Source organism: Synechococcus sp. UW179B, assembly GCF_900474245.1.
Classification (GTDB): Bacteria; Cyanobacteriota; Cyanobacteriia; order PCC-6307; family Cyanobiaceae; genus Synechococcus_C.
In genome coordinates, this window is sequence record NZ_UCNZ01000001.1 from 57,182 (window position 1) to 110,546 (window position 53,365).

Consider the following 53,365-nt stretch of genomic DNA (forward strand, 5'->3'; position numbering starts at 1 on the left):
CGTTGGATTGTTTTCGATTCGAGCGAATCGACAGCTGTCAGGAAGCTTTGAACCGTGCTGAACAGCTGCAGCGCAGTGCATCAGCACGTGACCGTTATCCCTGTCAAACCATGCTTTTGGGGCTGCAGTCCGATCTCGTGATGGTGCAGCTACGTGCTGGACGTGGAAAAGACGCTGTCAATTTTTTGACGGCTGTGAATGTTCAGTGTCAGGGCTTTTGAGGCTGGATGCGGTCAAACTGGTTTCAGTTGTTCAGCAGCTCATGCCAATCCAGCGACCTTTTGATGGGCGTTTAAGCGCAGTGGTTCCTCTTCTCATCGGCTGTGTTTCCCTGGTTGGCGTCTCCGTGAAAAGCCAGGTTCGTTTCAATGACTGCCAACCGGTGGCCGGTGGAGGCGTGACCTGCAACACGGTGCCTTACGGGAACACAAGAACGCAGATGATTGATGGTCAATATGGGCTTATGGATCAAGCCAGCCCTGGATGGGCCGAATATGACCCCTACGAAGGGTATGAAGACATGTTCGGTGGCAACCAGACTTGAGGCAATCTTCGTCAGTGACGCCGTGGATCGCCAGCTGAGCGTTCTTGGATATTTCCTGCAAGGTCGTAGGCCTCACGGGATGGATTAGGGGATGCAGGGTCGGGCAGGATCACCCTATGAACTGGGCGGTGAGGGGGCGATTTTGATGATTTCCATGCTTTTCCACAACTTTTCCACAGCCGCTGAATCCGGATTGTTTGGAGTCAGAGCAACGCCGTAGCCCGGGATCGAACGTCCTGCTTCTGTTTTCAGATTGCTTTATTTCGTTGTTTGATGCTGATGGAACCAATTTCATATTGTTTGTACTGCTGTCATAGAAAGGGTTTGTTGCATGTAAGCGGGCTCACATTGTTGTCATCTAAAAGTTGCTTCAATTCATGACTGAACCTGCTCGGTTGGCTTTGATGAGCCTGACCAACGCCATGACGTGAACAAAAATCTGTTTTGGTTTGAAATTAGTGTGGAAAAACAGATGCTGAGAGAGGAATTTGGCGAATCAGCAAGCATCCGTGTTTTTATTCTTCGCCCAGTCTTGAAAATCTCGATGATTTTTCCATCATTTCGCCATCTTTTCGCCATCGCTGTAGGCGATTTGTAAGGCTTTAGCGATTCGCCTGAGGGGGCGGACTCAGCCCAAGCTTTTCTCCATTTTGAAATGCAAGAACGGCACGCCCGCGATCGTGAATGGCTCAGGAGCGATCACCATCCAACCCCGTCGCTCCAGCATGGGCCGACTGAGGAGGCTGGCTTCTGTTTGCAACCGTTTGATTCCCATGCGTTGGGCATCGCATTCAATGGCCTTAAGCAGCGCTGAGCCATGTCCCTGTCGAGACGATCGACCTCGGCAGTACAGCATCGACAGTCGGTTGGAGGGATGGCGGATCGCGAACCCATCATCGACTCCACTGATCCAGCCTTGGCCTTCTTCCAAGGTGCGATCCAAAATTCCTGGGAGCCAAGCGAGGCTTGCCCAAGCGTGTATTTGTTCTGGGCTGTAAACCTGAGCGGCTTGACTATGAATGGCATCCACGAAAATTTCGCGTAGCAAAGGGATGTCAGTGGCTTGGATGGGTCGCATGGCGACGCTTCGCAAAACGTTGCAAAGCGGGTAAAGTGCGTGTACTTATTTGAAGCTGATGAATTCCGTCTCCCAGTCCCAAGAAGATTGGTTCCAGAACGGCTCTTCAGAGCAAAGCAAGTCTGGGCGATTTGTTTCTGCAGAGCTCCTCAATGGACGCTTAGCCATGCTCGGCATTGTGATCGGCGTGCTCACGGAGGCCTTGTCAGGGCATGGCATTCTGAGCCAAATCACATTTGGCGTTTTAGGAATTAACTGATGACTGATTACTCTGTTTGGATTTATGCAATGTTGGCTGTGGGTGCACTCATTACAGCCGCTGTTGTCTTCACCCTTTCTCAGCCAAGTGATTTGCCTTACTTGAAAAAGAAATAGATCGACCTGTTACGTCTACGTCTACCTAGCCCCAGAACGTTGCTGCTGACAGCTTTGGGGTTTCAAAAATTGTGTCGTGTTGAATCTGAAGATGAATGATCGCCACCTTCATCCGGGTGTCATCAATCGCCACGCATCGATTTCGCTTCTGTGAAGACTCGGAAATCGATAGGGTCGTTACACCATTCTGAAACCAGTGGTTTCTAGGGCCGAAGCCACTGGTATTGAGATCTCAGGTGCGGCGCTTTTAAGCGTTCTCAACCGCGCCGAGGTGGATGTTGTTCATGGTGTCAGTGAGATCACCAATGTCGAGCAGACCTTCAGCGCTAAACCAAGGAGCATTGGCCCAGCTGAATCCCTCCCCAAAGGTGTTGTCTGGAGCTACGACATACCAATGACAAGCCGTATCAGGGACGTCTACGGCACATTTCGACCAATCGTTGGACCACTGGGGGACCTGAACCCACATCACAGCCGCAAACAACAGCGAAGCAATCGATCTGAGCATCTCATTCCTAGACGGCTTGACATCGTAATGGGATTTTGTGGATTTAAAACATTCTTGGCATGCCCTATTAATTCCAAAAGCATTCAAAGCCAGTTGCCGCAGTCTTTTCGCTCTTCAGATTGCCTCTGGAAATAGCCGATGGGATGGTGAATCTGATCAGAGAGGTCGAGCTAGCGCTTGGGCGCAAAGCGATCAATTGCAGGCTTGATGACGTATGCGAAACAATTAAATAACATCCTATGGAGTAAGAAAGTCTGTACGTAAATAGATAGCCGTTATTCGTCAGAAGATAGTGGAGATGGATTTACTGCAGGGCTCATTGACTAAGCCTGCGAATATCTGCGCCTCTTCTGTTGTGGTTGGAAAAATATGACCGTTGGTGCTTTGTCCCTATCTGGAGCGTCTCAGCTTCCTTTCCTGGCATGCTTTTCGCGGGCCTGACGTCGCTTCATGGCGTGCAAAAAGCCTTTTTCTAGAGATGTGAGTTTTGGATTGGATTCTCCAATTGCATCGTGGGCGCGTTGCTTCGCGTCATCGATGAATTTATCTCCTTTGTCGAAGCCCATGTCGATCTCACGTTTCGTGCAACGTAGACACGTTGTTTCCGCTTGACATCTTTGTCAGCTAACCCTGTGAATTGCTTGCGACCATTGTCGGGCGTTGTCATCAAAGGGGTTGAGAACAAAATCGAATGGATCGTCAGCTCGTACTTCCAAAGAATGAAAACAGATTTCATTTGCTTGGCGCATCCCTTTTGGTTTGGGGCAGCATCGCTGCCTTGATTGGCTGGGGTGTCATGAGTGCATACCCAGCCCTTTGATGTTGCTTAACAGGTGCTACCTCAGGCGATGACCTGGTTCAGTCACCACTGAGGTTCCCTTGGTTGACCTTGGTTGACCGCTTCACGGTGTAGATCTCAATGCGCTTGAGTATCACCAGGGACGTCTGATCCTTTGTGCTTCGTCGCTTGTAGACCCAACCCTTTATGGCAGAAGACATTCAGCAAACTCATCCGCTTTATGCATCGGATCGGGATATTTTGGACTCTTTGCTTGGTTTTGAAGGAGTTCCTGGCCCCGACCAGCTGACGTCCGCAGCAAGACTTGCGACGCGTTATGGAGACTTTCCTGGGGCTGATGACATCAAGACAGACTTGCAGAAAGTTGTCGCTGCTTGGGGCTTCACTCGCGACACACTTAATCGTCAATGCAGAGAGATCTGGGCCAGCGGTTGGCGTCCAGGTCAAAGTCTCAATGATGAGGTTGGTTCTGGATCGGATGTCAGCGATTCGGATGCCCCATAACGATGTAACCCGCCACTTGATGGCGCATTTTTAAGCTTTTCTCGCTGAAAAGTTGAAAACAATGGATGGAAGAAGGGCTGGTGTTGCGGCATGCCCCTGCGTTGTAAGAGCAGGGATAAGACGTCTTGGGGAGTGGAACGACATCACAATCCAGAAGATTGCTGTTTAGAAAGGATTTGTATTTGGCTGGCCCATGGATCTCATCGCTTTGTTGACGGCTGTTCCAGCAGCTCCCTATGCCTGGTCTCTTGTGCTGGCTGGCGCGGTTGTGATTGTCAGCATTGTTCCTTTAGGTGCGGCGCGCTCCCAGGCTGACTTCACCATGGCTGACATGAATGCGCCAAGGGCGATGTTTGATCGCCTGCCCGCGTGGGGGAAGCGTGCCAGTTGGGCCCATCAGAACAGTTTTGAAGCGTTTGGTCTTCATGCTCCTGCTGCTTTGTTGGCTTTAATCGCCGCTCTTCAAACAGGACCTTTGCCAGGTATTGCGGCCGTTGTGGCCCTCATTCAGCCCATCCTGCGACTTGTTTATATCGGTGCTTACGTCAGCAACATTGCGCCTTTAAGAGGCTTGTGCTGGGCGTCGGCGCTCTTCTGCACAGGCATTTTGTACGTGGAAGGCCTGAAAGCTCTTCTTCAATCGGCCTGACCGCCTCAGCGAGCAGCCCTCAACGGATCGAAACCGATTAATCGAAAAACAGAAGACTGACCACTTTCCCCATGTCTTCTGCACTTCTGCAGCTAGCAAGAAGTGTTTCGCTGTCATGAAACGCGAGACAGATCAATTGGTCACAACGGTTGATGATCTCTTGATTGCAGAGACTGCTGGCGATGGGCAACGGCAGATCGTCATGCTCAGGTTTTTCGATCAGATGGAGAACCTGATCTAGCTGGTCGCGAATTTCCGGGACTTGTCGATCGAGACTCTGGGGGAGCAGCACGGTGAGTCGCTCGCGATCAACGGCTAAGACCCCCCGAATCACGGCTGCATTGACACCCTGAGACCCAGAGGTCAGCAACGTATGCCCCTCTTGTGCCAAGGACCGAGAGATCAGTTCTACGAGATGAATCGCGACGACCGGAACGTGGCGGCTGCCAAGAATGGCAATTCTCCGCTTCCCCTTGTCCTGTAGGAGGGCAAGTTCTTGGGCAAGTGTGTCGACCCTGTCGAGTGCAGGAAGATCAAGAGAGCGGCTCAATGACATCCCACTGGCAGTTTCAAACGCTAGCAGCGCCCCTCGAGAGAGGTGTGCCCAAGTGATCGCTCCGCAAACGCTCAGCTAACGGCACGAAACAATTCGCTCAGCTGGCAGTGCTCTTCAACGAGTCGGAAGGCATAGGTGGCCTTCACTGTTTCGTGGAGACGCACATGTCCGAAGGCCTGTTCAATCACTTCAACCGTGGCCAGCGTGTCGTGCTCAACCTTCAGAAGGGGCACCTCCAATTCATCGGCACGATTGACCAGTTGGGGGAGAGGCTCTCCAGCGCCGGTGAGGATCAGGCACTGCGTTGAGGCCTCGAGTGCTGCCAGCTGAATATCGGTGCGATCAGCGCCTGTCACAACAGCCATGTTGCGCCGACGCCTGAAGAATTCCATTGCTGAATTCACATTCATGGCTCCGATACTCAGGGTCTCAACCAGGAGTTCGAGGCGTTCTTTGCAACAAATCACTCGCGCATCAAGACGTCTCACCAGCTCTCCAACGGTGACGCTGCGTAGAAGGGGAGATCTGGGCATCACCCCGAAGACCTTTAATCCCAGTGCCTGAAGAGCCGGCACCACGTGTTGATTCAATTCCTCGACTTCATCAGGTGTCACCGCATTCAAAACAACACCGGCTAGTCGATCGCCGAGCTGATGCTGGGCTGCGAGGAGGGCATCCACGCTGCGGCTGTCTTGCCACAGATGCACCAGAATCACTGGAGCAGACAGTCCTTCAGCGAGTTGTACGAGGCTGAGCCCATACATCAGACCCTCGTGCAGACTTCCTGCCGCTTCGAGCATGGTGAAGCTGTCTTGATCGTTTTGTAGATCTTTCAACAACATCTCGAGCCCGGTTCCCGCCTCCAAATTGCCCTGTCTCAGACGGGTGTCTGCGGTCTCTGGAGAGAGCAGATGGAGGGATGGAATCAAGCGGGTCTCGTCGAGCCCAAGGGTTGTGCCAACGAAACGCACATCGTCATCAATCAATGGATCGGGCAAAGGAGACCCTTTGGCCGTCCACTCAAGACTTGTGGCGAGTGGTTTGCCAAAGCGCACAGTCCGGCCTTCAGACAGGAGATGGCGGGCTAATCCGAGTACGAGAGCGGATTTGCCGCTGAACGGCTCACAGGATCCGATCAGCAGTGTGTTGCCCATGCAGGAGATCCCGGCGTGTTCAGCAATTTAGAGGTCAAGCCCCGTTGTGCTGTCATCGTTGGGCCGGTGAAGGTGTGAATGGTTTCGTCCAGGTTGCTTCCCCCCCCCTGATCCAAATCCCCTTTCATGGCCAAACAGGCATCTCCCTCCTCCGCTGCTCCCCTGTCCGGGCGTTGGTCCGGGCGAACAGTGGGAATCACTGGAGCGAGTGGTGCGCTGGGCCGTGCCTTAACCCAGGCTTTGATCGCAGAGGGCGCCTGGGTGATTGCTTTCAGTCATCGTCCGCGTCCCCAAGCCCAAGCGTCGCCTGATGACGCTCAAGAGTGGGTTCGTTGGTCTTGCGGAGATGAGCGTCAGCTGGAGCCCATTCTCAAAGGTGTTGATGTGCTGGTTTTGAACCACGGCATCAACCCTGGTGGTGACCAGTGCCCAGACACTCTTTCCAAAGCCCTTGAGGTGAATGCATTCAGCCATTGGCGTTTGATGCAGCAGTTCGAGACCATCGCCGATCAAGATCTCAATCGCGACCAGCCAAGGGAGCTCTGGGTCAACACGTCAGAGGCCGAGATCCAACCGGCCTTGAGCCCTGGCTATGAGTTGAGCAAGCGACTGATCGGTGAGCTGGTCAGCTCGCGTTGGAACAACCGTGACGCGGAGCAGCGTGAGGTATTACGGCTTCGCAAACTGATCCTCGGACCGTTTCGCTCCAATCTCAACCCGATTGGGGTGATGACGTCTGGTTTTGTCGCTAAGCAGGTGCTCTGGCAAGCAAGCCTTGGGGTGAACTTGATCATCGTCACCCCCAACCCTCTTACCTACCTTCTAATGCCCTCCATCGAACTGATTCGGAGGGTTTATTGCCGCGCTTTGAAGATCAATCCCCCCGATCGGTGAGGATCTCGCAACCATCAGAGGTCACCACGATGGTGTGCTCCCACTGAGCGGAAAGACTTCCATCCCTGGTGACGACGGTCCAGCGGTCTTTGAGGGTGCGGCAAGCATTGCTTCCTGCGTTGAGAATGGGCTCAACGGCGAGCGTCATTCCTGGGCGCAATTTGACATTGGGGAGAGCGTCTGTTCGGAAGTTGAACACCGATGGCTCCTCATGGAGATTCCGTCCAACTCCATGGCCGGTGTAATCCTCCACCACGCTGAAGTGATTGGCTTTGACGTGGTCTTCAACGGCTCCAGCGATGTCGAGAAGCGTATTCCCGGCACGGATCTGGGAGAGTCCAGCCATCAGTGATTCCTGAGCGACACGACTGAGCTTTCGTGCTTCTTCCGAGACGTCGCCGACGCAAACGGTGATGCAGCTATCCCCGTGGTAGCCGTCGAAATAGGCCCCCGTATCCACTTTGAGGAGGTCGCCAGCATGGATGACCCGTTTGTTGCTGGGGATGCCATGCACCACCTCGTTGTTGATGCTGGCGCAGATGCTTGCAGGGAAGCCGTGGTAACCCATGAAACTGGGGGTTGCACCCATTTCCCTGATGCGGCGCTCGGCATGGGCGTCGAGATCGCCAGTGGTCTGGCCAGGTTCAACCAGCTCCATGATCTCGCGCAAAACGGTGGCGACGATCGAACTGGCTTTCGCCATGATTTTCAGCTCGCGAGCTGACTTGATTTCCACGCCGCGTCTCTGCTGGATGCGCGGCCCTGTGGCCGTAACGGTGGAAGCTTTTGTGGAGGCGAGGAGGTCAGCGAACAAATTCATCGAGTTTCAGCGTTTCTTGTTTCAGGCCGTTAAAGCAGGCCGCAACAGCGGACGCTCCACAGACAGTCTTCCTGTCACGCTATCAATTGCAATGGAGGGATCGACGGTGGCCCGCTTGTTGGTTCGCGTACGCCAATTGCATCGCTGGGTGGCTCCTCTCGTTGTGCTCCCTTTGCTGGTCACCGTTAGTACCGGAGTGACCTATCGGTTGGCGAAGGACTGGGGGGGGTTGAGTCGTGACCAAGTCCATTGGTTGATGACGATCCATGAGGGCGAGTGGCTGGGGCCTGCCCTCGAACCAGTCGTCGTCCTGCTTAACGCGGTTGGCCTGTTGTGGATGCTGGCGACGGGTTCCTGGCTTCTTCTGCAAAACGTTCGAAGGCAGTGGATTGCGTCTCGGAAGGAGGCTGGGGGTTAAGGTGGTTGTTTGGCGTGTTACCAGGAGCTGGGATGGCAGTGGACCCAATAGAGACGTCTGTGGACGTCGCCACTGAGGCGACCAGCGGTGCAACTGCTGTTGCTGAAAAATCAACGGCGAAAGATTCGAAGAAGATGAGTGCTTCAGCACTGATTAAGGAATTCGAGGACGCTCAGTTGAAGAGTGATCTTCCTGAGATTTACGTCGGCGACACAGTGCGTGTTGGTGTTCGCATCAGCGAGGGCAATAAGGAGCGTGTCCAGCCCTATGAGGGCGTTGTGATCGCTAAGCGCCATGGAAGTCTTAATCAGACGATCACGGTGCGACGCATCTTCCAGGGCATTGGTGTTGAGCGTGTTTTTATGCTCCACAGCCCACAAGTGGCCTCAGTGAAGATTGAGCGTCGCGGTAAAGTAAGGCGTGCGAAGCTCTTTTATCTGCGGGACCGGGTGGGCAAGGCCACTCGCGTGAAGCAGCGCTTCGATCGCTGAGGCTTTCGCTTCAACGAATTAATGCCATCGTTTTTCGATGGCTGAGGGGTTCATCGCCTTGCGCCGTTAGTTCAGTTGGTAGAACGCAGGTCTCCAAAACCTGATGTCGGGGGTTCAAGTCCTCCACGGCGCGTCCGATGACCCCTTACTTGCAGTTTTCCTGATTTCGAGCATGGAGTTGGATCTTCAACCTGGTGATGTGGTCAAAGTGCTCGAATCAGCCGCTCTCGGCTGGGTTCGTGCACGAGTGATTCGCGTTAAATCCGGTGGACGAGTCGTCGTTCAAAGCGACCAAGGCCGTGAATTCACGGCTCGAGGGAATCAAGTGCGTTTGATAGAACCAGCTGGATTCCGACCCTGAGCCGCATTTTGGCTCTGGCTCATCCTTCATCCTCCCCGCAGAGGGAGGATTTTTTTTGTTTGCTTGTGCGCCTTTCTTGCGATGAGTTTGATCTCCCCTCCAGGGTGAAGTGTGTCCATCCATGGCTTGGAGTGTTTCGTGCCTCATTCTCCAATCGTTTGGTGTCGGCTTTGGCCTTTGAAGAGGCTGTGTCTCCCAGACCCTCCAATGGCAGATCACAGGGGGAAGCTCAGAAAACGTTGGTGTCCCTACGAGTGTGTTGACGGAGGGCAGGGCGGCAGTTGATACTGGCCAAGTCGCGTGAGCGGCAAAGGTCACTCTTTGTGGGCAAAGCTCCTTCCATTGAGTTCAGCCTGGGACCGTAGTTCAATCGGTTAGAGCACCGCCCTGTCACGGCGGAAGTTGCGGGTTCGAATCCCGTCGGTCCCGTTTTCATTCTTCCGGCTTAGTGACGGTTCGCGTTCGTCTGGCCCCAAGCCCCACCGGCACGCTTCATATCGGAACAGCTCGCACAGCTGTTTTTAATTGGCTGTTTGCCCGACACCAAAACGGCCAATTTTTGCTGAGAATTGAGGACACCGATAAAGAGCGATCCAAGCCAGAGTTCACACAAAATATTCTTGATGGCTTGCAATGGCTTGGCCTGGACTGGGATGAGGAACCGGTCATCCAAAGCGAGCGGATTGAATCCCATCGACAGGCGATCAGTCAATTGCTCGATCAAGGTCTTGCCTATCGCTGTTATGCCAGCGAGCAAGAATTGGATGCCATGCGTGAAGCGCAGAAGGCTTCAGGGAAGCCACCCCGGTACGACAACCGTCATCGCCATCTCAGTGCTGAACAGGAGGAGGCCTATCGGGCTGAAGGGCGAGAGGCGGTGATCCGTTTTCGCATTGATGACGAAGCCACCATTGCTTGGACCGATATGGTGCGCGGTCCGATGCAATGGCGAGGAGCGGATCTTGGCGGTGACATGGTGATCGCCAGACGCGCTCCTGCCAACACGGTTGGTGACCCCCTCTACAACCTCGTGGTCGTGGTTGATGATGCCGCTATGGCCATCAGCCACGTGATTCGAGGTGAGGATCACATTGCCAATACGGCCAAGCAACTTTTGCTGTATCAGGCGCTTGGGTTGACCTGCCCAACGTTTGCCCATACGCCCTTAATCCTCAATCCAGAGGGGAGAAAGCTGTCGAAGCGTGATGGGGTGACCTCCATTGGTGATTTTCAGGCCATGGGGTACACCGCAGAGGCCTTAGCCAATTACATGACCCTGCTCGGTTGGTCTGTACCGGAAGGAATGGAGGAACGGTTCACGCTTCGAGAAGCAGCCGACGTTTTCAGTTTTGATCGGGTGAACAAAGCAGGAGCCAAATTCGATTGGGACAAGCTCAACTGGCTCAATGCCCAGGTTTTGCATGGTTGCTCGCCTGACGAGCTTCTCGAAGTCCTTGAACCCCGCTGGCGGCAACAAGGTTGGGTTGCTAGCGATCCTGTTTGGGCCAACGACCTAGCTGTTTTGCTTGGACCGTCGCTCACCTTGATTGAAGACGGAGTGACCCAAGCCCAGCCCTTTTTTGAAGAGCCCCCCTTGGAAGAGGATGGACTGAAGCAACTGGAGCAAGCAGGAGCGCGTCCTGCCCTTCAGGCACTTCTCTCCGCTCTTGAGCTGAATCCATGGGATGGTCTCGATGTTGAGCGCGCCCAAACCTTGCTCAAAGAGGCGGCTGCCACCGCTGATGTCAAGAAGGGCGTCTTGATGAAGAGTCTTAGGGCCGCGTTGCTCGGTCGCCTGCAGGGGCCAGACCTCATCACCACTTGGGCATTACTGGCCAGACTCGGGAACGATCGGCAGCGCTTGCGTCGCTCCCTCTGACGAGGCAGACGCCGTGGGGTCAGAGTCTTCTGGCCCCTCAGCAATCAAGCCAAGAACGCGCGCCAACGGTTGCGCTGTTAGGCCTTGGATGCCAACGGTCATCAAAATTGTGAGGAAGACCAACCCTTGCAGCCGACCTGCACCCAAAATCCCAGCCTGCTCAAGGCGGATCGCAAACAATGAGGCCACCGCTGCTGTGACGATTCCTCTTGGAGCCAGCCAGGCCATAAACAATTTTTGTCGCCACACCAAGGGCAAACCGACTGTGGCCACACTCACGGCGACTGGTCGCACCACAAACATGAGCAGCAAGACACAGCTCACACCGCCCCATCCAAGCGGACTGAGCTCAGCCCAAGACACGTCTGCTGCCAATAACGGAAACAGCATGGTGATGGCGAGTGCAGCTAATTCTCGGATCAGCTCATCGAGCTGACCGGCTTCTTCGGTTGATCGACGACCGACCACGACGCCTGCGGCCACGGATGCCGGTAGCCCTGATTCAGGCAGAAGCCATTCGGCAATCCCAAACATCAGGAACAACGCCCCCAGCGTGAGCTGTAGGCGCAATCCGACGGGTTGCGAAGAATTCAGGCGTCGTAGCCCCTCAGATAAAAGCCAACCAACCGTGACCCCAATGAGCACTCCCCCTCCGAGGCGTGCCAGCAAGCCCTGGGCCAATTCACGCCAGCCGTGCAAGTCGCCTAAGGCGAGTTCCAGGAGCAGCAGGGCCAATACCGCTCCAATGGGCTCGAGCACCAGTCCTTCTGCTTCCAGCACATCTCCCAGGGGATGGGCTAAGCGGATTTGTTTCACGATCGGGGTGACCACGGTGGGCCCGGTGGCCAGCACGATGGCGCTAAAGACTGCAGCCAAGGACCATCCAAGGCCGGCGAGCCAGTGCGCAGCAAGCATTCCCGCACCAAGAGAAATGAAGATTCTCAGGACTGAGATGCGAAGCACGGTGGCTTTAATCGTGTCCCCGGGTAGACGAAGGTTGAGACCTCCGTCAAACAACACCAAGCTCACCAACAGTCCAACGATGGTTTGTAGCCCTTGCCCGAGATCGAGAGGCTCAACGAGCCCTAGGCCAGAGCGCCCAATCAGCAGCCCTGAAAGCAACAGCAAAACCACGCCATTGATATTGGATAAAGCCGCTAGCAGCCTCGCCCCTGCACCCGCAAAGACCGTGATGCCCCAAAGCAGCCCTAAACGCTCAGGCGTCATCGATCAAGGCGTATTGCGGTTCAACCCGCATTCCGATGACGGCATCTGGACGCACGACCAGAAACTCACCGTCTAGTTCACTGAGGGGAACATTCACAAAAGCCCCTTCAGCACTGGCATTAACCAGGCCTTGATACCAATCCTGGAATTGATCAAGTGACGTGAAATGCACCACTTCGGTCTGTCCGCCAGACAGGTGAAGGGAGATCCGATACCGGCGCGGAGTGCGGTTCATCTAGGAACCGTACTGCCCAGGCAACTCTCTGTACATCACGGGGAAGGTAGAGGGGGTGGCGGGGATAGCCCGCTTTGGTCAAGCCAGCCACAAAAGGGGGTGGAAGCTCTCCTCGTTGATCGCTGACGTCGCTCAACATTTTCAAGATCGCCTTATCCCGTTGCTGCAGTCCTCCGCCGACCCCCCATCCCAGCCAAAGATCCCATGCGGGCTGTTGGGCCCACCGCTGGAACCAGCTGCACAAAATCAGATCATTTTCAGCGCCGATTGGCTCGGTGCAACGGCAGAGCTGTGAGGGGGAGGGGGAGATGCGGGCAAACAAATTGAGGACCACAAGATGGTGATACCCCCAGTGGTGGGAAAAGCCTTGAAGCCGTCGCAGGGTTGGGTCGTCTCGCTGTCCATCGGCTCGCGACGGATTCAGTCCAACGAACAGCAGCACCCGCCTCTGTTCCGAGCTGTGATGCCTGGATTGAATGGGCCGATGCAGCAACCAGCGGTAAGCACCGCAAGAACTAAGGGCTGCGTCAGCTTGCCAAGAGTTCAAGGGCCGCCCCAAGAATCCTTTCACTCGCGTGGCCATCGCCAAAGGGATTCACGGCTTTCGCCATGGCGTTGTAGGCCTCGCTGTTCTCCAACAACAGGGAGGCTTCCCGGTGAATCGTGGTTGGATCCGTCCCCACCAATCGTGCTGTTCCGGCCTCAACGGCTTCGGGTCGTTCGGTGGTTTCACGCAGCACCAGAACCGGTTTCCCGAGAGCGGGTGCTTCTTCCTGCAACCCACCGGAGTCTGTGAGTAGAAGCGTGCAGCCCTTCATGGCTGCCACCAAGCGGTCGTAATCCAGAGGCTCTGTCAGCACCACGCGCGGATGCTCCCCTAGCAGGGCCTGCAGAGGTTCACGCACGGTTGGGTTGCGATGCAAAGGCAACAGCAACACGGTGTCGGGATGACTGTCGAGCACACGCAGCATTCCATCCGCGATGTTCTTGAGGCGGTCACCCCAATTTTCGCGACGGTGCACGGTCGCCAAAATCACCCTTTGCGCGTCCCAATCGATGGCGAAGTCGCTCAACGCAGGGGCGCGCTCTGACATTCGCAGCAGGGCATCAATCACCGTGTTGCCTGTAAGCAACACGCGACCAACAACCCCAGACGCTTGGAGGTTGGCTTCTGATTGCTGTGTGGGAGCAAAGTGAAGATGCGAAATCTGAGAAATCAAACGACGGTTGGCTTCTTCTGGAAAAGGATCGAGAAGATTGTCCGTACGCAGTCCGGCCTCGACGTGACCAACGGGAATTTGCTCGTAGAAAGCGGAGAGGGCTGCCGCGAAGGCCGTGGTGGTGTCTCCTTGAACCAGAACAAGCTGTGGAGGAAATGCTTGGAATTCATCTCGCAAGCCCTGCAGCGCTGCACAAGTCACGTGCGTAAGCGTTTGTCGTGGTGCCATCAGATTGAGATCGAGATCGGCACTCAGGCCAAACAAATCCATCACTTGAGACACCATCTCCCGGTGCTGACCTGTCAGCACAACTCGGGTTTCCAAGGCCTCACAGGCTCGGAATTCTTGGATCACAGGCGCCAATTTGATGGCTTCAGGCCTCGTGCCCAAGACGATTGTCACGCGTGGCAGGCGAGCCATAACCATCCAGATTGTGGATTAATCCTACGGGCGATCTGCCCGGGAAGTCTTGGCATCAACTTGCCAGATGACGAACCATCGCGAAGCTGCATACAGCACACACCATCAGCATGAGTCAGCCCGTTTTTCCTCCTGGCATCCCAGCGCGGCCTACATCCACCACGTCCTCCACATCTCCACCCCCACCCCCTCTTCCACCTCCTGCACCAGCTCCGCCGTCATCCGCGTCGCCATCCCCGTCCTTGGAGCAGATCGTTCGCATCGCTCATGAACAGGGGCATTCCGATGTTCACCTTGGGATTGGGGAGAGTCCACGGTTTCGAGCCCGCGGCGAGATCATTCGCTCTGATTGGCCTCCCACCCAACCCAGTGAGTTTCAGGACTGGCTCAGAGAATTGCTCACTCCACAGCAGATCGACCACTTCAGACAGGGCAAAGAGTTCGACGGGGCGCATGCTTTTTCTTTTGTGAGGGTGCGCATCAATTTGTTTGATGCACTGCGGGGCGCGGCGATGGTGTTGCGCCTCATCCCTCAGACAATCCTTTCTCTGGACGACCTCAAGCTGCCGCCCGTTCTGCAAGAGCTTTGCGCTCGTCCGAAAGGATTGTTGCTTGTTACTGGCCCTACCGGCTCAGGTAAAAGCACCACTCTGGCAGCCATGATTGATTGGATTAATCGCAATCAAAGCAGGCATATCCTCACGATTGAAGATCCCATTGAATTTGTGCATGAAAGCCAGAAGTCGTTAATCCGACAGCGAGAAGTAGGGCGTCATACGCTCCAGTTTCATCATGCGTTGAGAGCGGCGCTACGAGAAGATCCAGATGTGATTTTGATTGGGGAAATTCGTGACAAAGAAACGCTAATTACGGCGATGGAAGCGGCTCAGACTGGGCATCTTGTGTTTGGGACCTTGCACACGAACTCGGCGGTTAAAACCGTTGAACGTGTCCTTGGCATGTACCAACCTGAAGAACAAGAAAGTGTTAGGCAGTCTTTTGCAGAATCATTATTGGGGATTATTTCTCAGGGATTAATTAAGAGTGCTGGTGGTAAGCGTGCCGCCTATCACGATCTAATGATTAATACGGATGCCTGTAAGGATTATATTAAAAAAGGTGCCCTCGATGATGTTGAAGACATCATGCGCAGAAGTGATTTCGATGGAATGATGACAGCGAATCAGTCTTTGCAGCGACTTGTGGAGTCTGGCCAAGTTGAAGCTGAGCAGGCGGTTGCTGTGAGTCCTCGTCCGAATGAACTCACGCAGGCGTTAAGAGGTCGGAGTTGAGGTTTTTCAGGCTGCGTTGTTAAACATCCGAACAATCAAAAGTGTTGCCATGCCGATCGAAAGCCCGAGCATGGCAAGACGTCCATTCCAGATTTCAGCCTGAGGGGTAAATCCTCGCTTCCAAGCATTCAATTCGACCGGATCGATGGGCTCTGCCACAACTTTCTGTTGGAGATCAGTGTTAGGAGCCATCAGAAGGATCTCGTGGGACGCCACCTTAAGAGAATAATTTTAAAAAGGGGTTGATGAGCCATACAGGCTTAATGCTTTCTCTAATGGCCATCGCGCTGAGACACCGAGCTCCAGAGAGCTGGGTTCCACGCCTTTTGAGAGTCGACGCAATGCCGCGACGGCAACCATCGCTGCGTTGTCCGTGCAATAGGCCAAAGGCGCGATGTGCACGGACACCCCCTTGCTCTGCCCGGCGCTTTGCATTTGAGAACGCAGCCGCTGGTTGGCGGCAACGCCGCCAACCATGACCAAATGATCAATCCCCTGCTCGAGGCAGCAGCGCAGGCTTCTCTCCACCAACACATCGGCCACGATCTGTTCAAAGCTGGCGGCCAGATCAGCAAGAGGAAGATCCTCAGACTCTCGCTTCAACGCTTCCACATGCCGAAGCACGGCAGTTTTCAAACCGCTGAATGAAAAGTCGTAGGGGTAGAAGCCTCCTCCTGGCTTGGAGACGCGCCCTTTTGGTAGCCGAAATCGTTTGGGATCTCCCTCCAGGGCGATGGCCTGAATCGCGGGACCGCCGGGGTAGCCCAGTCCCATCAGTCGAGCCACTTTGTCGAAGGCTTCGCCGGCCGCATCGTCATGGCTGCGTCCCAGGCGTTTCATGTCTCCATCGAGATCCACGCGAATGAGTTCCGTGTGCCCGCCACTTACGAGCAGCACCAGATAAGGAGCCCGTGGTGGGTGTTCTGCCAGGAACACCGAAGCCAGGTGTGCTTCGAGATGGTGAACGGCCAGGAACGGCTTCTGATGCAGGGCCGCCAGTGTCCGCCCGGTGATCGAGCCCACCATCAGGGCTCCTACAAGGCCAGGTGCGACGGTCGCCGCGATGGCATCAAGGTCGGCAGCAACTAGATCCGCGTCTTTTAAGGCCTGTTCCACGAGGACAGGGAGCGCTTCTACATGCCGGCGCGAGGCAATCTCAGGAACAACCCCACCCCATTGCGCGTGCTCCTCCACCTGGGAGGCGATGCCCTGGGACAACACCGTGAGCTGGTCGCCCTCCTGACGAAGCACCGCCGCGGCTGACTCGTCACAACTTGTTTCGAGGGCAAGCACTATGGGCATGAAGTTGGAGGGGGCTCCCCTACTGTCCGGTTGTGACATCCTGCCGCTTTGGGGCAGGCTCAACAGGAACCGTTCCGATGCGTCGTCTCTTCGCCTTTGCGCTCTCGGCCCTGCTGGTGTTCGGCTTTGCCCCCGTCGCCAAGGCTGATGTAGCGGGTCTGACCCCTTGCGCCGAAAGTGCCCGTTTTCAGCAGCGTGCAAGCGCTGCCGCCACGCCTCAAGCTAAGGCTCGCTTCGAGATGTATAGCGAGGCCGTTTGTGGTGAAGATGGGCTGCCTCACTTGATCGTGGATGGCCGTTGGAGCCATGCCGGTGACTTCGTCTTCCCAGGCCTGATGTTCCTTTACATCACTGGTTGTATTGGCTGGGCGGGTCGTGAGTACCTCAAAGGCACTCGCGGTACCAAGGAGCAGTACATGAAAGAGATTCAGATTGATGTCTCTCTTGCCATCAAGTCCTTGCTGGCCTCAGCTACATGGCCGATCGCTGCTTTCGGTGAATTCACAAGTGGCAAATTGCTTGAAAGCGACGACAAGGTGACCATCTCTCCTCGCTGAACTCGCACCCCGAAGTCCTTCTCTTTCTCACGATGAAGAAATTTCTTACTACTGCACCAGTCGTTGCCGCGATTTGGTTCACGCTCACCGCCGGAATTCTGATCGAGTGGAATCGTTTTTTCCCTGATCTCCTCTTCCACCCCATGGGCTGATCGTTCCGATCTTTTCGGCCGATTCTTTCGTCCGAATTCTTTTGGCGGATTCTTTCGTCCACAAGATCATCAAAAAAGGGGGCCCTTGGGACCCCTTTTTTTATTGGGAGACGGTCAAGTTCATCTGTTTCTCTAACGCGGCTAAAGCTGTTTCAAGATCGTCGTTGACGATCACTGCATCGAATTCTGTTTGAGCTGCTAACTCTTCTTTCGCTCGCTTGAGACGTCGCTGGATCGCCTCTTCTGCTTCCGTTCCGCGACCGCGAATCCGATTCTCAAGCTCTTCAATACTTGGGGGTGCGAGGAAGATTTGCATGGCTTCCGGCAAGCTATTTCGAACCTGCCTGGCCCCCTCCAATTCAATTTCAAGAAGCACGGGAATTCCCTTCGCGACGCGCTCGCTGACGGGTTGCCGAGGTGTGCCGTAGCAGTTTCCAGCGAATTCAGCCCACTCCAGCAATCCACCGCTTTGAACGAGTTCGTTGAACCGTTCTTTGGAGTGGAAAAAATAGTGAATTCCCTCGCGTTCCCCCGTGCGTGGAGAGCGCGTGGTGGCGGACACTGAGAGCCATAGTTCTGGATGACGTTCTCTCAGGCGGGCGACCAAGGTGCCCTTCCCTACGCCGCTGGGGCCGGTGAGCACCGTGGGCCTGGCGATTGATCCAGCAGGAGCCATACGTTGCTTGAGACTGCATCGCAGGGTAGGAAGGCTTCCTGTTCAGCCTGTTTTTCAGGCAATCCATGGCCAGCCAAAGTCCGCAAGTGATGGATCTCACCAGCCTGAGGGCTGTGCTGGCGGATTTACGTGCCCGGTTGCTACCGAGCCGATTTGAGAAGGCGCAACAGCCTGATCCTCAGACGCTTCAGCTCGGATTTCGCACCCTGCGAGGAATGATTTGGTTGGAACTGAGCTGGAAAGCAGAGGTTCCCCGGTTGGTTGAAATCGCGCCGCCACCGAAGCAGGGTGCAGGAAGCACGCTGGCGCAACAGATCCAACATGGGCTCCGCCAACTGGCCTTGACGGAGCTCTATCAGGAAGGGTTTGAACGGGTCGTGCAATTTCAGTTGGCGCCTCGACCTGGACAGCCTCCTCAGCGCACCTTGGTGCTCGAACTGATGGGGCGCCATAGCAATTTGTTGTTGCTCGATGAGCGGCAACGCATCACGGCGATTGCGCGTCAGGTCCGCTCGCATCAGTCGAGAATTAGGCCGATTGGTACGGGAGATGTTTATAGCCCTCCTCCGGCCCTTCAAGGCATGGCTCCCCGGCTGGATGAGCCTCAGCAGCGCTGGAGAGAGCGCTTAAAGCTGTTGCCGCTAAGCCTGGAAAAGGCGATGCGCAGTGCTTACCAGGGCATTAGTCCGGTGCTGGCGAAGCATCTGGCTGACCAGCACGACGATGCAGCCAAAGCGCGATTGGCGACAAGTGTTCATGCGCTGAGCGAGCAGGAGTGGCAGCTGTTGTACCAGCGTTGGCAGTGCTGGTTGAAGGCGCTGGAGACCGGCGCGTTTGAGCTGCAGTTTGATGGGCCCAATTCCTATCGCGTTTGGAATCCTGGCTCTGCATCGTTATCCGAAGGGACGTCGTTAGAGAAGTGTTCAACGGGTGGGGAGCCCCTCAGCCTTCGTTTGGGTCAGTACTACGCCACCGTTCTCCAGCGTCAGAACTTGAATCGCGCCACGCAGGATTTGCAAAAGCAGCTCAAGCAGTTAAGGACCCGTGAGGAGGCTCTTTTGGCCGACCAGAGGGCTGGTTTAGAGGAGACGGGCGGTGCCGATGACTTGCAACAGCAGGGAGATGCGTTGTTGTGCCAGGTGAGTCCGAATCGGGAGACCATCGATCGCGCGCAGAAGTTGTATGGCAGAGCGCGAAAACTGAGACGGGCGGTGCCAGCGCTGGAAGAACGGCTGCAGCATCACCAAAGCCGCTTGGTCTTGCTCGAGGGCAGTGAAAGCTTTCTAGAAGAGCTCATTGGTGCGGATTGGGATGGGTTAGAGGCGCGCACGAAAAGCCTTCTTGATCTGCGAGAAGAGTTGGATGATCTGTTGGCTCCAAAACGGCTTCGCCGCCGCCGCCGTCAGGGATCGCGTCGCGTGGACCCCCAGCCCCTCGAGATCCGCAGCCCCGCAGGCTTGCTGATTCAAGTGGGCCGAAACCATCGTCAAAACGACTGGATCAGCCTCCGGCGGGCACGACCTGGTGACCTTTGGTTTCATGCCCAGGAATGTCCAGGTAGTCACGTTGTGTTGAAGGCTTCAGCTGGTTTTGCGGACGACGACGACGTCAGCCTTGCGGCTGACCTGGCGGCATGGTTTAGCCGCGCGCGGGGAAATCGCCGGGTTGCTGTGGTGAAAGCCCCGGTCGAGCATCTTCAACGGATTGCTGGTGCAGCGCTGGGAACGGTGCAACACAAAGATGGTGAGGTTGTCTGGGCTGAGCCAGATCGAGCCAGACAGCAACTTATCGCCGGCAAGCTCTTAGCCTGAGTACACCCACGTGCAGTCGGACTGATCCCTTCCGAGCCGAACGAAAAAACAGTGCTTCCCGCTCCCGAGCCGATCCGGGTGACCCCTCGGCCTGACCAGCTTCCACCCAACGATGTGGAGATGTCCCTGGTCGATCACCTGGAGGAGCTCCGTCAGCGCGTTTTTCGCAGCCTGATTGCGATTGTGATGGGTGCTTTGGCTTGCCTTGTTGCGGTGAAACCGTTGGTAAGGATCTTGGAGGAACCTGCGGGATCGATCCGATTTCTTCAGTTGGCGCCAGGAGAATTCCTGTTCGTTTCGTTCAAGGTTGCCGGTTACGCAGGACTCACCTTGGCGATTCCTTACGTCTTGTATCAAGGCTTGGCTTTCGTTTTGCCCGGTCTCACGCGCAATGAGCGTCGACTCATCGCTCCCGCTGTGGCGGGCTCAGCGGTGCTGTTTTTTGCAGGAATTGCTTTTTCCTGGTGGGCGCTGATCCCAGCGGCCCTTGGCTTTTTGGTGAGCTACGGGGCTGATGTGGTGGAGCCGATTTGGTCGATCGAGCGCTACCTCGATTTTGTGCTTCTGCTGATGCTCTCCACTGGATTGGCTTTTCAGTTGCCTGTTCTGCAGCTACTGCTTGGCTTGTTTGGGTTGGTCCGTTGGAAGCGGATGCTCTCGGCCTGGCGTTGGGTCGTGTTGCTGGCAGCGCTGGCCGGCGCCGTTTTGACGCCATCCACCGATCCGATCACGATGTCGCTGCTAGCCGGTGCGATCTCAGGCCTGTTCTTCATTGGCGTCGCTCTCGTGGCGGCCGTGGAACGGTTCAAACCAGAAACTCCTCCAGACGCCCCTCCCCCTGCAGCTGCAGGCTGAGGGCTTTGCCCAGTCGAGGACGGTCCCGTGTGTCGTTTAACCACGAACGCACGTCGCCTGCCTGGCCTAAGCGATTCACCACGTCCAGCACTTGGGCTAGATGGGTGCGGTACTCCTCCTCGTCTAAGGGGAAGGATTGCTGCTCCAGATAGGCCCACATCACTTGGAGGTACATCCGCTTTCGCCTTACAACGACTTGCATGTCGTAGCTGGCTTGCCAGCGCTTCCGCAGCAGGTCAACCACCTCGTCGACCGTTAATGGAGGGATGGATTGTTCCAAGGGTGGGTCTACAAGCACGGAAACGGCTGAGTGGATCATCTAAAAGCCCAGTCGTTGCAAAGCGTGACGGGACCTTTACCCTCCATAATGGACCTCATTCAGTGTTGCTTGAGCGTCAGCCATGACTCAGATGCCAGCTAGTGATGTGCCCGGTATGGGCCGTCGGCAGTTCATGAATCTGCTGACCTTCGGATCCGTCACAGGCGTGGCCCTGGGGGCGCTTTATCCGGTGGCGAACTACTTCATCCCGCCCAGGGCTGCCGGGGGCGGTGGTGGAACCAGCGCCAAAGACGAGCTCGGAAATGCAGTCACCGCGAGCGGCTGGTTGAGTGGCCACGCAGAGGGTGATCGCAGTCTTGTCCAAGGCTTGAAAGGTGACCCCACCTACTTGATCGTGGAAGGCCCTGATGCGATCGGGAGCTACGGCATCAACGCCATTTGCACCCACCTGGGTTGTGTTGTCCCCTGGAACAGCGGCGCCAACAAATTCATGTGCCCTTGCCACGGCAGTCAGTACGACGCCACAGGCAAGGTGGTTCGCGGCCCAGCGCCTCTGTCATTGGCCTTGGCCAATGTCAGCGTCGACAACGACAACGTGTTTGTCAGTCAGTGGACTGAAACCGATTTCCGGACGGGCGAAAAGCCCTGGTGGTCCTGATCAGCCCCTTCTCTTTGCTGTCTCTTTCCTCCCTCGCTTTCCCATGCGTCGCCTGCTCTCCTCCACATTTGCCGCACTGATCGTCGGTCTTGCTGTCTTCAGCGCACCCGCTGCAAGTTGGGCCTATCCCTTCTGGGCACAACAAAATTACGATTCTCCCCGGGAGGCCACCGGCAAGATCGTTTGTGCGAATTGCCACTTGGCCCAAAAGCTCACTCAGGCAGAAGTGCCTCAGTCCGTTCTGCCTGACAGCGTCTTCAAGGCCGTTGTCAAGATCCCTTACGACACGGGCGTTCAAGAGCTTGGTGCTGATGGCAGTCAGGTCCCCCTTCAGGTGGGAGCTGTTGTGATGCTTCCTGATGGCTTCACGCTCGCTCCTCAGGATCGCTGGACCGATGAGATCAAGGAGGAAACAGAGGGTGTTTATTTCACCGAGTACAGCGATGACCAACCCAATGTGATTTTGGTGGGTCCCATTCCTGGTGATGAGCACCAGGAGATTGTCTTCCCTGTGCTGGCTCCTGACCCCGCGACGGACAGCAGCATCAGTTTTGGTAAGTACTCCATTCACGTTGGTGGAAACCGTGGCCGCGGCCAGGTGTACCCAACAGGTGAGAAGAGCAACAACACCATCTATACGGCGCCGGCTTCTGGCTCTGTTACTTCCATTGAGCCTGGCGACAATGGGGCCAGCGTGGTCACTGTGAAGTCCGCTGATGGCGCTGAAATCACAGAGACCATTCCAGTGGGTCCCACCCTGCAGGTCTCTGTGGGAGATGTGGTTGAAGCTGGAGCCCCGATCACGAACGATCCCAATGTTGGTGGATTCGGTCAGCTCGATACCGAAGTCGTTCTTCAGAATCCTGTTCGTATCTACGGGATGCTTGCCTTCTTCGCAGCGGTTGCTTTGGCTCAGATCATGCTGGTTCTTAAAAAGAGGCAGATTGAGAAAGTTCAAGCTGCTGAAGGCGTCTGATCAAGGTGATCATTCCCGCTGTCTTCACATCACCTGGGCCCGTGCTTTTTCAGCTCGGGCCTCTTACTTTGCGCTGGTACGGCCTGCTTATTGCCCTGGCCGTACTGATTGGCCTCAATTTATCGAGCTGGTTGGCTAAGCAGAGAAATCTCGAATCGGGATTGATTAGCGACCTTTTGCCGATCCTTGTGTTGGCGGCCATCATCGGCGCGCGTTTTTACTATGTCGCCTTTGAATGGCGCTCCTATCAAAATTCTTGGTGGGACGTGTTTGCGATTTGGCAAGGGGGTATTGCAATCCATGGAGCATTGATTGGAGGCACGATCTCTGTGATTTTGTTCTGTCGTTGGCGGAAAGTTTCCTTTTGGGACCTGCTCGATGTTTTGGTTCCATCAGTCATTCTTGGCCAAACAATCGGACGCTGGGGAAATTTTTTCAATTCAGAAGCCTTTGGGGTTCCAACCCAATTGCCTTGGAAATTGTTCATTCCTTATTCAAGCCGTCCGCCAATATTTGCCGATTCAGAATTTTTTCATCCCACATTCCTTTACGAATCAATTTGGAATCTGGCGATTTTTATTTTGCTGATGACGCTATTTCAATGGGGGAAGAGCGGACGGATTCCACTTCCATCAGGCGCTTTGAGTTGCATGTATCTGCTCTGCTACAGCCTTGGCCGTGTGTGGATTGAAGGCCTGCGCATTGATCCGCTCTGCTTGGGAGGCGTTCCTCCGTTTTGTGATGGAGGCTTGAGGATTGCTCAGTTGATGAGCCTCTCATTGCTGCTGCTTGCGGGCTTTGGTTTGTTTTGGCTATACGGGAAACGAAAGTCATTGCCTGATCCAGGCTTACGCACACCAGGTACTTCATGACCACAGTGTCGATTGTCGGTGCAGGGCCCGGAGCTCCTGATCTCCTTACGCGCCGTGCGGAGAATCGCTTGCAATCTGCTCAGGTTTTGATCTGGACAGATTCGTTGGTGTCGCCTCAGATCGCGGCCTTAGCCCCTGATCATTGCGAAAAGATCCGGAGTAGCACCCTCACGCTTGAAGACGTGCTTCCACTGATGATTGATCGAGCGAAGAAGGGCCTCCAGGTTGTGCGTCTTCATGATGGTGATCCCTGCCTATATGGAGCTCTTTCAGAGCAAATTTGTGGTTTAAACGACGCTGGTATTGCTGTCGATGTGGTTCCGGGCATCAGCGCTTATCAGGCGACCGCTTCGGCCTTAGGGGCTGAACTCACGATCCCTGGTCTTGTCCAGACCATTGTTCTTGGGAGGGCCGGTGGACGCACGGGGGTTCCGGAAACGGAGAGTTTGGAGAATCTCGCCCGCCTCAAAGCATCGCTCTGTCTGTATCTGAGTGCTCGCCATGTTGAAGAGGTGCAAGCAACATTGTTGAAGCATTATTCGCCTGATACACCGGTTGCTATTGGTCACCGTGTGAGTTGGCCTGATGAATGGTTGCAAGTCGTCCCATTGGATCGCATGGCAGCGATCTCTCGCGAGCAAAATCTGATCCGCACCACTCTTTATGTCGTGAGTCCAGCGCTAAAGGCAGGACGGCAGCGCTCCAAGCTTTACTCGCCAGATCATGATCACCTGTTTCGCCCTACTCATTAAGTATCAGGCTTACCCGTTGTGGTTTAAGATTTGCATTCGGGGCGATTAGCACAGTGGTAGCGCACTTCCTTCACACGGAAGGGGTCACTGGTTCGAATCCAGTATCGCCCATTTCAACCTTTTAATTTCAAAATTACCTCACTCATTGATTGGGTGAACAATTGATCTGGCTGACAGTTTGGCGAAACGCAACTAAAATTTTTAAACGGTGAATCCATTGAATGGCTGAGGTTAGGGAAGATATCGATCATTCAGATTTCCGTCAGGACGAACTTGTCTCACTGGGCCGTGTCTTAAAGGAAGAGCGGGAAAGGCAAGGGATAACGTGCCAAGCCTTTGCCGATTCGCTGCGCATGGGCAAAGAGCAGCTTGAAGCTTTAGAGAATGGGGATCGCGACAATCTTCCAGAACCCGTTTTTATTTGCGGAATGCTGCGGCGAGTCGCGCAGAAATTGGGATTGGATCCCGGTCCTCTGGTTCAACAATTCCAAGCTCAGCTCCGTGAGACGAAGGGGGCGCCAGCAAAGCGTGGCAGTTACGAACGCTCCGGCTCTGCCGATGCACCCCAGGGCCAGCAGGACGATGCACAGATGGGTCGCTGGATCAGGAATGCAGCCATTCCTTTGCTTCTCGTTGGGGTAACAGCGATCAGCGCTATTGCTTTTCGCGGCAACCGTCAGCAACCAGCATCAGTGAGCAGCGAGGCAGCAACGGAACAACCTGTGCCTCAGCCGATGGCAGCGAGTGACAACAGTTCAGCTGTGGACGTGGCTGTTGGCATCGATAACAACACTCCAGGATCCGTCGCCCTTGATAGTTCACAACCGAGCTGGGTCTCCGTCCGCAATGGGAGTGGAGAGGTGATCTTTGAGGGCACTCTGAGCGAACTCAAACGGTTTGAGGGCGATCAGGGGCTTGAAGTCTTCGCGGGACGACCCGATTTGGTTCGGTTGCGCTACGGGGATGGCTCACCGAGGGCCTTGGGCAACATCGATCAGTTGCGTTGGTATCCCCTTACCCCTGAACCTTGAGCTTGAGGTTCAATCCGGTGACCTCCTTCAAAATGGGGGCACAGCTTTCCAAGCTCCACTGCTCCACACTCAGATTCTGATCAGCCTGTTCGCCGACGAGCTCCAGGACTAGATCTTCGTTTTGGACGTGGACCTGCAAGGTTTTGACCACCGGCTCTGGACGTCGATCGAGGGCAACCGCCAGCCTGAGCAGTAAGGCCATCTCTGAGACGGTGCGTCGATTTTCACGGCTTTGCAGCGCTTGCCAGGATTCATGCCTCTTTTTGGGAAGGCTGCGGCGGTGATAACGCGCGATGGCAGCCACCATTAAGTGCTCCGCTTCTGAATAGCCAAGCAGTTCTCCATGGCGAATCAGATACCAGGAGTGCTTGTGATAAGCGCTGAGATTGATGTGTTGCCCGCAGGCGTGAAGCATCGCGGCAGCCCAAAGCAAGTCTCGGCCTGAGCCATCATCACGGTGGAGATGGTCTTTGGTGTTGTCATAAAGAGTGAGGGCATGGGAGGCCACACGCTCGGCTCGCGCTTGATTCACGGCAAAACGCTGCACCTGGTGGATCACGGTGCGCTGTCGGATGCTGCTTTGAAAGCTGAAACGGTCTTCCAGAAGGCCGTGACGCAACATCCAATCAACGATCAGGCCTTCGCGAAGCGCTCGCTCACTCAGAACCAGCTCTTTCGCTCCCAACATCTGCATGCTGGTTTGAAGAATCAAGGCCCCTGGAACGATGATTTCTGCGCGCCGATCATTGATGGGTGACAACCCTTTGCGTTGCTCCGGTGTCATCACCACCAAGCGATCAACCACCCGGTCGAGCCGTTGTTTGCTGACGCGATAACCGTGCAGCTTCAGCGGTGGACGATCCTCCTCACTGGCGGCTAGGGCTCCGATGGCCATTGCGGTGCCACTGGTGGCCACCATCACGGGTGTTTCTTCAGGGGTGATCCTGCGCAGCACTTTGTTGACGGCAGGTTCTAGAGACCCTTGGATGAAGGCTTCCAGGAAGGTTCGACGCTGCCGGGGCATCGGGTCATCTTGGATGAAATCACGCTGGAGTCGTACCGCGCCAACCCTTGTACTGGTAAGTGCTCGAGCATCACGACCGTCCGCAAGAATCAACTCTGTGGAGCCGCCTCCGATGTCCAGCACAAGATGCGGACAGTCTCCAAAAGGCATGCCTGAGAGCACCCCTAGGTAGATCAAGCGGGCTTCTTCTGGGCCACTCACGAGATCAACTTCGAGCTCGAGCTGCTCTTGAATCGCTTGCAAAAAGTCCCGACCATTCGGGGCCTCTCGCACCGCGCTGGTGGCTGCGGTCACGATCTGTTCAACCTGATGACTCAGGGCGAGCTCGCGAAAGCGACGAAGCGCTTCGAGCCCGCGTTCAATGGCGGCCTCGGAGAGATTGCCGGTTTCGGGGTCTCGTTCCCCCAACCGTGTGGTGGATTTCTCCGCTAACTCGATGCTGAAGGTTCGCAGCTCAGGATCGACAGAGGCCACCAAGAGGTGGGTGGAATTGGTGCCGATATCGATTGCGGCAATCTTCCGCAAGGCTCGACCGTTTTGAAAGCTCGGCCCTGCTGTCACTTCACGCACCGCGCTGAAAGCCTTACCACTCTGCCTCAAGCAGACAGCGAGAAGCTCTGTTTAAGGTTCCCAAGCCGGAGTTCTTTTGTCAGTCAGCTCCGCTAAGCGCATGTTGTTTCGTCAAACCCTGGCTCCATGGGTGGCCCTGTTGCGTTGGAACAAACCCAGCGGAAGACTGATTTTGCTGATCCCAGCCGGCTGGAGTCTCTGGCTCACGCCGAATGCCCCGCCCTCTCCAGCCCTTGTGCTTTTGATCGTGCTCGGCGGCCTGGCGGTGAGTGGAGCGGGTTGCATCGCCAATGATTTATGGGATCGACGCATCGACCGCTTTGTGGAACGCACGAAGCAGCGTCCGCTTGCGCAAGGAAGTTTGAGCGTTGTCCAGGCCGTTGTTGTGTTGATCGTGCTGTTGATCATCAGTTTGAGCGTGGTGCTGAGCTTGCCGGCTTCCGTGCGCAACCTTTGCCTTGTGTTGGCGTGTTTCGCCCTGCCGCCGATCTTGATCTACCCCTCTGCCAAGCGTTGGTTCGCCTACCCCCAGGCAGTCCTGGCCTTGTGCTGGGGCTTCGCGGTGTTGATCCCTTGGGCCGCTCAAACCGGCGATCTCAATGGCGGTTGGCCCTTGGCAGGTTGTTGGCTTGCCACCCTGCTGTGGACCTTCTCCTTTGACACGGTGTATGCGATGGCGGATCGTCCGGATGACGCCCGGATGGCGTTAAACAGCAGCGCACTGAGCCTCGGTCCGTCCGTCTTGCGCGTCGTGGGGATCACCTATGCGCTCTCGATGCTGGCCCTGGCTGTTGCCGCCGCCTTTGCCGGAATCGGAGTTATTTTCTGGCCGTTCTGGCTGGTGGTGGCCTTTGGGATGCAACGTGCAACGCGAGCCCTCAAAAGTGTCCAGCAACAATCCATGTATGTGTATGGCCTTCATTTCAGTCAGCAGGTGCGCTTGGGCGCGTTGCTGTTGTTGGGTCTCGTTCTCGGGCGGCTGGGCTGATGCACAGCACAGACGGCTCAGACGTGTTGCTTTCCCCTCTTCAACGGGGAGATGAGGTGGCGGTGGTGGCCGCCAGCTCTGCGCTTGACAACACAGACAACCTTTGGCGGGGGATCTCGATTCTGGACAGCTGGGGATTGCGAATCCGTCCGGATGTCATCAGCCAACGGCGCTGGGGCTATCTGGCGGGACGGGATGAGGAACGTCGTCGTGATTTTCAAGCGGTTCCCAATGCCGCCCTCTTGGCCTGTGCACGCGGCGGCTGGGGAGCAGCCAGACTTTTGGAGCAGCCTTTCGCTTGGCAGCCTGGATGGTTGCTGGGCTTCTCGGATGTGACCGCACTGCTCTGCGCTCGTATGGCGGCTGGTGTGTGCGGGGGCGTCCATGGGCCCTTAATCACAACCCTCGCCGATGAACCCGAGTGGAGTCAGCAGCGTTTGCATGATCTGCTCTTTGGCCACGCCCTGCCGGATCTTCAAGGGGTTCCCTGGCGGGGAGGCGTGGCTGTTGGCCCGTTATTGACCCTGAATTTAACGGTGGCGTCCCATTTGATCGGGAGCCCTTTCCTTCCGGATCTGCGTGGTGTTGTGTTGGTGATTGAAGACATCGGCGAAGCTCCCTATCGCCTTGATCGCATGCTCACGCAGTGGCGATTAGCAGGTCTGCTCCAATCGCTCGCCGGTCTTGGCTTCGGTCGATTTCTGGATTGCGATGACGCCTCCGACTCTGCTGGCTTCAGCTTGGAAGAGGTGTTGCGAGAGCGCAGCGATGATTTAGGGATTCCTGTGGTGGGGAACCTGCTGGTGGGGCATGGTCCGGGGGGAAATGCAGCCTTGCCGGTGGGCGCGATCGCGACCCTCGATGGAGATCAGGGGGTCTTGCGCGTGGGCGCTAACCCTGGCGTTCGGCCAGCACGGCTGCAGCCACAGTGAGATCAAAAGGGGTGGTCACTTTGATGTTGGAGGGACCAGCATCAAGCACGTTGACTGGCCATCCCAAACGCTCATAAAGGGAGGCGTCATCGGTAACAGTCCAGCCATTCGCTCGGGCTTCGCGATGACCCTGTCGGAGTTCATCCACTGAAAAAGCTTGCGGAGTCTGGGCCGCCCACAGCTCTGCCCGATTTGGGGTTGCTGTGATCAAGCCTGATTCGTCGACCTTTTTGATCGTGTCGGTGACAGGGGTCGCCGCAATCACAGCCTGGCCGCCGCGAACGGCTTCTGCGCAGCGGTTAAACAGGTCGGGAGTGGCCAGACAGCGGGCCCCGTCATGGATGAGCACATGCTTGGCTGCGGTTGGCAGGCCGGCCAGCCCTCGTTCCACTGACTCTTGACGACTGTCTCCGCCGGCAATCCAAACGACGGGTTTGGGAGCGCCTCCCACGAGATCGAGAATCTCGGACCGGTCAATCTCCTGACCAATGATTCCGATCCAATGGATCGTCTTAGCTGCGAGGGCTGCCTGCAGCGTCCATGCCAGCACGGGTTGTCCAGACAGCGGCAGCAGCAGCTTGTTGCGGGTCGCTCCCATCCGCCGCCCACTACCAGCGGCTGCGATCAACAGATGCATAAGCGACTCCTGTTCCCAGCAACCTGAAACGGCCTCCATACAATCAGCTCGCACCCTTTGTGCTGTTGTTTCATGCGCGTTCTCGTTTTAAGCCCAGGAACAGCTCAACAGCAGCTTGAGCGTATGCCTGCCATAGCAGCCTGTGCCAACGCGCTTGGAGCTTCGATTCAGGTGGCCTGTTCCCCTGCTCACCGATCGCTGTGGACGTTGCTGCCCTCGGTTGAAAAAATCATTCCCTTTGATTTTTCTGCAGCTCAAACCATGGCCGATTGGGCCAATCTCCTTGGCTGCGTCCGAGAACCTGATTTCCAGGTATGCCTCAATTTTGCGGACGGACGTCAGGTCAACCTGATGCTGTCCATGAGCCATATTCCGACGCGGGTTGCAGAGGCTGGATTTGCCTCTACTGCTACAGCGAGCCAGGCTGAGGGCTGGAGTGCGCAGCGCCTCTCTGGATATCTGGCTCCGCTTGGTCTCAGCTTGGATGCCGCAGCCTTTCGGATCAGTTTGCCTGCTGCGCTGATGAGCCAGGCTCGCGAACGGCAGCCGCAGGGAGATGGTCCTCTCTTAATGCTTCAACCAACGGCCATGGCGGGAGACTGGCCCTCAGAACGCTGGAAACAATTACCGCTCACGATCAAAGCCAAGCTTCCTGGGTTGCGAACCATCCATCTCGGAGATGAGAGCTCGCTTTCCGAGAGAGCCGCGCAGATTGCCTGTGCCGACGTGGTGTTGACCAGTTGTCCTGTGACCAGTCTGTTGGCAACATTTTGCGGGGTTCCGTTGGTGGCCCTCGGACTGGCTGACGATCAACTGCCAGAGCGGGATGTGATTCGGCATCTCGGCAATGACGATCTCCGCTCACTCTCAGAAGCGGATGTGTTGGAGGCGATGGGCTTCGGATGAAGAAGCCACGACGGAGGTCGCAACAACGCCGTCGGCTTCAGCCCTATTCCGTTCAGTTTTATCGGCCTCAGCTACGCCAGCTGGCCAGGCCATGGCTTTTACCCGTCCTAGCCCTCGCCATCGTGATCATGGGCGGTGCGATTGGTTATCGGATCACGGAGGGGTGGGACTGGGGTGATTGCTTGTGGATGGTGCTGATCACGATCAGCACCATCGGTTATGGAGAAGTGGAGCCCCTCTCCCAGGCCGGACGGCTGGTGACCGTTTTGATCGTGGCTGGGGGCATCGTGGTGGTGCAGCTCTCGATTCAAAAGATTCTCGGCCTGACAGAATCCGGATACTTCCGTCAGTTGCGGGAGTTGAGGTTTCGCCGAAACCTACGGCGTATGCATAACCATGTGATTCTTTGCGGGTATGGCCGCATTGGCCGGGAGATTGCTGAACAGCTGCTCTTGGAAACCGTTCCTGTGCTTGTTGTGGAGTTGGATTCTGCTCGCCGTCTGGCGGCAGAGGAGCGTGGTTTGCCTGTGCTCCAGGCCGATGCCACCCTCGATGAAACGCTCCTAGAGGCTGGACTTCATCGTTGTCGAAGCCTGGTGGCGGCCTTGCCTAGCGATGCTGCCAATCTGTACGTCACGCTCAGCGCTCGAGGTTTGGAGCCTGGATGCCGGCTCATTGCTCGGGCCGATAGCGAAGAAGCGGCAGCCAAGCTTGAACTGGCGGGAGCCACGGTTGTGGTGAGTCCCTATGTCGCTGGGGGCAGGGTGATGGCAGCAACAGCGCTGAGGCCTTTGGCTGTGGACTTTATGGATATGTTGTCTGGATCGGAATTTGAAATTGAAGAATTTCGGTTAAGTCGTGATCCCTTGCTTGTGGGTCACTTAGCCAGCAAGAGCTTGTCGGAGCTCCAGCTCGGTCGGCGCAGTGGGGCCATGGTGCTGGCCATCCGTGACGGGAGCGCATTAAAGGGAAATCCCAGCGGGGAAGAACGGCTTGGCCCTGGTCAACTTCTTGTGGTGATGGGCAGCCAGAAGCAATTGGAGTTATTCCGCAATCTGCTGGGTGATGCCATCGACACGATTGAGACCATGCGGGGCGTCTAGCTGGCTTTGATGGCTGAAAGGGCTAACGATCCCTACGATCACACGATCGTAAAAAAAAGCGTTCATGGATTCATCCGCTTCTCTTGACGGTCAAACCGCCCTTGTTACCGGTGCAAGTCGTGGCATCGGTCGCGCAGTGGCCTTGGCTTTGGCCGCTGAGGGCGCAGAAGTGGTGGTGAATTACGCCAGTTCACCCGATGCGGCGGAGGCGGTGGTTGCTGAAATTCAGGCCAAGGGCGGCTCCGCCTATGCCCTCCAGGCCGACGTAGCCGACGAGGCTTCGGTGGACGACTTGATTAAAACGGTGTTGAAGCGCAGTGAACGCATCGACGTCCTGGTGAATAACGCGGGGATTACGCGCGACGGCCTGTTGATGAGGATGAAAACTGAGGATTGGCAGGCGGTGATCAATCTCAATCTCACCGGAGTCTTTCTGTGCACGCGGGCTGTGACACGCCCCATGTTGAAGCAGCGCAGTGGTCGCATCATCAACATCACCTCGGTGGTTGGGCTGATGGGCAATGCCGGTCAAGCGAATTACGCAGCAGCCAAAGCCGGCGTGGTGGGACTAACGCGAAGTAGCGCCAAGGAGATGGCAAGCCGTGGAATCACGGTGAATGCGGTGGCACCTGGCTTCATTGCCACCGATATGACGAAAGATCTTGAGGCCGAGGCCATCCTTGCTGCCATTCCTTTGGGCCGGTTTGGGACCCCTGATCAGGTGGCTGGAGCCGTGAGGTTCTTAGCTGCCGATCCTGCGGCCGCTTACATCACCGGGCAGGTGCTGCAGGTGGATGGCGGGATGGTTATGAGTTGAGGATCAGCTTTGGAGGGGCTGCCCAAGCTCCTCTCTCAAGCGACGAATGCGCTGAAGCAACTTCAATCTCCGACTGCGGTCCGTTGCCGTGAGATAAATCCGAAGCGGCACGTAGACCAACGTCATGGTTGCCGCCATGGCAGCCATGAAAACGAAGAACAGCGCTCCGGAATCCTTCATGCCCAAACCTTAACCAGACCTTTTGCGCCGTTGGTCCATGGATTCGGCTTTCCCCACTTCCGAGAGGAGCGGTTGGTCGTAGACGCTGGAAGGGATTGACCCTCGGGTTCCTGACACTATGGCCAAACTTCTCAGCTTCTCGAACGAATCACGTGAGTCCCTCGAGAGAGGCATGAATGCCCTTGCCGATGCCGTTCGGGTCACCATCGGACCTCGTGGCCGCAACGTGGTGCTCGAGAAGTCCTACGGCGCACCTGACATCGTCAATGACGGTGACACGATCGCCAAAGAAATCGAACTTGCTGATCCGTTCGAAAACATCGGAGCCAAGCTGATCCAGCAGGTGGCGTCGAAGACCAAGGACAAAGCTGGCGATGGCACCACAACTGCCACCGTGCTCGCCCAGGCGATGGTTGAGGAGGGGCTTCGCAACACCGCCGCAGGTGCCAGCCCGATCGAACTTCGCCGAGGCATGGAAAAAGCTGTGGCGGCGGTGGTCGCCAGCCTGAATCAGCGCAGTCAGTCCGTGAGCGGCGATGCGATTCGCCAGGTTGCCACGGTTAGCTCAGGCGGTGATGAGGAGGTGGGGCGCATGGTTGCTGAGGCCATGGACAGGGTGAGCTTTGACGGTGTGATCACCGTGGAGGAATCCAAGTCTTTGGCCACTGAGCTCGAAGTCACAGAGGGCATGGCCTTCGATCGTGGCTACAGCTCTCCCTATTTCGTCACCGATGGTGACCGCCAGATCTGTGAATTTGAGAATGCGTTACTGCTCCTCACCGATCGCAAAATCAGCTCGGTGACCGATTTGGTTCCCGTGTTGGAAACGGTTCAGAAATCGGGCTCACCGCTGGTGATCTTGGCCGAAGAAGTGGATGGAGAAGCTCTTGCCACCTTGGTAGTGAACAAAAACAGAGGGGTGCTGCAGGTGGCGGCAGTGCGTGCTCCATCCTTTGGCGAGCGCCGGAAGGCAGCGCTTGCTGACATCGCTGTGCTGACCGGCGGTCAAGTGATCAGCGAAGACAGGGCGATGACCCTCGACAAGGTGACGATGGACGACCTGGGCCGGGCACGCCGGATCACGATCAGCAAGGACAGCACCACGATCGTGGCGAGCGATGACAGCAAAGACGCCGTCAGCGCTCGTGTTGCCTCCATCAAGCGTGAGCTCGACAACACGGATTCGGAATACGACCAGGAGAAACTCAACGAGCGCATCGCCAAGCTCGCTGGAGGAGTCGCCGTTATTAAGGTCGGGGCCCCGACAGAAACGGAGCTCAAGAACCGCAAGCTACGCATTGAGGATGCTTTGAATGCCACCCGTGCAGCGGTCGAGGAAGGCATTGTTGCTGGAGGCGGATCAACCCTTCTGCACATCTCTGCAGAACTCGATGCTCTGACCTCAGGCTTGGAGGGTGATCAAAAGACCGGGGTCGAAATCGTTCAGCGTGCCCTGAGCGCTCCCCTCCGTCAGATCGCTGAAAATGCAGGCTCTAACGGTGACGTTGTGGTGGATCGTGTCCGCAACAGCGGACAGGGATTCAATGCTCTCACCGGAAACTTTGAAGACCTGATGAGTGCCGGGATTCTGGATGCTTCGAAAGTGGTTCGTCTTGCGCTGCAGGACGCGGTTTCGATTGCATCACTGGTGGTGACCACTGAAGTCGTGGTGGCGGACAAGCCTGAGCCCCCTGCACCTGCAGGCGGCGGCGGCGACCCCATGGGCGGCATGGGTGGCATGGGTGGCATGGATCCCATGGGCGGCATGGGCGGCATGGGAATGATGTAATTCCCACCGTGGAATCCCTTTAGTGGGATCCCTTTAAAGGGATCCCACCAGCCTTGCGTGGATGCGACACACGGATAAGGCTTCCCGGGGTGGATGGCTGCACAGTCTCCCCAGCTCTCGATTGAGGGCTTGTAGTTCTGTCATCGGTAACCCTGCGATGGGCAGACCGAAGAAGGCTCCGCTGAGGACGACAGGGAAAGCAACTTTCAGCAACATGCCTGAGTCTTGTGAGACTCACTCATTCTGCCTTTTCAGGGTCCTGTGATAGTCGGCCACTTGAAGGTCGACGCCCGTAATCGCTGTGCCAACGACCACAAGATCGGCTCCATGCTCAAGCGATTTGAGCGCTGAATCAGGCGACTTAATGCCCCCCTCGCAAATCAACGTCACCTGCTCGGGCAGCTGATCCCTTAGAGGAGAGATCAAGCCGAAACCCGGAGGAGTTTGTTGTGCTGTTTGCTCCGTGTATCCATACAGAGTGGTGCCCACCCATTCGCATCCCAGGGATGCTGCGATCAATCCGTTTTCGATGGAGTCCACATCGGCCATGAGTGGAGCTCCTAAGTCATTCTTCGATCGTTGAATGAGCTCGGCGAGGTCCTCCTGCTCTGGCCTTTGGCGCGCTGTGGCATCAAGGGCGATGACGTCGGCACCGGCTGCCCAGACCGCTTGAATGTCCTGCCAACGAGGCGTGATGTAGACGGAGCTCTGCGGGAGCGTTCGCTTCCATAAGCCAATGATCAAAGCGTTAGGGCAGCGGTTGCGTACAGCTCCGATGTGCTCTGGGCTCTCGAGGCGAACACCAGTGGCTCCGTTGCGAAGACTGGCTTCAGCCATGGCCGCAATCACATCGGGATGCCGCATGGGTGATCCTTCCGGAGCCTGAACCGACACGATCAGGCCACCCTTCAGTTGGGCGCGGGATGGGATGGACATCGTCCTCAGGATGCCTGCAGATCTTGGACTGCTGAGGATGCCACCATCCAGCGACGAAAGCGCTGCGCACCGCGGGCAAACGGAGGAGGCGCAATGGCAAGGGGCGGATTTGAAGAACGATCAGCCAGGTCTTCCATCCCCTCAGCCTCGTCAGCTTGCGAGGGACTCGAAAGGGGTGCGACGTGCAGAGCTGGTGTTTCTGTTTCGACCGTTTGATCGCTCACGAGAGAGAGGCCTTGGATCGTTGGCTCTACCTCTACCTCTACCTCTACCTCTACCTCTACCTCTGGCTCTAGCTCTACTTCCACCTCTGGACTCTGAGCTGAGGGGAGTGCCTCCAAGGAGGCTTCATCCGACCGTTTGGGAAGAGAGGTCACCCCATAGCGATGCACCCACTGCAGTTCCAATTGCGCGATGAGGGAGGCTTCTCTTAATTCATTGGCGACCAGCAAGCGACGTTGCAGGTCTAGTTGGCGGGGGTTCAGGGGCTGAAACGAAGAAACAGACACGGAATCAAGAGAGTTTGCGATTGAGCAGTGGTCGGATGAGAAGAAACAGCCCCACGGTGAGCACGGTCAGGACCAAAAGGCAGGTCTGTCCAGTGACGGGTCCATAGGGTGCGTCCAAAAGAACCACCGAAAGATCGAGAGGGCCTGCATAGGCTGCTCGAATGGGTTCTATCGCGAAGGTAAGGGGATTTAGGGCCGCTAGCCAGCCCATCCACACGGGCATAAAGCTCAGAGGTGCCAATGCGGTGCTTGCAAACAGCAGCGGCAGATTGGCGACAAAAATCACCGCAATCAACTCAATGTGACCAGGCAAGGCAAAAGCCAAACCGAGACTTAAGGCCGTTACGGCAAAAACCAACAGCAGCAGGGTGAACAGAACAAGCAGGAGCCCACCAGCTCCAGGCCACCCATAGCCGAGTAAGGCTGCTGTGAGCATGATCGCCAAACTCTGCACGAGGCTCAATGTGGTGATGTAAATCACCGAAGCGAAAACAATGGAACTGCGACTTCTTAATGGCGCCACCAGTAGTCGGTTGAGAAATCCAAATTCGCGGTCAAACATGACCGGAAGTCCGGCATTGAGTGCACCGCTAAACGCTGTGAACACAATCACTCCAGCACCGAGAAAACGCCCGTAGCTCATGCCGCCTGGTAGCAGCCCCTCGGGAGCCTTAGAGAACAAAGCCCCAAATAAAATCAACCAGATCAGTGGCTGCAGAACACCGGCAATCAGCGTGGAGGGACGCCGTTTGAGCTGCACGAACAGGCGACGCGTCAAAGCCGTCGTTTCCTGGATCAGCTCTGTCAAAGCTCCTCGGGAGGACGCTTGATTGGCATCAATCTGCAGATGGGGAGTGGTCATGGGGAGCACTGATGGAAATCTGGAGGTGGAAGCAGGCGGTTAGCGCATGGCTTGCTTGCGTTCTTGCTTGGGATCACGCTGCCCAGCAATGGCCAGCTCGGCGTCCATCAAGGTGCGTCCTGTGGCCTGAAGGTAAACGTCGTCAAGACTGGGTCTGCTTTGGGCAAGGGCAAAGACGGGAAGCCCTGCTTCTTCCAAACAGAGGCGAAGGCGAGGAAGGACCTGTTCCCCATCCACCACAAGGTTGAGGGAGTGGCCCTGCGAGCGATTAATCACAATGTTCTGGACGCCATCAAGGGGTTCAAGGAGGTCACAAATCGTCTCTGCTTCCTGCTCGTTGCTGAACTCACGCACCCGCAAGGTGACGCGATCCCCTCCCAGACGTTTCTTGAGATCGTTTGGTGTGCCTTCAGCAATCACCGTTCCGGCATCAATGATGGCCATTCGATCGGCGAGTGCTTCCACTTCCTCGAGGTAATGGGTGCTCAGCAAGACCGTTGTTCCCTGATCTCTTAGGTCCCGGAGAACGTTCCAGATCACAGCTCGACTTTCGATGTCAAGTCCGACCGTGGGTTCATCGAGAATGAGCAGTTGGGGTCGATGCAAGAGACCTGCCGCGAGATCCAGGCGACGACGCATGCCCCCTGAATAGGTGCCGCATCGCCGGTCGATCCAGGGATCCATGCCCAACATCTCGATCAGTTCGTCGATTCGTTGGTTCCTCTGCTTGGGTCGTAAGTGGTAGAGGTCGCCTTGAAGGGCTAGCAGCTCCCGCCCTGTGAGGATTTTGTCAATCGCCACCTCTTGAGCGACATATCCAATCAGCCGTCGAATCTCGCGTTGGTCTTTCAAGCCATCGAGGCCAGCAATGCGGACATCGCCAAGATCTGGAGCCAGAAGAGTGGCAAGAATTCTCAGGGTTGTGGTCTTGCCAGCACCATTGGGTCCGAGCAGCCCATACAGACATCCTTCAGGGACTTGCAAGCTCAAGTCCCTGAGCGCTGGAATCGTCCCGTAAGACTTTTCCAGGTGATCGAGCACGATCAGGGACATGGAACCGTCCAAAAGCGAGAGTTAAGAATCTAGGAAGCGACAGGAAGAAATCCGCCCGCGAGGATGTCAACGACGGTCCTGACTTGCAGATCAAACTGAGCGGAACCAGACATCCGGCTCATGACAAGCAACAAACAGATTCCGAACAGATAAAGGATTGACCAACGAAACAATCCCTTGGCGCGATCTCGGTTGTTGGGTTCCGCAGCCAGGCGCTCCACCATCTGCAGAAGGCGACCGTTGAAGGGAAGGATCAAGAGCCCATACAAGGCACCACCTTCCGGTAGGGCCCAAATGCCCAAAAAGCTGAGCAAGATGGTGGCCCATCCATAGCGTCGAATCGCCCTCGTGGTGACCAATGGTCCCTTGACGACAGGGAGCATGGGAATGCCGACGGCTCGATAGTCGTCATGCAAAAGCAGGGCTAGTGCCCAGAAATGGGCTGGAGTCCACACCATCACAAGCGCGAATAGCCACCATCCGCTCAGGCCTATGTGGCCTGTTGCTGCAGCCGCTCCGACCAGGGGTGGGATGGCACCAGCAACACCGCCAACCACAATGTTTTGTGTGGTGCGGGGCTTCAGAAGTGCGGTGTAAAGCAGGACATAGCTGCAGAGTCCTAGGAGAGATAGACCAGCCGCAAGACAGTTCACGCCACTGACGAGAAGCGCTGCTGCAGCAAGCGTGCAGGACACCGCACCAACAAAGGCCGCGGATGGAGATAACCGCCCAGAGGGAAGGGCTCGGCCGCTCGTGCGCAGCATGCGTCCATCCAGCTCCTGCTCCCACAAACAGTTGAGAACTCCAGCGGCGGCAGCGGCCAATGCACCACCACCAAGGGTGCAGGCCAGCCGAGGTGATGAGAGGGGCCAGCCTTCGGTGAGAGCCATTCCTCCCAAGGTGGTGGCGAGCAGGAGTGGGATCAGCCTCGGTTTGGCAACCTCAAGCCAGGGGGGAAGTTTGATTCTCTTGCGAGATGGCACCACTTCATCCCTGGTGAGGGATGGGGGCATTGGAGCAACGGAAGCTGAACTAGCCATGACAGGGCTCCAGGGTTGAAGAATCGCGAGCGATCGTGAGAGGGGAGTCGGGTGCTGACGGGCGTCTCCAGGTGAGAGCCGCGAGGACGGCCACGAGCAGACAGGCAACGAGTTGATGACCCACCGTCACCGCTGGCTGGCTCAGACCAAGCCGCAAGGTGAGAACTCCCAAACCGATTTGGGTAGAGACCAGCAGAGTGGCTGTGATCAGAAGGGGCCATTGCTGACGGGCCCAGCCGCCGGCGATCAGAGCTGTTGCAACGAACAGCAGGACGCAAATCGCTGCTGGGGTTGCGGCACTGCGATGCAAATGAAGCCATTGGCAGGACTGACCTTCCTGCAAGCAACGTTGGGCCGCCCATGAGCTGGCCATCCGCCCTCCGAGCAGGCATTGGCCTGAAACGGCTGCCAGGCTGATTCCGCCGAGAAAGGGCCACCAGCGAGGGGCGGCAGCATCTTTGGATCCGGTGTGCAGCAGCCTTTGGGTGAGTCCGCTCATCACGATGACCAGGGTCAACGCCAGAACGAGATGGGCTGTCACCACCGCTGAGGGGAGCAGTTGAAGCACGGTTAAAGCCCCGAGGCCTCCCTGAAGAACCACTAACAGGACCAAAAGGAAGGACAGAGGCAGGAACCAACGCGGCAATTCCTTCCTCCAGAACCAGGCGGCACCGAGCTGGACGAGCAGGGCGACGCCTACAACAAAGGCATCTAGGCGGTGGAACCACTCCAAGAACACCTTGAGGTTCATCTGGCGTCCAGGCAGAAGGCTCCCGTAACAGAGAGGCCAATCAGGACATGCCAGCCCGGCTTCCATGACACGAGTTGCTCCTCCAATCACCACCAGGGCAATCAGAGCTACGACCAGGTGAGCAGCGAGTTGCGCCAGGCGCAAACGAATCGGAACTGTTGCCGATGAAGTCAACGACTGTTCCTCCTAATCACGCGGTTTATTTTTGGAAACTAGCGATCTGATCTGAAGCGGCACGCTATTTACAGGTCTCCGACATTTTTATGGGCGCCAACATCTCCCTTTGCTGACAACAACGCCCTGAAACAGCTGTGTTAGCAGGAACTACAGGCTGCTTTAACAATCACGGCATGAAGAAGGCACTGGATCTCCATAGTCTTAAGGGACATGTACCAGGAGTTTCGTGCCTATCCCCTCGGCGATTCTCACTCTTGTGCTGGGAATGATCCTTGTGCTGGGTGGATTGTGGATTGGCCAAAACATCAACCTTCTTCCTGTTGATGCCAGCGTCAATGCACCCATTTACGACGAACTGTTTCGTGTTCTGTTCAGCATCGGTACGATTTTGTTTGTAGGAATCGTTGGGCTGGTGGTATTCAGCCTTGTTCGTTTCCGCCGCAAAGCTGGACAGATTGGTGACGGGATTGCACTGGAAGGCAATTTGCCGCTGGAGATTTTTTGGACGGCTGTTCCAGCCATCGTTGTCCTGTTCGTGGGTTTATTCAGCTACGACATCTACGAACGAATGGGGGGAATGGTTCCCCTTGGTCATGGGGGGCACGGTGACTCTCAAGCGACGGAAGAAAGGGTTTGGGGAGGAATTGGCACAGCAGGGGCGATGCAAGCGAGTTCTGAAATGGCGGGAGCGCCTCTTCCTGTTGAGGTTACGGCGATGCAATTTGCCTTCCTCTTCCACTATCCCGAAGGCGACATTATTTCAGGAGAATTGCATGTTCCATCAGGACGACCTATTTCATTGAAAATGGAGGCTAAAGATGTGATCCATGCATTCTGGGTCCCAGAATTCAGGCTCAAGCAGGACATCATTCCAGGCCAGCCAACTTTGCTCAATTTCACTCCCACCCGTCCAGGGCGTTACCCAGTGGTTTGCGCAGAACTTTGCGGCCCTTATCACGGTGGAATGCGCTCCACAGTGGTGGTTGAGTCGGCCGACGACTACGACGCCTGGTTCCAAGCCAATCGCAAGCTCCCTGTATCTGAGGCATGACACTTACTCTTCCCCAGCAAAGCAAACCCCCCTCCTTGCAACCAACTGGGTGGCTTCGCTACCTCAGTTTTAGCGTCGATCACAAAGTGATCGGGCTTCAATATTTGGTGTGTGGCTTTGCTTTTTACCTGATCGGTGGTGCCCTGGCTGGCGCTATTCGCACAGAGCTGACAAGCCCGGTAGCTGATTTTATGCCCCGGGATGTTTACAACCAGGTCCTTACCCTGCACGGCACTGTGATGATCTTTCTCTGGATTGTCCCGGTGGTGAATGGTGCGTTTGGCAATTATCTGATTCCGTTCTATGTGGGGGCCAGGGACATGGCTTTCCCAAGGCTGAATGCTGTTGCTTTTTGGTTGATTCCCCCTGCTGGTCTACTTCTGATCACCAGTTACTTTATTACCGGTGCGGCACAGTCAGGCTGGACAGCCTATCCACCCCTCAGTCTGACGACTCCTGCGAGTGGCCAGATTATTTGGATCCTGAGCGTTCTATTGCTTGGGGGAAGTTCCATCTTTGGCGGAATTAATTTCATTGCCACCATTCTGAAATTGCGTCGGCCTGGATTGAAGCTGATGCAATTGCCGATGTACTGCTGGGCAATGCTTGGAACAAGCATTCTCGTTGTTTTATCCACGCCCGTTCTCGCAGGTACCTTGATTCTTCTGAGCTTCGATATCGTTGCTCATACGGGATTCTTTAATCCAGGCATGGGTGGAAACGTTGTTGTTTATCAACACCTCTTCTGGTTTTACTCGCATCCAGCCGTCTACATCATGGTGTTGCCGGCTTTTGGTTTGGTGAGTGAAATCCTTCCGATTCATTGCCGGAAGCCTCTTTTTGGGTACACAACGATGGTGTATTCGATTATGGCAATCGTGGTTCTTGGGCTTGTTGTTTGGGCCCATCACATGTTTACCAGCGGCACGCCTCCATGGATGCGCCTGTTTTTCACCATTGCCACGGCCTTTATTGCCGTTCCCACCGGAATTAAATTCTTTAACTGGTTAGCCACTTTGTGGGGAGGAAAAATCAGTCTTAACAGCGCTGTTCTTTTCTCTTGCGGTTTTATTATCAACTTTGTGTTAGGCGGGATTACTGGCGTAGCGCTTGCGCAAGTGCCTTTTGACGTTCATGTTCATGACACCTATTTCGTGGTCGCCCACTTCCACTACATCGTGTATGGGGGTTCGGTTTTTGTGATCTTCGCGTCTGTGTATCACTGGTTTCCAAAAGTCACCGGGAGGATGCTGGATGAAAATCTCGGACGTTTTCATTTCTTGTTGACGTTTATTGGATTCAATCTTTGCTTTGCTCCCCAGCATTGGCTTGGTCTCAACGGCATGCCCAGGCGTGTTGCTGAATACGACCCCCAATTTGCGTTTGTGAATCAGATCAGCAGTGTTGGCGCCCTGCTGATGGCCCTCAGCACCTTGCCCTTCCTCTGGAACGTGTTCGTGAGTGCACGCTCAGGCCAAATTGCTGGAGACAACCCTTGGCGGGCCTTGACCCCTGAATGGTTAACCAGCTCTCCGCCTCCTGTAGAGAACTGGAAAGGTGAGCCTCCTTTGGTCACTCACCCCTATGGATATGGAATCCCAGCGGACAAGATCGACTTGAAAGACGCCAGTGGCAGTGATTTATGGAGCAGCGGCCGATGACTTCCCTTTCCCCCCAAGACCAAGCTGTTGAGATTCAGGAGCATCACGAAGAAAGCCATCCCGACCACCGCATGTTTGGCCTAGCCACCTTCTTGGTGGCTGACGCGATGACATTTGCAGGCTTTTTCGCTGCCTATCTCACGTTTAAGGCTGTTAATCCTCTCCTGCCTGGTGCTGTCTATGAGTTGGAACTTCCGCTTCCAACCCTGAACACCATTCTCCTGCTTGTCAGTAGCGCCACCTTCCATCGCGCTGGTGTCAATCTGCGCCGAAGTGAGATGCAACGTTGCCGAAGCTGGTTACTGCTGACAGCAGCTCTGGGCTTGGCCTTTTTGGTGAGTCAGATGGTGGAGTATTTCACCTTGCCATTTGGCTTGACTGACAACCTCTATGCCAGCACTTTCTACGCTCTCACTGGCTTCCATGGGTTGCATGTGACCCTGGGCGCACTGATGATTTTGATCGTGTGGTGGCAATGTCGGACTCCTGAGGGACGCGTCAGCGCTGATAATCACTTCCCCTTGGAAGCCGCAGAGCTCTATTGGCACTTTGTTGACGGCATCTGGGTGGTCTTATTTGTGATTCTCTATCTCATCTGAGCCAGCTTGGTCGCTCTTGCCTCTCATGTTATTTCGATACTTTTGTTGCTTTGTATGAGCGTTATGGTCAGAATTAAATCAAATTTCTTGAGTTAGATGCTCACTGGCCAGGAATTGCTGAACAGGGCCCGGTCACTCAGCAATCGCTCTGAAGACGAAATTGCCCGTGGATGCGGGTATGTCGGCCCCAGTGGTCGCGTTCTCCGCAAGGGCTTTTACAAAGCCCTAGTGGAAGCGAAGGGCTACAAGCTTCCCTCCTCCAGTTCTGGTGGTGGGGGTGGAACGAGAGGTCGCCAAGCCGAATTCAAGACCCGGGTTCACGGCAATGGAAATCTGCTGATCGGTCATGCCTACACCCGTCGCCTTGGCCTAGAACCCGGCCAAGAGTTTCGGATTGAATTGCGTCAAGACTCCCGTTCCATCTGGCTTCTGCCAATGAACAACGAGGAGCTCAAGGTTGCAGAGGTGAGTGCTGATCAAGCTGCAAAAAAAGACCCAGGTTGATGAAACCCGGGCCCTTGCGCTCACTGGCCTAAAGACCCTGGCTGCGTGGTGATCACGCAGCAGCTGGTGGATCTTGATCGTTGTGAATGGTGGAGCTCAAGGCAATCAGATCAATGCCGCTGAATAGCAAGCTGATACCTACCAGCATTCCCAGTACCCAAACCAAGTTCCAGGAATTCAGAGTCACGATCAGCAGGCCAAGGATGAAGGTGATCACGCCATTGGCAACGGCCCAGCCCGCTCCAGGACGGTTGCTATGAGCAAGGCCGTTGAAAAAGGCCACAACACCCTCGACAAGAAAGACGATTCCGACCACTAGCGATAAGGAAATGACTTGATCCTTTAGCGCTGCAGCGCTGTTGAAACTGCTGAACATCGATGCACCCGCAACGATGAACAGGGTGGAGACAACTAAACGCCAGAAGCAAATCCAGCGGCCCATGCGTTTGGAACGGGCCAGATTGCTGATCCACCCCACGACGCCTCCAACGAGAAAGACAACGGCGATCACTCCGGTGACCCATACGGATGCGATCACTGGAAAGATCAAGGCAATGATGCCCAAGATGATCAGCAGAATGCCTTCAGCGATGGCGAAAGCTTTAAAAGTCCCGAGGGAATCGGGACGATCGTCAGCGGTCATGAACGTTGCAAAAGAGATACTCACGAAAGGTATTGATTCCCCGAGGCTCTAACCGGTTTTTGTGATGTTCCCTCAGCTTCAAGCCTCAGATCTAACCCTCAGCTCCAACCGTGGGAGGCGAGCCACTCAGAGCTCATAGAACTTTGATTGCCCCCGGCGGATGGAGCTCCTTCCCGCGAGTGGTCGAGCAGGCGTTCCGTGTAGCGAGCAAGCAGATCGATTTCTAAATTCACCTCATCCCCGGGTGCGAGATCGCGCAAGGCTGTGGCCATCCAGGTGTGAGGAATCACGGCGATCCAAAATCGTGCGCCTGCATCCGAACACCCTGCCACCGTGAGGCTGATGCCATTCACGGCCACACTGGCTTTCTCACAGATGTAGCGGCCATAGGCGGCATCTCTCCAGCGCAACTCGAGATTCCAGGATTGGCTGAGGGCTTCGATGGCTAGCACCTCACCGATGCTGTCGACATGACCACTCACCAGATGCCCGCCAAGGCGATCGGACAGGCGTAGGGCTGGTTCGAGATTGACCGACCCGCCTGTTGAGGCCTTGCGTCCGAGTGTGCTTCGTTGCAGCGTTTCCTCGCTGACATTGGCAATGAACCCATCGCCCACCAGTGCCGCCACCGTGAGACAGACGCCATCAACGGCCACGCTGTCCCCAAGCTGAAGGGGCGCGAATGGAGTGCAGCCACTCACGACGAGGCCACTGCCGCGGCGCTCAATCCGACCAACAGCTTGCACCAGACCCGTGAACATGCTGCGCCTTCAGCGTGTGTTCACTGGTCATAATCGAGGAAGGGGGGGAGAGCCGTCGATGGTGGAAATGAGCGTGATCGGCATTGCGCTAGATGCCGCCAGTCGAAGTCCGATCGTTCTGCTTCGCGATCCCTCTCGACGGCGCCAAGTGCCGATCTGGATCGATCAGGCCCAGGCCCACAACATCATGGCTGGATTGAATGGAGAGCCCTCACCTCGCCCCTTAAGCCATGACTTGATGGTGAGCTTGTTGGCTGCGGGTGAACTGCATCTCGAACGGGTCATCATCCATGCGATTGAAGACAGCACCTTTCGCGCTGTGTTGAAACTCAGCCACGACGCATCATTCGATGAGATGGAAGACCTCAGCGAAGATTCCAGAGAAGATTCCGCAGACTGTGAGCCGATCGAAGAGCAGCAGACAGGGGAGGATCTCCTGAACATCGATGCCAGGCCCAGTGATGCCATTGCGCTTGCTATCCGAACTGGCAGCAGCATTTGGATGTTGGAGGAAGTCGTTGCTGAAGCCTCGATCGCTGTGGATGCAGAAGCGGATGCAGAGGATCGAAATGAGTTTCGTCGATTTTTAGATCAGGTCAGCCCTGCCGCTATGGTCCGCCACCTTCAGTCCAGACAACCCAAGGACGAGGAAACGAACGACGACACTCCTCTGGAATGACCACAGAGCCTTTGGATGGTGCTGGGGTTCGTCGTGCTTTTGGTACGGGTCCAGCGGTGAGCTTGTTCACCCTGGGGACGATGCGTGCTTTGCAAGATCGTGCCCAAATGGTTGCCGTCTTGCGGGCAGCCCATGCCGCTGGGATCAATCACTTGGAGACGGCACCCGCCTATGGCCCTGCTGAAACCTTTTTGGGGCAGGCTTTGGATCAGCTGGCTCAGGAAGGGATCGTTCCTGAAGGGGGGTGGTTAATCACCAGCAAACTCCTTCCAGGCCTGTCTTTGGAACAAGGGAAACGCGCCTTATCTGCGTGCCTTGAACGGTTGGGACGCCCCTTTCTGCATGGCTTGGCAGTTCATGGTCTGAATCGAGAGGAACACCTTCATTGGGCGGTTGAAGGAGAGGGAGCAAGGCTCTTGGACTGGGCGTTGAAATCAGGGCTTGTGGGTCAAGTTGGCTTCAGCAGCCATGGCTCCAATGCACTGATCGCTCGTGCGATCTCAACGGGGAGGTTTCGGTTTTGCAGCCTGCATCTCCATCTCTTGGATCCAGCCCGGCTTCCCTTGGCGTTGGAAGCGCTGGATGCAGGGATGGGAGTGATGGCGATCTCCCCCGCCGATAAGGGGGGCCGTTTGCAGGCGCCAAGCTCACGGCTGAAGGCCGATTGCCAGCCTTGGGACCCCCTTGCTCTTGCTTACCGCTACCTCTTAGCTGCCGGAATTAGCACCCTGACGGTTGGGGCCAGCCGCCCGAGCGATCTCAACCTGGCCGCCTCCATGGCCAGCAGTGATGGGGCGCTCACCCCTGCAGAGCAGACGGCTGTGATTCGTCTCGAGCAGTTGCGGGAGGAGCGGCTTGGAGACACGCTTTGCCATCAATGCCGTTCCTGTCTCCCCTGTCCGAAGGAGGTGCCCATTCCCGAGTTGTTGCGACTGCGCAACCTCCGACTTGCTCACGACCTGCAGGAGTTCACAGAAGAGCGTTACAACTTGATTGGGCGCGCTGGCCACTGGTGGGAGGAGGTCAACGCCGAAGGCTGTGAGACCTGCGGGGATTGCCTGCCCCGTTGTCCCCATCAACTGGCGATTCCTGATCTCTTGGCGGAGACCCATCAGCTCTTGGCCGCGGCCCCTCGACGACGTCTATGGGGTTAAGGCCTGCCACTTGGCTTTCAACGCTTCCTGCTCTGACGGATCCAGAGGGGCAAGATTCCAGCAGCGTTGCCAGATCTCCTCGGAGGGAAGAACCAGGGCGCGAAGCCGTTTTGGCACCCGCGACATGGCAGTACTGAGTTGGAAACGAGCTAGGGGCGGAACCCAGCCTGCCGAGAGCATCCGACTCAGAAGTGGTTCTTCCCAGGCTTTCTTGACCCAGTCCTGAGGGAGGGGCTCTTTGCTTGAACGAGGGCGCAGCATCACGGTCCAGTTCAGGGGTGCACCCTGTGCAGGCAGCACTGCATGCAGCCTTTGGTCCCGAAGCAGTGCTGCCATGCAGCGTTGGAGAGGCAGCACGGCCACTTGTGCATCGCCTTGCAGCAACCAGTTGAGGGCATGGCGATCATCAAAACTGATCGCTGCGTGTTTGAGGCTTCGCAGGGCATCAGGGCTCTGCATGTGCTCTGCCAGCGACATCACCAGCCGCGGGCTCGACGGCAACAGAACGTTGCCTTTCAGTTCAGGCTGGAGCAGAACATCCCAGCTGTTGGCTGCTTGGCGTTTGAGGGCTGGCTCTCCTCGAAACAACATCACCCAGGGGCTGACGCCCACGGGAAAAATTTTGCCTTTCCAGTCGCTCGGTAATTCAGACAGAAACCGCTCTGATGCCGGTCCTATTTGCGCTTGAAGAGGGGCGGCATCAATGGCTTGAAACGATCCCGGATCCAGACGTGATAACCAACCATCCCCAATGGTGAGCAGATCGGTGGACGACAGCCAGGGAGGGTCGGAGCTGTTGATCGCTTCCAGCTCTGCAATGCGCCAGGGCGCCTTGAGTTGCTTTTGCCACAGGGCAGGCAGGCTCTTCTTCGGGGCCCGCAAGAGGGGCGAATCATTCGACCGCGCACAGCCTGTGAGCCAGGACAGTCCGGCAATCAAGCCGGCCTGAAGCAGCTGTCGCCGGCGAAAGGAAACGGGCTGAGCAGATGGGCCGATCATTCTCAAACCTTACGGGGCGGGATCCCTTGGAGATTCCTGCTGTTTGCGCTCGGATTCGAGCAATTGATCCATGGCGTTGTCGCACGCCTGGCTGATGCGCTCCAAGGACAGTCCACGCAGCTGCGCTAGCAAGGCGAGACCTCCGGCACCCACGCCCTCTTTCACGTGTCCGAGCTCGTAATCACGCAGCGCGAGGTGTCGACTGCCCTGAAAGCGCAGGCCACTCGCCAACGCACAGATGGAAACATCGAAATGATTTTCCAGTAATGCCAGCAGCTCGACCAGGGATGCGCGTTTGCTCCCGCTGGGCGGGAGCACTTCTCCAGCCAACCAGGCCGTTGTGCCAATCAGCACTTGCTTGGAAAGCAAGCGACGCTGTTTGCTCGACACCATGTTGAGAGCGAGTGCCAGCACCGCCGCCATTTGACTGCCCCCAGCCAAGAGGAGGGGTTGACGGCTCTTGAGCGATCCGATCAGTAACCCGGCCGCAAAGGCCTGAAAAGGATCTCCCACGGCAGCTAAGAGCTCCTGAGCGGAAGGCGTGGCGCTGAGCTCTGCCGATTGCAGCCCCTGACGCACCAGGTCTCGTTTTAAGGCCATTGGTGGATGGATGGCACTCCCGCTGATCAGGTCATGGGCGGGAATGCCAAGACCGCAAAGAACAGCTAACGCTGTGGTGGTCCCTCCGGGGACACATTCAGCAAGCACGAGCGGGTGGCGCAAACGTTCACCGAACCGTTGGCCTTGGTTGAGCAGCTGCAGAACTCTCTGAGGTGTCATGGCATGCCCGCTGCTGATGCATGCGGCTGGACCAAGCTCAGGCTTCTCAAAGCGCAGATGCGCGAAGGGAGGCGTCTTGGACAGTCCGATCGAACCCACCCAGGGCTGAATCTTGACCGCCTCCGCAGCCACCCAACTGATCAACGCTGGTGAGACGCCGGCCGGAAGGGGCGGCAATGGCCAGCGAGGCCGATGTGAGGGCCCATAAAGCAGCAATTCAGCGTCAGCAATCGCGGTGTAGCGGCGTGATTCCGAGGTGGCACCCGCGGCAGAGATGCCCTCCACCTCTGCGGTCAACGTGGAGGACAGCAGGAGTAAAAGATCAGGAGCGGGTTCGGGATCAGACCAAAAGCGGTGGATAGCACCCGACCAAAACTCGGATGCTGGACCGGAAAGGCGGGTGCATCCCGCTGGGTGCTCAAAGAGGGTCGAGGGCGACCAGGCCATGGAGCAGGGGAGGAGGTTCAGGAATCGGAGCTTGGAGACGGGGAAAGATCCAGTAGGCCAAAGCGTGGAGAGCCAGCACATAAACGAGCTGCTGCACTACGACGAGCGTGATGGCCATGGCTTGCACCAACAGCAGATCAGGAGCGAGGGGCAGCTGCAGCAACTCGAGGACACGATCGAGCAGTCCGGCTCCGGCTCTGGTGATCACCACCCAAAGGTTCTCGCCCACCATCAGGGACAGCGCGACCACCCTCACGAGAAATCCAGCAGCTCCAATGACGACACCAAGCCCCCAGCTGATCCACCAGCTCACCTTTTTCTGCCAGCACCACCCGAGCCAGAGCGACAGCATTCCGTAGGGAAACAGCATCAGCGGCCCGCGCAGAGGCCCCATCAGCACCACCAGCAGCAGAATCGCTACGACGACGCCCTCAAGCCCAGCCCGACTGCCCCGACGCACGAGCAGCAGCGCCAGGGGCAGAGGGAGGGCAAGACGGAACAGGGCTCCACCGATCGGCAGGTAATACAGAGCCAGCCAAATCAAGGCTGCCGCCGCCGCGAGGTAAGAGGCCTCCATCATGCGTAGAGCCTGTCGACGGCTGAGTTGCGGTTCCATCACGTTTAAGGCTGTCCTGGGCTGTCGCTAGCGGCTTTTTTTGAGGTTTGAAGCGAAGGGATTTTCTCAATCGTTTCGACTTCGAAGCCAATTCCGGCGCGGCGTAAGGCATCCGTGACACTTTCCGCTGGTGCTGCAGGATCAGCGGCAGCCAATCGAATCGTGATGCGATAGGGCCGAGGCTCGGCGGGTATCGGGTTGGTTTGGACGTTGGTCTTTCCCTGCGGAGTCTTCGCTTCCGAAGGACCTGTCTCCTCGTCTTCCGGCTCCGATGTTTTCGCTTCGGATGCTTGCTCTTCAGACGTTTTCGCAGCTGTCGCCTTGTTCTTGACGGGCTGGTCTTCAGCTCTCTCCGGTTCCTTTACTGCGGAGGTTGTTTCCTGCTCCACATTGGAACTTGCTGTCTCCTCGGCCGCGGCGGGTGCGCCTGGTGAATCGAAGCTATCGGCAAGCCTCTCCCCAAAGGTGGTACCTGAGCAGGCCTGCAAGGCAAGCAGCAGCGGCATCAGCAACCACCGCGCGCGCATTAAGCGTCACCAGGACGGATGACGCGCACGGCACTCGCGCGAAGACGCCCGGTTTTGGTCGTCGCCGGCGCTTTACGGGCAGCAGGTTTGGCGGTCTTGGCTTTGGCGGTGCTTTTGGCCTTGGTGGTGGTTTTGGCCGTTGAGGTTTTGCGTCGTGACGTTTTTTTGGTAGCGGCTTTGGCGTCGAGGAGTTCGATGGCCTCCTTCAAGGTGATGTCGTCGGCGCCCTTGCCTTCCGGCAATGACGCATTCACTTTTCCCTGCTTCACGTAAAGGCCGTAGGGGCCATCAAAGACCTGCACGGTCTCTTCGCTTCCCTCCGGTTTTCCAAGATCCTTGAGCGCCGTCCTTCCCCCGCGTCCACGTTTTGGCATGGCGAGCAGTTCCAGGGCTCGGCTCAGCCCAACGGCGAGCACGTCGTCATCGCCCTTGAGGGAGCGGTAGTCCTTTTCGCCTTTCCCCTTGTCCCAAACCACGTAGGGGCCAAAGCGACCCAAGCCAGCCTGAACCTTGCCGCTCTCTGGATGTTCGCCCAGGAGACGGGGCAAGCGCAGGAGTCCGAGCGCATCATCCAACTTCAGATCTTCGGGCTTCACCCCTTTCGGCAAGGAGGCCCGTTTCGGCTTGGGATTCTCATCGCTGACCTGACCTTTCTGCACGTAAGGCCCGTATTGGCCGAAGAGCAGGTAAACCAGATCGCCCGTTTCTGGATCCTCGCCGAGTGCTTCTGGACCATCGGCTTTGTGCTTCAGGATCAGCTCTGCTTGTTCGTGATCCAGTTCTCCTGGGGTCACGTCCATAGGCAGGTTCGCCTTGATCAGCTCCTCTTCTCCGTCGTCACCAACGCGTTTGGATTCGAGATAAGCGCCGTATCGCCCGATCCTGACCACGCAAGGCAAGCCTTCGAGGTCGATCGTGCGTGATGCTCCCGGGTCGATGTCTCCCTCGCGTTTTTGGACCAAGGACTCCAGTCCTTCGTCGCCTTTGAAAAATCCATCCAAGTAGGGCAGCCATTGCACTTTCCCGGTGGAGATTTCATCCAGCGTGGTTTCCATGCGGGCCGTAAACCCGGTATCCACCAGATCAGGAAAATGCTCTTCCAGCAGAGCGGTTACGGCAAAGGCTGTGAAACTTGGGGTGAGCGAATTGTTGTTGAGCGAGGAATAGCCTCGATCCACGATCGTGCCGATGATGCTGGCGTAGGTGGAGGGACGACCGATGCCCTCTTTCTCCAGCATTTTCACGAGGGAGGCCTCGCTGAAACGAGCAGGCGGCTGGGTTTGGTGTCCGAGCGCTTCGACGTCATGAACCTTGGGTGAGTCCCCAATTTTCAGGGCCGGCAACAACACTTCCTGGCCTTCTAACGCCGCATCAGGATCGTCGCTGCCCTCGACGTAGGCGCGGAAAAAGCCAGGGAAATCAATGCGTTTTCCACTGGAGCGGAACACGGCTTCTCCCACGGTGAGGTCCACCGCGAGCATGGTGAGCCGGGCTTCGGCCATTTGGCTCGCGACTGTGCGCTTCCAAATCAGCTCATACAACGACAGATCACGCCCTTCGAGGCCTGTTTCGGACGGAGCGCGGAAGCTCTCACCTGAAGGTCGGATCGCCTCATGGGCTTCCTGGGCATTGCGTGACTTGGTGCTGAACTGCCTGGGCCCCTTGCTCAGATACTCCTTGCCGTAGCGCGATTCCACACAGCTGCGCGCCGCCGTAATGGCTTGATCGGAGAGATGCACCGAATCGGTGCGCATGTAGGTGATGAAACCGCGTTCGTAGAGGCCCTGAGCGCAGCGCATCGTCTCTCTCGCGGAGAGACGCAATTTGCGATTCGATTCCTGCTGCAGGGTGCTGGTTGTGAACGGCGGAACGGGCCTGCGCACCGTGGGCTTTTCCTCGACCGAGGAGACGGTCCAGTCCGACGATTTCAGGGCAAGCGACAGGGAGCGAGCGTCGTCTTCGCTCAGGAGGCGCACCTTGCTGCCCTGTTTGAGGCCGCCGGTGCTTTCATCAAAGTCAGTGCCGGTGGCGACTTTCGTCCCGCCGAGGTGGGTGAGCTTGGCATCAAAGCGGAGGCTCTGCTGCTCGAGCGCAGCTTTCAGATCCCAGTAGCTGCCACTGCGAAAGGCGCGTCTTGCTCGCTCTCGCTGTACGAGCAGTCGGACAGCGACGGATTGAACACGTCCGGCCGAAAGCCCCCAAGCAACTTTCTTCCACAACAGGGGCGAGAGGGTGTACCCCACCAATCGGTCGAGAATTCTTCTGGTTTCCTGGGCATGCACCAGCTCCATATCCAGCTCACGCGTGTCATCGAGTGCCCTGGAAATCGCTTCTTTCGTGATCTCGTGAAACACCATTCGTTTCACGGGGACCTTGGGTGACAACAGCTGGAGCAGGTGCCAACTGATGCTTTCACCTTCGCGATCTTCGTCCGTTGCCAGCAGCAGTTCATCAACGCCCTTCAGGGCGTCTTTGAGCTCGCGCACAATTTTTTTCTTGTCCTTCGGGACCACATAAAGAGGTTCAAAGTTCGCCTCTGTGTTGACTCCGAGGTTGGCCCACTTCTGACCTTTTTGAGCTGCGGGGATCTCACTTGCGTTGTTCGGCAGATCCCGCACATGGCCCATCGAAGCTTCCACCCGATAGCCCTTGGGGAGGAATCCACGGATGGTGCGCGCCTTTGTGGGGCTTTCAACGATGACCAGGGTGTTCGCCACGGGGGGTCGGTAACCGTCCCCTTCTTTATCGCACCGCCGAGCTTTCTGCAGCGAAATCAGCGAATTCACTCAGGGAAGAGCAGGAGCGCAGTTACAGTCCCTCTAATTGGTTTTACCAGACTCGCCATGTCCGAGTTGGGTGCTCTGCTTCTCTCCACCCAGGCCGTGGCAGCTCCTGGAGAGCTGCTCAATCTCGCTTTGCATGCCGGCACGGTGGGGCCTGAGGCCGCTGTTTTGGTGGCCATGATTGCCACGTTGTTGGTGGATCTAGCGGGGGAAAAAGTTTCAGTTCGCTGGGTTCCACCCATCTGCTACGCGGGGTTGGGGACGGCTTTGGTTCTGCTGGCCCTGCAGTGGAATCAACCCCTTGAACCTTCGTTTTTAGGGGCGTTTCTTTCCGACCACCTCGCGATTGCGTTCCGGGCTGTTGTTGCCCTCTCCACCCTGCTGTCGCTCCTGATCAGCTGGCGATACGCCGAGCAAAGTGGCACGCCCGTTGGGGAATATGCAGCCATCCTGCTGGCCGCCACCTTGGGCGGAATGTTCCTTTGCGGTGCCACAGATCTGGTGAGCGTTTTCGTGTCTCTCGAGACGCTGTCCGTGGCCA

65 protein-coding genes and 3 tRNA genes (2 of these 68 cut by a window edge) are annotated in these 53,365 nt (G+C 56.5%); 36 read left to right on the forward strand and 32 right to left on the reverse strand.

The window, feature by feature from the left end:
- Both DXY38_RS13900 and DXY38_RS00305 read left to right on the forward strand, forming a co-directional pair.
- Nucleotides 1-221, forward strand: the 3' end of a protein-coding gene (locus DXY38_RS13900; protein WP_244278951.1) for a hypothetical protein. Its footprint begins 280 nt before the window's first position; the window shows 221 of its 501 coding nt (coding positions 281-501); the start codon falls outside the window, past its left edge; the stop codon is at nt 219-221.
- Between the two features lie 41 nt (nt 222-262).
- Nucleotides 263-544 carry a hypothetical protein gene (locus DXY38_RS00305; protein WP_115070072.1) on the forward strand — a complete coding sequence of 94 codons (282 nt, stop codon included), beginning with the start codon at nt 263-265 and terminating at the stop codon, nt 542-544.
- Between the two features lie 628 nt (nt 545-1,172).
- Here the strand turns inward: DXY38_RS00305 and DXY38_RS00310 are convergent.
- A complete protein-coding gene (locus tag DXY38_RS00310) occupies nt 1,173-1,622 on the reverse strand; it encodes a GNAT family N-acetyltransferase (RefSeq protein WP_115069999.1) in 450 nt (149 codons plus the stop codon).
- Between the two features lie 58 nt (nt 1,623-1,680).
- On the opposite strand from DXY38_RS00310, the gene DXY38_RS00315 reads away from it, so the two are divergent.
- Nucleotides 1,681-1,881: a chlorophyll a/b-binding protein gene (locus tag DXY38_RS00315; protein WP_115070000.1), complete on the forward strand. Its 201-nt coding sequence runs from the start codon at nt 1,681-1,683 to the stop codon at nt 1,879-1,881.
- A gap of 363 nt (nt 1,882-2,244) precedes the next feature.
- On the opposite strand, the gene DXY38_RS00320 is transcribed toward DXY38_RS00315, so the two are convergent.
- Both DXY38_RS00320 and DXY38_RS13550 read right to left on the reverse strand, forming a co-directional pair.
- A complete protein-coding gene (locus DXY38_RS00320; RefSeq protein ID WP_115070001.1) occupies nt 2,245-2,505 on the reverse strand; it encodes a hypothetical protein in 261 nt (86 codons plus the stop codon).
- A 404-nt stretch (nt 2,506-2,909) separates the two neighbouring features.
- Nucleotides 2,910-3,071, reverse strand: coding sequence for a hypothetical protein (locus DXY38_RS13550; RefSeq protein WP_006853551.1), 162 nt, complete (start codon nt 3,069-3,071; stop codon nt 2,910-2,912).
- A gap of 419 nt (nt 3,072-3,490) precedes the next feature.
- On the opposite strand from DXY38_RS13550, the gene DXY38_RS00325 reads away from it, so the two are divergent.
- The gene (locus tag DXY38_RS00325) at nt 3,491-3,808 is read left to right on the forward strand and encodes a DUF3288 family protein (RefSeq protein WP_006853549.1); all 318 of its coding nucleotides are present in this window, start codon (nt 3,491-3,493) and stop codon (nt 3,806-3,808) included.
- A gap of 193 nt (nt 3,809-4,001) precedes the next feature.
- Nucleotides 4,002-4,457, forward strand: coding sequence for an MAPEG family protein (locus DXY38_RS00330; RefSeq protein ID WP_006853548.1), 456 nt, complete (start codon nt 4,002-4,004; stop codon nt 4,455-4,457).
- 37 nt (nt 4,458-4,494) lie between these two features.
- Here the strand turns inward: DXY38_RS00330 and DXY38_RS00335 are convergent, their stop codons facing one another.
- Entirely contained in the window at nt 4,495-5,013 is a 519-nt protein-coding gene (locus DXY38_RS00335; protein WP_006853547.1) for a hypothetical protein, read from the reverse strand.
- 71 nt (nt 5,014-5,084) lie between these two features.
- Nucleotides 5,085-6,167: a phosphotransacetylase family protein gene (locus DXY38_RS00340; RefSeq protein WP_115070002.1), complete on the reverse strand. Its 1,083-nt coding sequence runs from the start codon at nt 6,165-6,167 to the stop codon at nt 5,085-5,087.
- A gap of 126 nt (nt 6,168-6,293) precedes the next feature.
- Between DXY38_RS00340 and DXY38_RS00345 the strand changes: the two genes are divergently transcribed.
- A complete protein-coding gene (locus DXY38_RS00345) occupies nt 6,294-7,061 on the forward strand; it encodes an SDR family oxidoreductase (RefSeq protein WP_115070003.1) in 768 nt (255 codons plus the stop codon).
- On the opposite strand, the gene map is transcribed toward DXY38_RS00345, so the two are convergent.
- Nucleotides 7,042-7,881 carry a type I methionyl aminopeptidase gene (map, locus tag DXY38_RS00350; protein WP_115070004.1) on the reverse strand — a complete coding sequence of 280 codons (840 nt, stop codon included), beginning with the start codon at nt 7,879-7,881 and terminating at the stop codon, nt 7,042-7,044. The genes DXY38_RS00345 and map overlap by 20 nt on opposite strands.
- Nucleotides 7,882-7,972: 91 nt before the next feature.
- Here map and DXY38_RS00355 point away from each other — a divergent pair, with 91 nt between their 5' ends.
- The 6 genes from DXY38_RS00355 (at nt 7,973) to gltX (ending at nt 11,030) form a co-directional block, all read left to right on the forward strand.
- Entirely contained in the window at nt 7,973-8,299 is a 327-nt protein-coding gene (locus DXY38_RS00355) for a hypothetical protein (protein ID WP_038013893.1), read from the forward strand.
- A gap of 32 nt (nt 8,300-8,331) precedes the next feature.
- Nucleotides 8,332-8,790 (forward strand): 50S ribosomal protein L19, encoded by a 459-nt coding sequence (gene rplS, locus DXY38_RS00360; RefSeq protein WP_006853542.1) that lies wholly within the window; start codon nt 8,332-8,334, stop codon nt 8,788-8,790.
- Between the two features lie 60 nt (nt 8,791-8,850).
- Nucleotides 8,851-8,923, forward strand: a tRNA-Trp gene (locus DXY38_RS00365).
- A gap of 39 nt (nt 8,924-8,962) precedes the next feature.
- Nucleotides 8,963-9,151: a hyperconserved protein Hcp gene (locus DXY38_RS00370; protein ID WP_006043540.1), complete on the forward strand. Its 189-nt coding sequence runs from the start codon at nt 8,963-8,965 to the stop codon at nt 9,149-9,151.
- 355 nt (nt 9,152-9,506) lie between these two features.
- Nucleotides 9,507-9,580 (forward strand) — tRNA-Asp (locus DXY38_RS00380).
- A gap of 19 nt (nt 9,581-9,599) precedes the next feature.
- Nucleotides 9,600-11,030 (forward strand): glutamate--tRNA ligase, encoded by a 1,431-nt coding sequence (gene gltX / locus DXY38_RS00385; RefSeq protein ID WP_115070006.1) that lies wholly within the window; start codon nt 9,600-9,602, stop codon nt 11,028-11,030.
- On the opposite strand, the gene DXY38_RS00390 is transcribed toward gltX, so the two are convergent.
- The 5 genes from DXY38_RS00390 to DXY38_RS13905 form a co-directional block, all read right to left on the reverse strand.
- Nucleotides 10,980-12,257, reverse strand: coding sequence for a sodium:proton antiporter (locus DXY38_RS00390; RefSeq protein ID WP_115070007.1), 1,278 nt, complete (start codon nt 12,255-12,257; stop codon nt 10,980-10,982). The two genes, gltX and DXY38_RS00390, sit on opposite strands and share 51 nt — an antisense overlap.
- Entirely contained in the window at nt 12,247-12,492 is a 246-nt protein-coding gene (locus DXY38_RS00395) for a hypothetical protein (protein ID WP_038013478.1), read from the reverse strand. The genes DXY38_RS00390 and DXY38_RS00395 overlap by 11 nt, the downstream gene beginning before the upstream one ends.
- Nucleotides 12,410-13,039: a DUF1643 domain-containing protein gene (locus DXY38_RS00400; protein ID WP_244278935.1), complete on the reverse strand. Its 630-nt coding sequence runs from the start codon at nt 13,037-13,039 to the stop codon at nt 12,410-12,412. Before DXY38_RS00400 ends, DXY38_RS00395 begins: the two co-directional genes overlap by 83 nt.
- Nucleotides 13,020-14,132: a non-hydrolyzing UDP-N-acetylglucosamine 2-epimerase gene (gene wecB / locus DXY38_RS00405; RefSeq protein WP_115070009.1), complete on the reverse strand. Its 1,113-nt coding sequence runs from the start codon at nt 14,130-14,132 to the stop codon at nt 13,020-13,022. The genes DXY38_RS00400 and wecB overlap by 20 nt, the downstream gene beginning before the upstream one ends.
- 115 nt (nt 14,133-14,247) lie before the next feature.
- A complete protein-coding gene (locus tag DXY38_RS13905; RefSeq protein ID WP_244278936.1) occupies nt 14,248-14,394 on the reverse strand; it encodes a hypothetical protein in 147 nt (48 codons plus the stop codon).
- On the opposite strand from DXY38_RS13905, the gene DXY38_RS00410 reads away from it, so the two are divergent.
- Entirely contained in the window at nt 14,375-15,424 is a 1,050-nt protein-coding gene (locus DXY38_RS00410) for a type IV pilus twitching motility protein PilT (RefSeq protein WP_244278937.1), read from the forward strand. The two genes, DXY38_RS13905 and DXY38_RS00410, sit on opposite strands and share 20 nt — an antisense overlap.
- Nucleotides 15,425-15,430: 6 nt before the next feature.
- Here the strand turns inward: DXY38_RS00410 and DXY38_RS00415 are convergent, their stop codons facing one another.
- Nucleotides 15,431-15,616 carry a chlorophyll a/b-binding protein gene (locus DXY38_RS00415; protein WP_006853535.1) on the reverse strand — a complete coding sequence of 62 codons (186 nt, stop codon included), beginning with the start codon at nt 15,614-15,616 and terminating at the stop codon, nt 15,431-15,433.
- Nucleotides 15,617-15,655: 39 nt separating this feature from the next.
- Entirely contained in the window at nt 15,656-16,726 is a 1,071-nt protein-coding gene (tsaD, locus tag DXY38_RS00420; protein ID WP_115070074.1) for a tRNA (adenosine(37)-N6)-threonylcarbamoyltransferase complex transferase subunit TsaD, read from the reverse strand.
- Nucleotides 16,727-16,803: 77 nt separating this feature from the next.
- On the opposite strand from tsaD, the gene DXY38_RS00425 reads away from it, so the two are divergent.
- Nucleotides 16,804-17,283 (forward strand): Photosystem I reaction center subunit III, encoded by a 480-nt coding sequence (locus tag DXY38_RS00425; RefSeq protein ID WP_115070011.1) that lies wholly within the window; start codon nt 16,804-16,806, stop codon nt 17,281-17,283.
- Nucleotides 17,284-17,315: 32 nt separating this feature from the next.
- Nucleotides 17,316-17,435: a photosystem I reaction center subunit IX gene (gene psaJ / locus DXY38_RS00430; RefSeq protein ID WP_011620067.1), complete on the forward strand. Its 120-nt coding sequence runs from the start codon at nt 17,316-17,318 to the stop codon at nt 17,433-17,435.
- A gap of 100 nt (nt 17,436-17,535) precedes the next feature.
- Here psaJ and gmk read toward each other — a convergent pair whose 3' ends face one another.
- Nucleotides 17,536-18,111 carry a guanylate kinase gene (gmk, locus tag DXY38_RS00435; RefSeq protein WP_115070012.1) on the reverse strand — a complete coding sequence of 192 codons (576 nt, stop codon included), beginning with the start codon at nt 18,109-18,111 and terminating at the stop codon, nt 17,536-17,538.
- 65 nt (nt 18,112-18,176) lie between these two features.
- Here gmk and DXY38_RS00440 point away from each other — a divergent pair, with 65 nt between their 5' ends.
- Nucleotides 18,177-19,922: an NFACT family protein gene (locus tag DXY38_RS00440; protein ID WP_115070013.1), complete on the forward strand. Its 1,746-nt coding sequence runs from the start codon at nt 18,177-18,179 to the stop codon at nt 19,920-19,922.
- Between the two features lie 120 nt (nt 19,923-20,042).
- A complete protein-coding gene (tatC, locus tag DXY38_RS00445; protein WP_115070075.1) occupies nt 20,043-20,777 on the forward strand; it encodes a twin-arginine translocase subunit TatC in 735 nt (244 codons plus the stop codon).
- On the opposite strand, the gene DXY38_RS00450 is transcribed toward tatC, so the two are convergent.
- Nucleotides 20,728-21,096 (reverse strand): DUF3067 family protein, encoded by a 369-nt coding sequence (locus DXY38_RS00450; RefSeq protein ID WP_006853528.1) that lies wholly within the window; start codon nt 21,094-21,096, stop codon nt 20,728-20,730. The two genes, tatC and DXY38_RS00450, sit on opposite strands and share 50 nt — an antisense overlap.
- 82 nt (nt 21,097-21,178) lie before the next feature.
- Here DXY38_RS00450 and petC point away from each other — a divergent pair, with 82 nt between their 5' ends.
- From petC to DXY38_RS00480, 6 genes are all read left to right on the forward strand, one after another.
- Complete coding sequence (gene petC / locus DXY38_RS00455; RefSeq protein ID WP_006853527.1) at nt 21,179-21,715, forward strand: cytochrome b6-f complex iron-sulfur subunit; 537 nt, start codon at nt 21,179-21,181, stop codon at nt 21,713-21,715.
- Nucleotides 21,716-21,758: 43 nt separating this feature from the next.
- Nucleotides 21,759-22,691 (forward strand): cytochrome f, encoded by a 933-nt coding sequence (petA, locus tag DXY38_RS00460; RefSeq protein WP_115070014.1) that lies wholly within the window; start codon nt 21,759-21,761, stop codon nt 22,689-22,691.
- Between the two features lie 5 nt (nt 22,692-22,696).
- The gene (gene lgt, locus DXY38_RS00465; protein ID WP_115070015.1) at nt 22,697-23,563 is read left to right on the forward strand and encodes a prolipoprotein diacylglyceryl transferase; all 867 of its coding nucleotides are present in this window, start codon (nt 22,697-22,699) and stop codon (nt 23,561-23,563) included.
- Complete coding sequence (gene cobM / locus DXY38_RS00470; protein ID WP_115070016.1) at nt 23,560-24,315, forward strand: precorrin-4 C(11)-methyltransferase; 756 nt, start codon at nt 23,560-23,562, stop codon at nt 24,313-24,315. The genes lgt and cobM overlap by 4 nt, the downstream gene beginning before the upstream one ends.
- Nucleotides 24,316-24,354: 39 nt before the next feature.
- A tRNA-Val gene (locus tag DXY38_RS00475) sits at nt 24,355-24,426 on the forward strand.
- A 110-nt stretch (nt 24,427-24,536) separates the two neighbouring features.
- Nucleotides 24,537-25,346: a helix-turn-helix domain-containing protein gene (locus tag DXY38_RS00480; protein ID WP_115070017.1), complete on the forward strand. Its 810-nt coding sequence runs from the start codon at nt 24,537-24,539 to the stop codon at nt 25,344-25,346.
- On the opposite strand, the gene DXY38_RS00485 is transcribed toward DXY38_RS00480, so the two are convergent.
- On the reverse strand, nt 25,330-26,940 hold the full coding sequence (locus DXY38_RS00485) for a Ppx/GppA phosphatase family protein (protein WP_115070018.1): 1,611 nt from the start codon (nt 26,938-26,940) through the stop codon (nt 25,330-25,332). The genes DXY38_RS00480 and DXY38_RS00485 overlap by 17 nt on opposite strands.
- A 100-nt stretch (nt 26,941-27,040) precedes the next feature.
- Between DXY38_RS00485 and DXY38_RS00490 the strand changes: the two genes are divergently transcribed.
- A complete protein-coding gene (locus DXY38_RS00490; protein WP_115070019.1) occupies nt 27,041-27,928 on the forward strand; it encodes a 4-hydroxybenzoate polyprenyltransferase in 888 nt (295 codons plus the stop codon).
- Nucleotides 27,928-28,860, forward strand: a complete 933-nt coding sequence (locus DXY38_RS00495; RefSeq protein WP_115070020.1) for an LD-carboxypeptidase — start codon at nt 27,928-27,930, stop codon at nt 28,858-28,860. The genes DXY38_RS00490 and DXY38_RS00495 overlap by 1 nt, the downstream gene beginning before the upstream one ends.
- On the opposite strand, the gene ispD is transcribed toward DXY38_RS00495, so the two are convergent.
- Nucleotides 28,820-29,497 (reverse strand): 2-C-methyl-D-erythritol 4-phosphate cytidylyltransferase, encoded by a 678-nt coding sequence (ispD, locus tag DXY38_RS00500; protein ID WP_115070076.1) that lies wholly within the window; start codon nt 29,495-29,497, stop codon nt 28,820-28,822. The two genes, DXY38_RS00495 and ispD, sit on opposite strands and share 41 nt — an antisense overlap.
- A gap of 72 nt (nt 29,498-29,569) precedes the next feature.
- On the opposite strand from ispD, the gene DXY38_RS00505 reads away from it, so the two are divergent.
- The 3 genes from DXY38_RS00505 (at nt 29,570) to fabG (ending at nt 32,323) form a co-directional block, all read left to right on the forward strand.
- Nucleotides 29,570-30,403: a glycosyltransferase family 9 protein gene (locus DXY38_RS00505; RefSeq protein ID WP_115070021.1), complete on the forward strand. Its 834-nt coding sequence runs from the start codon at nt 29,570-29,572 to the stop codon at nt 30,401-30,403.
- Entirely contained in the window at nt 30,400-31,506 is a 1,107-nt protein-coding gene (locus DXY38_RS00510; RefSeq protein WP_170952806.1) for a TrkA family potassium uptake protein, read from the forward strand. The genes DXY38_RS00505 and DXY38_RS00510 overlap by 4 nt, the downstream gene beginning before the upstream one ends.
- A 64-nt stretch (nt 31,507-31,570) precedes the next feature.
- A complete protein-coding gene (fabG, locus tag DXY38_RS00515) occupies nt 31,571-32,323 on the forward strand; it encodes a 3-oxoacyl-[acyl-carrier-protein] reductase (RefSeq protein ID WP_115070022.1) in 753 nt (250 codons plus the stop codon).
- A gap of 3 nt (nt 32,324-32,326) precedes the next feature.
- Here fabG and DXY38_RS13555 read toward each other — a convergent pair whose 3' ends face one another.
- A complete protein-coding gene (locus tag DXY38_RS13555; protein ID WP_006853515.1) occupies nt 32,327-32,503 on the reverse strand; it encodes a hypothetical protein in 177 nt (58 codons plus the stop codon).
- Nucleotides 32,504-32,621: 118 nt separating this feature from the next.
- On the opposite strand from DXY38_RS13555, the gene groL reads away from it, so the two are divergent.
- A complete protein-coding gene (gene groL, locus DXY38_RS00520; RefSeq protein ID WP_115070023.1) occupies nt 32,622-34,292 on the forward strand; it encodes a chaperonin GroEL in 1,671 nt (556 codons plus the stop codon).
- A gap of 33 nt (nt 34,293-34,325) precedes the next feature.
- On the opposite strand, the gene DXY38_RS00525 is transcribed toward groL, so the two are convergent.
- Genes DXY38_RS00525 through DXY38_RS00555 form a run of 7 tightly spaced genes read right to left on the reverse strand, consistent with a single transcriptional unit; the run spans nt 34,326 to nt 39,617 of the window.
- On the reverse strand, nt 34,326-34,508 hold the full coding sequence (locus tag DXY38_RS00525; protein ID WP_006853513.1) for a hypothetical protein: 183 nt from the start codon (nt 34,506-34,508) through the stop codon (nt 34,326-34,328).
- An 18-nt stretch (nt 34,509-34,526) separates the two neighbouring features.
- On the reverse strand, nt 34,527-35,228 hold the full coding sequence (locus DXY38_RS00530) for an N-acetylmannosamine-6-phosphate 2-epimerase (RefSeq protein WP_115070024.1): 702 nt from the start codon (nt 35,226-35,228) through the stop codon (nt 34,527-34,529).
- 5 nt (nt 35,229-35,233) lie between these two features.
- Nucleotides 35,234-35,737: a hypothetical protein gene (locus DXY38_RS00535; protein ID WP_115070025.1), complete on the reverse strand. Its 504-nt coding sequence runs from the start codon at nt 35,735-35,737 to the stop codon at nt 35,234-35,236.
- 4 nt (nt 35,738-35,741) lie between these two features.
- Nucleotides 35,742-36,599 carry an ABC transporter permease gene (locus DXY38_RS00540; protein ID WP_115070026.1) on the reverse strand — a complete coding sequence of 286 codons (858 nt, stop codon included), beginning with the start codon at nt 36,597-36,599 and terminating at the stop codon, nt 35,742-35,744.
- Between the two features lie 39 nt (nt 36,600-36,638).
- The gene (locus DXY38_RS00545; protein WP_115070027.1) at nt 36,639-37,652 is read right to left on the reverse strand and encodes an ATP-binding cassette domain-containing protein; all 1,014 of its coding nucleotides are present in this window, start codon (nt 37,650-37,652) and stop codon (nt 36,639-36,641) included.
- Nucleotides 37,653-37,681: 29 nt separating this feature from the next.
- Nucleotides 37,682-38,665, reverse strand: coding sequence for a heme o synthase (locus tag DXY38_RS00550; RefSeq protein ID WP_371212440.1), 984 nt, complete (start codon nt 38,663-38,665; stop codon nt 37,682-37,684).
- A gap of 19 nt (nt 38,666-38,684) precedes the next feature.
- The gene (locus DXY38_RS00555) at nt 38,685-39,617 is read right to left on the reverse strand and encodes a heme A synthase (RefSeq protein ID WP_115070028.1); all 933 of its coding nucleotides are present in this window, start codon (nt 39,615-39,617) and stop codon (nt 38,685-38,687) included.
- 229 nt (nt 39,618-39,846) lie between these two features.
- Here DXY38_RS00555 and DXY38_RS00560 point away from each other — a divergent pair, with 229 nt between their 5' ends.
- From DXY38_RS00560 to DXY38_RS00575, 4 genes are all read left to right on the forward strand, one after another.
- The gene (locus DXY38_RS00560) at nt 39,847-40,671 is read left to right on the forward strand and encodes a cytochrome c oxidase subunit II (RefSeq protein WP_115070029.1); all 825 of its coding nucleotides are present in this window, start codon (nt 39,847-39,849) and stop codon (nt 40,669-40,671) included.
- Nucleotides 40,668-42,332: a cytochrome c oxidase subunit I gene (gene ctaD, locus DXY38_RS00565; protein ID WP_115070030.1), complete on the forward strand. Its 1,665-nt coding sequence runs from the start codon at nt 40,668-40,670 to the stop codon at nt 42,330-42,332. The genes DXY38_RS00560 and ctaD overlap by 4 nt, the downstream gene beginning before the upstream one ends.
- A complete protein-coding gene (locus DXY38_RS00570) occupies nt 42,329-42,931 on the forward strand; it encodes a cytochrome c oxidase subunit 3 (RefSeq protein WP_115070078.1) in 603 nt (200 codons plus the stop codon). The genes ctaD and DXY38_RS00570 overlap by 4 nt, the downstream gene beginning before the upstream one ends.
- Before the next feature lie 96 nt (nt 42,932-43,027).
- Nucleotides 43,028-43,435 (forward strand): AbrB family transcriptional regulator, encoded by a 408-nt coding sequence (locus DXY38_RS00575; RefSeq protein WP_006853503.1) that lies wholly within the window; start codon nt 43,028-43,030, stop codon nt 43,433-43,435.
- Nucleotides 43,436-43,487: 52 nt separating this feature from the next.
- On the opposite strand, the gene DXY38_RS00580 is transcribed toward DXY38_RS00575, so the two are convergent.
- Both DXY38_RS00580 and DXY38_RS00585 read right to left on the reverse strand, forming a co-directional pair.
- Nucleotides 43,488-44,078, reverse strand: coding sequence for a DUF308 domain-containing protein (locus DXY38_RS00580; RefSeq protein WP_115070031.1), 591 nt, complete (start codon nt 44,076-44,078; stop codon nt 43,488-43,490).
- Nucleotides 44,079-44,176: 98 nt separating this feature from the next.
- Nucleotides 44,177-44,839, reverse strand: a complete 663-nt coding sequence (locus tag DXY38_RS00585; protein WP_115070032.1) for a riboflavin synthase — start codon at nt 44,837-44,839, stop codon at nt 44,177-44,179.
- 58 nt (nt 44,840-44,897) lie between these two features.
- On the opposite strand from DXY38_RS00585, the gene DXY38_RS00590 reads away from it, so the two are divergent.
- Both DXY38_RS00590 and DXY38_RS00595 read left to right on the forward strand, forming a co-directional pair.
- Entirely contained in the window at nt 44,898-45,518 is a 621-nt protein-coding gene (locus DXY38_RS00590) for a bifunctional nuclease family protein (RefSeq protein ID WP_115070079.1), read from the forward strand.
- Nucleotides 45,515-46,672 carry an aldo/keto reductase gene (locus tag DXY38_RS00595; protein WP_115070033.1) on the forward strand — a complete coding sequence of 386 codons (1,158 nt, stop codon included), beginning with the start codon at nt 45,515-45,517 and terminating at the stop codon, nt 46,670-46,672. The genes DXY38_RS00590 and DXY38_RS00595 overlap by 4 nt, the downstream gene beginning before the upstream one ends.
- Here DXY38_RS00595 and DXY38_RS00600 read toward each other — a convergent pair.
- Genes DXY38_RS00600 through topA form a run of 5 tightly spaced genes read right to left on the reverse strand, consistent with a single transcriptional unit; the run spans nt 46,661 to nt 52,758 of the window.
- Nucleotides 46,661-47,671 (reverse strand): ABC transporter substrate-binding protein, encoded by a 1,011-nt coding sequence (locus DXY38_RS00600; RefSeq protein WP_115070034.1) that lies wholly within the window; start codon nt 47,669-47,671, stop codon nt 46,661-46,663. The two genes, DXY38_RS00595 and DXY38_RS00600, sit on opposite strands and share 12 nt — an antisense overlap.
- A gap of 9 nt (nt 47,672-47,680) precedes the next feature.
- Nucleotides 47,681-48,898 (reverse strand): nicotinate-nucleotide--dimethylbenzimidazole phosphoribosyltransferase, encoded by a 1,218-nt coding sequence (locus DXY38_RS00605; protein ID WP_115070035.1) that lies wholly within the window; start codon nt 48,896-48,898, stop codon nt 47,681-47,683.
- Nucleotides 48,870-49,514 carry a DUF2232 domain-containing protein gene (locus DXY38_RS00610; protein WP_115070036.1) on the reverse strand — a complete coding sequence of 215 codons (645 nt, stop codon included), beginning with the start codon at nt 49,512-49,514 and terminating at the stop codon, nt 48,870-48,872. Before DXY38_RS00610 ends, DXY38_RS00605 begins: the two co-directional genes overlap by 29 nt.
- A gap of 5 nt (nt 49,515-49,519) precedes the next feature.
- Nucleotides 49,520-50,020, reverse strand: a complete 501-nt coding sequence (locus DXY38_RS00615; RefSeq protein ID WP_244278938.1) for a hypothetical protein — start codon at nt 50,018-50,020, stop codon at nt 49,520-49,522.
- 20 nt (nt 50,021-50,040) lie between these two features.
- Nucleotides 50,041-52,758 carry a type I DNA topoisomerase gene (gene topA, locus DXY38_RS00620; protein WP_115070080.1) on the reverse strand — a complete coding sequence of 906 codons (2,718 nt, stop codon included), beginning with the start codon at nt 52,756-52,758 and terminating at the stop codon, nt 50,041-50,043.
- 126 nt (nt 52,759-52,884) lie between these two features.
- On the opposite strand from topA, the gene DXY38_RS00625 reads away from it, so the two are divergent.
- On the forward strand, nt 52,885-53,365 hold the 5' portion of the coding sequence (locus DXY38_RS00625) for an NAD(P)H-quinone oxidoreductase subunit N (RefSeq protein ID WP_115070038.1). Its footprint extends 1,091 nt past the window's final position; the window shows 481 of its 1,572 coding nt (coding positions 1-481); its start codon is at nt 52,885-52,887; its stop codon lies off the right edge, out of view.

Coding starts and splice junctions, on each gene's coding strand:
- DXY38_RS13550 (WP_006853551.1), bottom strand. CDS start 3,071: ATGGGCTTCGACAAAGGAGATAAATTCATCGATGACGCGAAGCAACGC.
- DXY38_RS00530 (WP_115070024.1), bottom strand. CDS start 35,228: ATGTCCATCCCATCCCGCGCCCAACTGAAGGGTGGCCTGATCGTGTCG.
- DXY38_RS00330 (WP_006853548.1), top strand. CDS start 4,002: ATGGATCTCATCGCTTTGTTGACGGCTGTTCCAGCAGCTCCCTATGCC.
- DXY38_RS00450 (WP_006853528.1), bottom strand. CDS start 21,096: ATGATCCACTCAGCCGTTTCCGTGCTTGTAGACCCACCCTTGGAACAA.
- DXY38_RS00510 (WP_170952806.1), top strand. CDS start 30,400: ATGAAGAAGCCACGACGGAGGTCGCAACAACGCCGTCGGCTTCAGCCC.
- DXY38_RS13555 (WP_006853515.1), bottom strand. CDS start 32,503: ATGAAGGATTCCGGAGCGCTGTTCTTCGTTTTCATGGCTGCCATGGCG.
- DXY38_RS00550 (WP_371212440.1), bottom strand. CDS start 38,665: ATGCCCCCATCCCTCACCAGGGATGAAGTGGTGCCATCTCGCAAGAGA.
- DXY38_RS00305 (WP_115070072.1), top strand. CDS start 263: ATGCCAATCCAGCGACCTTTTGATGGGCGTTTAAGCGCAGTGGTTCCT.
- tatC (WP_115070075.1), top strand. CDS start 20,043: ATGTCCCTGGTCGATCACCTGGAGGAGCTCCGTCAGCGCGTTTTTCGC.
- DXY38_RS00335 (WP_006853547.1), bottom strand. CDS start 5,013: ATGTCATTGAGCCGCTCTCTTGATCTTCCTGCACTCGACAGGGTCGAC.
- fabG (WP_115070022.1), top strand. CDS start 31,571: ATGGATTCATCCGCTTCTCTTGACGGTCAAACCGCCCTTGTTACCGGT.
- DXY38_RS00495 (WP_115070020.1), top strand. CDS start 27,928: ATGCACAGCACAGACGGCTCAGACGTGTTGCTTTCCCCTCTTCAACGG.
- DXY38_RS00545 (WP_115070027.1), bottom strand. CDS start 37,652: ATGTCCCTGATCGTGCTCGATCACCTGGAAAAGTCTTACGGGACGATT.
- DXY38_RS00575 (WP_006853503.1), top strand. CDS start 43,028: ATGCTCACTGGCCAGGAATTGCTGAACAGGGCCCGGTCACTCAGCAAT.
- rplS (WP_006853542.1), top strand. CDS start 8,332: ATGGCAGTGGACCCAATAGAGACGTCTGTGGACGTCGCCACTGAGGCG.
- DXY38_RS00415 (WP_006853535.1), bottom strand. CDS start 15,616: ATGGCTCCTAACACTGATCTCCAACAGAAAGTTGTGGCAGAGCCCATC.
- DXY38_RS00395 (WP_038013478.1), bottom strand. CDS start 12,492: ATGAACCGCACTCCGCGCCGGTATCGGATCTCCCTTCACCTGTCTGGC.
- cobM (WP_115070016.1), top strand. CDS start 23,560: ATGACCACAGTGTCGATTGTCGGTGCAGGGCCCGGAGCTCCTGATCTC.
- DXY38_RS00440 (WP_115070013.1), top strand. CDS start 18,177: ATGGCCAGCCAAAGTCCGCAAGTGATGGATCTCACCAGCCTGAGGGCT.
- tsaD (WP_115070074.1), bottom strand. CDS start 16,726: ATGCCCATAGTGCTTGCCCTCGAAACAAGTTGTGACGAGTCAGCCGCG.
- DXY38_RS00310 (WP_115069999.1), bottom strand. CDS start 1,622: ATGCGACCCATCCAAGCCACTGACATCCCTTTGCTACGCGAAATTTTC.
- map (WP_115070004.1), bottom strand. CDS start 7,881: ATGAATTTGTTCGCTGACCTCCTCGCCTCCACAAAAGCTTCCACCGTT.
- DXY38_RS00325 (WP_006853549.1), top strand. CDS start 3,491: ATGGCAGAAGACATTCAGCAAACTCATCCGCTTTATGCATCGGATCGG.
- DXY38_RS00615 (WP_244278938.1), bottom strand. CDS start 50,020: ATGCCGCTGCTGCTTGCCTTGCAGGCCTGCTCAGGTACCACCTTTGGG.
- DXY38_RS00315 (WP_115070000.1), top strand. CDS start 1,681: ATGAATTCCGTCTCCCAGTCCCAAGAAGATTGGTTCCAGAACGGCTCT.
- petA (WP_115070014.1), top strand. CDS start 21,759: ATGCGTCGCCTGCTCTCCTCCACATTTGCCGCACTGATCGTCGGTCTT.
- DXY38_RS00480 (WP_115070017.1), top strand. CDS start 24,537: ATGGCTGAGGTTAGGGAAGATATCGATCATTCAGATTTCCGTCAGGAC.
- DXY38_RS00320 (WP_115070001.1), bottom strand. CDS start 2,505: ATGCTCAGATCGATTGCTTCGCTGTTGTTTGCGGCTGTGATGTGGGTT.
- DXY38_RS00345 (WP_115070003.1), top strand. CDS start 6,294: ATGGCCAAACAGGCATCTCCCTCCTCCGCTGCTCCCCTGTCCGGGCGT.
- DXY38_RS00390 (WP_115070007.1), bottom strand. CDS start 12,257: ATGACGCCTGAGCGTTTAGGGCTGCTTTGGGGCATCACGGTCTTTGCG.
- gmk (WP_115070012.1), bottom strand. CDS start 18,111: ATGGCTCCTGCTGGATCAATCGCCAGGCCCACGGTGCTCACCGGCCCC.
- wecB (WP_115070009.1), bottom strand. CDS start 14,132: ATGGCTCGCCTGCCACGCGTGACAATCGTCTTGGGCACGAGGCCTGAA.
- DXY38_RS00590 (WP_115070079.1), top strand. CDS start 44,898: ATGGTGGAAATGAGCGTGATCGGCATTGCGCTAGATGCCGCCAGTCGA.
- ispD (WP_115070076.1), bottom strand. CDS start 29,497: ATGCATCTGTTGATCGCAGCCGCTGGTAGTGGGCGGCGGATGGGAGCG.
- DXY38_RS00585 (WP_115070032.1), bottom strand. CDS start 44,839: ATGTTCACGGGTCTGGTGCAAGCTGTTGGTCGGATTGAGCGCCGCGGC.
- DXY38_RS00525 (WP_006853513.1), bottom strand. CDS start 34,508: ATGTTGCTGAAAGTTGCTTTCCCTGTCGTCCTCAGCGGAGCCTTCTTC.
- psaJ (WP_011620067.1), top strand. CDS start 17,316: ATGAAGAAATTTCTTACTACTGCACCAGTCGTTGCCGCGATTTGGTTC.
- DXY38_RS00505 (WP_115070021.1), top strand. CDS start 29,570: ATGCGCGTTCTCGTTTTAAGCCCAGGAACAGCTCAACAGCAGCTTGAG.
- DXY38_RS00610 (WP_115070036.1), bottom strand. CDS start 49,514: ATGGAACCGCAACTCAGCCGTCGACAGGCTCTACGCATGATGGAGGCC.
- ctaD (WP_115070030.1), top strand. CDS start 40,668: ATGACACTTACTCTTCCCCAGCAAAGCAAACCCCCCTCCTTGCAACCA.
- DXY38_RS00570 (WP_115070078.1), top strand. CDS start 42,329: ATGACTTCCCTTTCCCCCCAAGACCAAGCTGTTGAGATTCAGGAGCAT.
- DXY38_RS00600 (WP_115070034.1), bottom strand. CDS start 47,671: ATGATCGGCCCATCTGCTCAGCCCGTTTCCTTTCGCCGGCGACAGCTG.
- DXY38_RS00580 (WP_115070031.1), bottom strand. CDS start 44,078: ATGACCGCTGACGATCGTCCCGATTCCCTCGGGACTTTTAAAGCTTTC.
- DXY38_RS00340 (WP_115070002.1), bottom strand. CDS start 6,167: ATGGGCAACACACTGCTGATCGGATCCTGTGAGCCGTTCAGCGGCAAA.
- DXY38_RS13905 (WP_244278936.1), bottom strand. CDS start 14,394: ATGCGAACGATCTGCTCCAAGGACGGGGATGGCGACGCGGATGACGGC.
- DXY38_RS00605 (WP_115070035.1), bottom strand. CDS start 48,898: ATGGCCTGGTCGCCCTCGACCCTCTTTGAGCACCCAGCGGGATGCACC.
- petC (WP_006853527.1), top strand. CDS start 21,179: ATGACTCAGATGCCAGCTAGTGATGTGCCCGGTATGGGCCGTCGGCAG.
- DXY38_RS00370 (WP_006043540.1), top strand. CDS start 8,963: ATGGAGTTGGATCTTCAACCTGGTGATGTGGTCAAAGTGCTCGAATCA.
- DXY38_RS00425 (WP_115070011.1), top strand. CDS start 16,804: ATGCGTCGTCTCTTCGCCTTTGCGCTCTCGGCCCTGCTGGTGTTCGGC.
- groL (WP_115070023.1), top strand. CDS start 32,622: ATGGCCAAACTTCTCAGCTTCTCGAACGAATCACGTGAGTCCCTCGAG.
- DXY38_RS00540 (WP_115070026.1), bottom strand. CDS start 36,599: ATGACCACTCCCCATCTGCAGATTGATGCCAATCAAGCGTCCTCCCGA.
- DXY38_RS00355 (WP_038013893.1), top strand. CDS start 7,973: ATGGAGGGATCGACGGTGGCCCGCTTGTTGGTTCGCGTACGCCAATTG.
- DXY38_RS00595 (WP_115070033.1), top strand. CDS start 45,515: ATGACCACAGAGCCTTTGGATGGTGCTGGGGTTCGTCGTGCTTTTGGT.
- DXY38_RS00490 (WP_115070019.1), top strand. CDS start 27,041: ATGTTGTTTCGTCAAACCCTGGCTCCATGGGTGGCCCTGTTGCGTTGG.